Origin of the sequence: Streptomyces actinomycinicus, assembly GCF_016741775.1 — a bacterium.
Classification (GTDB): domain Bacteria; phylum Actinomycetota; class Actinomycetes; order Streptomycetales; family Streptomycetaceae; genus Streptomyces; species Streptomyces actinomycinicus.
Genome location: NZ_JAERRK010000007.1, coordinates 230,687 through 287,563, shown reverse-complemented (window position 1 = coordinate 287,563; position 56,877 = coordinate 230,687). Strand labels below are relative to the sequence as shown.

Genomic DNA, 56,877 nt, shown 5'->3' with positions numbered 1-56,877 from the left:
GAGGCAGGCCCACGGCCAGGGCCACCGCTCGTTCACGATGAGCTGCATCACGGTGACGTGCGCCAGGCCGAGACCGTAGCCGATGGACAGGTCGAACGCGCCGGTCACGACGGGGACCGTGGCGGCGAGCGCGAGGACGGCGGGGATGGACTGGTTGAACAGGAGCGAGTCGAGCGTGTCCAGCGTCGGAAACGTGCGTGGCAGGACGAGCGAGAACGTCAGGAAGAGCAGCGCGGTGAGGGCCAGCAGGCCGTAGGCGCTGACGAGGCCTCCGGCGGGCCGCTGCCGGTGCGGCCGGGAGGGTGTCCTGGGGGCGGGCGGGGCGGTCATGGATGCGTCGCGGCTCCGGGGGAGGGGGGCAGGGCGGAGGCCGCCCGGGTGAGTCCCGCGACCGTGAGGTCCGGACCGCTCAGCTCGGCCGTCACGGCCCCGCGCACGAAGACCAGAGCGCGCCGGCACACGCCCGCGACCTCTTCGAAGTCCGTGGAGACGAGCAGCACCGCGAGGCCGGTGGCCAGTGCCTCGTCGAGCAGGCGGTACACGGCGGCCTTGGCACCGATGTCCACGCTCGCGGTCGGCTCCTCCAGGATCAGCAGGCGCAGGTCCGGCCGGAGCCACCGGCCGATCATGATCTTCTGCTGGTTCCCGCCGGACAGGGTGCCGATGGGTGCCTCGCTGTCGCGCGGCCGCACCGAGAGCCGTTCGATCAGGCCGGCGGCCTGCGCACGTTCGCGGCGGGGGGCGATCCAGCGCGGCGCGGGCAGACCTCCGGCGCGCGGATTGGCCAGGAGGTTCTCCCGTACGGTCAGCTCGGCGGCGCAGCCCTCCCGCTGTCTGTCGCCGGGCACGAAGCCGACACCGAGGCGGACGGCGTCGGCGACCGTGCGCGGCCGGTACGGCCGGCCGCCGAGGAGTACCCGGCCCCCGATGAGGGGTCGGGTCCCCGCGAGGGCGCGGCCGAGTTCCCTGTGGCCGGCACCCGAGAGGCCCACCAGGCCCAGGACCTCGCCGGCCCTGAGTTCCAGGCCGACCGGTCCCGTCCCGGCGGTCCGTGCGGCGTCGACGGTGAGGACGGCCGGGCCGTCGGCGGGGGCGGTGGCGGGGCGGTGGCGGGAGAGACCGTCGCCGACGATGTCATGTACAAGGTGGGTGGGGCTGTGGCCGGCCAGGGTGCCGTGGCTGACGAGGCGGCCGTCGCGCAGGACGGCGAAGGCGTCGGCGACCTCGTACACCTCGTCCAGACGGTGGCTGACGTACAGGACGCCGTGCCCCTGGTCGCGCAGGACGTGCAGGACGCGGAAGAGCCGGGCGCAGTCGGTCGCCGGCAGCCGGGCGGTCGGCTCGTCGAGGACGATGAGTTCCGCCCGGGAGGCCAGTGCCCGGGCGATGGCGACCAGCGAGCGTTCGGCCGGGGAGAGACGGGCGACAGGGGACGCGGGGTCGAGGTGACCGGCGACGGTCCCCAGGGCTTCGGCGCAGCGCTCCCGGGTGCGCCGCCAGGAGATCAGTCCGGCGCGGCGGTCGTACCCGATGGTCAGGGCGATGTTCTCGGCGACCGTCATCCATTCCACGAGGCCGAGGTCCTGGTGGATGAAGGACATGGCGCGGGAGGCGGCATGACTGCCGAGCGGGTGCCCGTCCACCGTGACGTGCCCCGCGTCGGCGTGGTGAACGCCGGCGAGCACCTTGATGAGGGTGGACTTTCCGGCTCCGTTGGGACCGAGGAGGGCGAGGACGCTGCCCGCGTGCACGTCGAGGTCGACGCCGTCCAGCGCGAGGGTCCCGCCGAACCGCTTGGCGAGCCCGCGGATGCGGACGAGGGGTTCCGCAGCGGTGTCGGGAGGGTCGTGCACGGACATCTCCGGAGGTCGGCCTGGCGAGTTCTTCCCGACGGTCTCCAGTGATCCTAATGGGGCGACTCGTAATATCTTGGACATTCATGCGTTTTCGGCGTCGACCGGTCGGCGGTGCCGTCGGCCTCAGATGCCGTCGAGGCCGCATTCGGCCCAGATGACCTTGCCCCGAGACAGGTAGCGGGTGCCCCAGCTGCGTGCCAGCTGGGCGACGAGGAACAGCCCACGGCCGCCCTCGTCGGTACTGGCCGCCCGGCGCAGGTGCGGGGCGGTGTTGCTGGCGTCGGAGACCTCGCAGATCAGGGTGCGGTCATGGATCAGCCGTACGTGGACGGGGCCGGAACCGTGCCGGATGGCGTTGGTGACCAGCTCGCTGAGTATCAGCTCCGCGGCGAACGCCGCTTCGTCGAGTCCCCAGTCGGCCAGCCTGCGCATGGCAGCGGCGCGCACCTCGGCGACGAGGGCCGGGTCGGGCTGAAGGTCCCAGGAGGCGATCCGGTCGGGGTCCAGCGCGTGGGTGCGGGCGACGAGCAGGGCGATGTCGTCCCGGGGGTGGGCGGGCGCCACGCTGCCGAGGACGATCTGACAGGTCTCCTCGGGTGCGCGCTCCGGATGGGGCAGGGCCTCGCGCAACCGGTCCAGGGCCGCGTCGACGTCGCCGTACCGGTCCTCGATCAGCCCGTCGGTGTAGAGGACCAGCTGGCTGCCCTCGGGGAGGTCGGTCTCGACCGCTTCGAAGGGCAGGCCCCCCAGACCGAGCGGAGGTCCGGCGGGCAGCTCCGGGAAGGACACCGTGCCGTCGGGGCGGACCAGGGCGGGGGGAGGATGCCCGGCACGGGCCATGGTGCACCGCTGGGTGGTCGGGTCGTAGACGGCGTACAGGCAGGTCGCGCCGATGATCTCGGTTGTGTCGGCGACGAAGTCCTCCCGGTCGAGGCGTCCCACCAGGTTGTCGAGATGGGTGAGGACTTCGTCCGGGGGGAAGTCGAGTTCGGCGAAGCTGCGTGCGGCGGTGCGCAGTCGGCCCATGGTGGCGGCCGAGAGCATGCCGTGGCCGACGACGTCCCCGACCATCAGGCCGATGCGCATACCGGACAGCGGGATGACGTCGTACCAGTCGCCGCCCACGTCGGACTCGGCGGGCAGGTAGCGATGGGCGACGTCGACGGCGTCCTGGTCGGGCAGCCCGTGCGGGAGAAGGCTGCGCTGCAGGGCCAGGACCATGGAGCGCTCGCGTGTGTAGCGCCGGGCGTTGTCGATGGAGAGGGCGGCACGGGCGGCGAGTTCCTGGGCCAGGGAACGGTCGTCGTCGCCGAAGGGGGCGGGGTCCCGCCCACGGTAGAAGGCCGCGACGCCCAGGACGACACCGCGGGCCACCAGCGGGACCGCGATCAAGGAGTGGACGTGGTCCAGCAGCTCCCGGCTGTGCTCGGGGTCATGGGCGAGCCAGCCCGCGGCGACCTCGAGGTCCGGCTCCAGCACCGGCTCCCCACTGGTCAGACAGCGCAGCTGCGGTGTGTTCGGGCCGTAGCCGACCTGCTTGCCGACCGGGTGGAAGGGGCAGTCGTCGCGGATGCCGTGGACCACCGTGCGGCGCAGGTCGCCGTGCGGATCGGCGGACTCCTCCCCGCGCAGCACGGCGTCGGGCAGGTCGATCGTGAGGTAGTCGGCGAACTGCGGCACCGCCGTCTCCGCCAGTTCCTGGGCCGTGCGGCGCACGTCCAGGGTGGTGCCGATGCGGGTACTGGCCTCGGACACCAGTTCCAGGCGGCGCCGTGCGGCGAGGGCGTGCCGCGCCACCTCCGGCTCCCCCACGAGCAGCAGCCCTCTGGACGGGAGGGCGGAGGCCCGGTGGTCGTCCGCCGCGCCGACGAGGGTGACACCCGCGCCGCCCCCGGTGGCCCGGCCCGACGCGGTCGTCGCGGTGGCCCGGCCGGACGCGGTGGCCCCGCCGGACGCGGTGACGGCTACGGCTTGTGCCGGCGGTACGGCACGCGGTACGGCTGGTTCGGAGGGGCGGAACGGCAACCCGTCGGCCTCCCGCTGGGCGACGAGGGGACGGCGTGGCGCGGGGCCGGGCAGGACCGCCTCGATGGCCAGACCCTCGACCCCGGTGGCACTCGTCATCGGACGGCTCAGCAGCGTGACCTTACGGCCGTCGCGGAGACGGACGTTCACGGCGGCCCGCTGCGCCCAGGAGATCAGCTCCGTGGCCTTCTCCATGAGGATCGCACGGTCGTGGGGGTGCTGTCCGAGGGCCAGTTCGTCCAGTCCGACGGTGTGGTGACGGCCGACGCCGGCTTCGGCGCCGGTGTCCAGGTACGCCTGCAGCAGCGCGCGCTCGCGCGCGGAACTGTGCCGGAGCAGCCGCCGCTCGATGGCTCGCGCCGCTCTCTGTATCAGGTCGGCCAGCGCGGGGTGGTCGAAGCCGCGGGGATAGCCGAAGCACAGGACGCCCTCGATACGCCCGCTGAGCGGGTCGCGGACCGGCAGTGCGCGGCAGGCGCTTCCCTGGGCGCGTTCCGCGAAGTGCTCGGCACCGTAGACGCGGATGAGCTGCCGCTCCGCCAGCGCGAGACCGATGCCGTTCGTCCCCGCGAACCGCTCGGCGAACACGAATCCCGGCACGCGCTGGATCGCGGGGAGGCTGCCGGCCAGGGAGGGCTCTCCGAAGCGGCGCAGCAGGACCGTTCCGCTCGCATCGGCGACGCAGATGTTCATCGGACTGCCGGTGAAAGTGTCCTGGAGCCGGTCGAGCACGGGCACGGCCGCGCGGATGATCCGCGCCTCCGTGTCGAAATCCTCCCGGAAGGGGAGGTCGGCCCCGTCCGGCGAGAGTCCCAGGGACCGGCAGCGCTGCCACGAACTGGAGATGGGCGTTCGTACGCCCGCCCCGACCGGCCCGCCCGCCAGGAAGCGCTCACGCGAACGGGCGGGTCCTGTGCCGTCCGTCGCACGCCCCGCGGGTGTCGATGCCCCGCCGAACCGAACCACGCCACGCCTCACTCGCGATAGTCCGCCGCCCGAACTCATTCCGATATAGATGAGAATACGTACATTCGGGGCATCGGTCTCGGTCGAAAGCGCCGCTCATGCGCATGACCGGCTGGGCCCACACGGCGTGCGCATGCCGGTCCGGTCGGCCCGTCACAGGACCGCCACCGGGTTGACGGGCGATCCCGTACCGCCCGGTACGTTCAGCGGCGCCACGACCAGCAGGAACTCGTACCGCCCGGCTTCCGCGGTCGCGGCCGAGAGGGCTTCCAGATCGAGGTTGTCCAGCAACGGGACGCCCATCGCCGCCATGGCCAGGGCATGGACCGGCGAGTGCACACCCTCCACGGGCGAGGGGCGTACGTCACTGTCGCCGTCACCGCCGAGCAGTACGACGCCACGCTCGGCCAGCAGTGGTACGGCGTCCACGTGGAAGCCCGCGCTCGCCGTGCCGGGGTCCCAGGCGCCCAGTTCCGTGCGGCGGCGCACGTGTCCGGACCGCAGGAGCACCGCGTCACCCTCGCCGAGCGTCACATCGAGCGCCCTCTCCGCGGCGGTGACGTCCTCCGCGTGCACCGCTCGTCCCGGCTCCAGCCAGCGGACTCCGAGGACGGCGGGCAGGTCCAGCAGCACACCTCTCGTGACGAGGGGTCCGAGTGCCGAGACCGCGCCGAAGCGGGCGCCTGCGGCGCCGACGACGTCGCCGGCGGCCCGGCCGTCGTAGAGCCGTCCCCGGTAGGCGATGTGGCACAGGGCGTCGAGATGCGTCACACCCTTGCCGTGGTAGTCGGCGCCGATGAAGTCCTTGTGCGTGGAGGGTTCCGGGCTCTCCACGTCACCGAGATCGGTCATATGGTGCAGCGCGGGCCTGTGGTTGTCGGGGCCGGCCCGGGTGTTCCAGGGCAGGGCCAACGGCACGGTCACGCCCGACCGCACCGTGGCCGTGGCCCGCCGCACATGGTCCGCGGTCACACGGTTCCAGGCGCCACGGTCGGCCGGCCTCCAGCGGCCCCAGGTGCGGACCGCCGCGAAGAGCGCGTCGAACTCCTGGCGCGAGACGGCGGGCCCGTTGCCGGTGACGGCTGATCCGGGACCAGGGGCATCGGCGGACTGCGAAGTCATCTGTACTCACCGTTCTCCGGGCGTGCTGCGCAGGAGCGGGTGCGCTCGTGATCGGCTCCAGCTTCGCACCACGGCTCCTCGCTCAACCGCGACCGCCCGGCGTGTCTCCCAGCCGCTCACGCCGTGTGTTCCCCGGCTGCGCCCTGGGACCGCGCCCCGGGGGACCGGTCAGCCGGTGCGCAGACCCAGTCCGTAGTAGGTGACGTGGTAACCGTTCACGTACTCGGCCTCGCCGCCGACGATCAGGTCGGCCGGCTCGCTCACCCCAACCGCCCTGGCCGTATCCACGAGCAGCTCCCCGAGCGCACGGCCCTTCGGCTCGCCGGGGCCGCCCCCGTCCACCCGCCACACGGGATCGTCGTCGCTGAAGACCGATGCCGTGCCCGGATGCTCGGCAACGGTGCCCCAGCCGAGCGCGGCCGGATCGACCTCGTCAGGGGCGAAGCACCCGATCGACAGCCGGTCACCGCACGTCACGTCGAACAGGAGGGGCGCGCCGTGCCCGGTGCGCCCGTAGAACGGCATCGCGACCCTGATGCCGAGGGCGGTGGTCTCGGCGGGCAGTGCTCCCAGGAAGTCGCCCAGCGACCGGGTGACGGTCTCCCAGCTCCGGGCGGACCAGCCACCGGGGAAGCCGAGCCCGATGTTGGCACGGTCGCGATTGCTGCCGAAGAAGCCGCTGATGGAGTTCTCCTCGCCGATGCCCTGACGCCAGAACCAGTCCTCCGCCGGGCCGGTGGGCTGCAGGACCAGCTCCGGTCCCGTCGTCCCCGCGCGCAGTTCCAGCGTGTCCGTCCTGCGCCGCCAGCGTGCGAAGGGCGCGCCCCAGACCGGCCCGCTGTCGTAGAAGGGGCCCAAGTCGCCGTGGGAACCGATGATGGACGGCTCACCCAGGGCCGCGGTCAATTCCTGCTTGGCGGCGTGGAAGGCGGCGGCCTGCGCCGCGGCCTCCGGTGGGGCGGTCGCCAGCGGGACCGCCAGCTCCACGTACGACTCGCCGTCGGCATACGCCTCTTCGAACCTGCCGACCGGACGCAGCCGGGCGCCACCCGCAGAGCGACCCGTCAGGACGGTATCGTCCGGCGCCCCGTCCCACGTCCATCCGAGCCCGGCAACCAGCGCCCTCACTCCGTCCGGCGTCCAGCCGCCGGTGTCCGCGGCGACGAGTCGCCGGGCGAGATCCGCGATGGATTCCCGTGCACTGCTTCCCCGTTGTTCGTTCACGTGATCATCGTTCCGCATGGCCGGCCGGAAGGTATCGGCGGGGTGTACGAACCCGGTGCCCGGCCTGCCGCGAGGTGAAGCCGGGGCACATGGGATCCGAGGTGCGCGGCGGCGTCCCGTCCGGTCATGCCGGAACGTGTCACGCCATGTCCGGCAGGCGTCACGAAGCACCGGGGCCCGGCGAAACGCGAAGGGGGCCCGGCTGTACCGGGCCCCCTTCGTTTGGTAGCGGGGACAGGATTTGAACCTGCGACCTCTGGGTTATGAGCCCAGCGAGCTACCGAGCTGCTCCACCCCGCGTCGGTGATCCCACTCTACACGGTGGCCGGCGTGGGCCGGGGCGGAGCGCTTCACGGCTGTCAGCCCCGGACGATGTTCTCGGCCTGGGGGCCCTTCTGGCCCTGGGTCACGTCGAAGGTGACCGCTTCCCCCTCGACCAGCTCCCGGTAGCCGTTGCCGGTGATGTTGGAGTAGTGGGCGAAGACGTCCGGTCCGCCGCCGTCCTGGGCGATGAATCCGAAGCCCTTCTCGGCGTTGAACCACTTCACGGTGCCGCTGGCCATGCTGCTGTCCTTCGATATCGCCGGGACGCCCCGGCTGGTTTGTGGGTGGTGCCGACCGTGACCGGAAGGCACCCGGCATACGTTCTACCTCGTCGGCGCCGCGGCCGCCCGGCATTTACGCCGGTCGCGCCCCGACGACACGCTCACGCGTAGCAGCCGTTGACGGTCGCCGCGAGCCCGTCCATGGCGTCCTTGATGGAGTCCGGAGCGGCCGTGGCACCGTTCTCGACGAAGGAGAACACCTTCCACTTGCCGTCCTTGCCCTGGGTCAGACCGCTCAGGGCGATGGCGCCGGTGAGGGTGCCGGTCTTCGCGTGCACCTTGCCCACCGCGCACGTGGAGTAGACGTCGTCGAAGCGGCCGTACTCCGGGCCGAGCGTGCTGCCGGCCTCGCCGGAGACGGGCAGGCCGTCGCGGACGGAACCGAGGGTCTGCGCGTAGCGGGGCCGCGTCAGCAGTTCGAGGATCTGCGCGAGGGTGGTCGCCGGGATGCGGTCGGACCGGGACAGGCCGCTGCCGTCGTACAGCTCGAAGTTGCCGAGCGAAACGCCGTACACCCGGCTCAGCACGCGGCGCACGGTCTCGGTGCCGCCCTCGAAGGTGGCCGGGCGGCCGGACCCGAGGGCGGTCATCCTCAGCAGGGTCTCGGCGATGTCGTTGTCGCTGCGCTTGAGCATCGTGCGGACGATGCCCGACAGCGGCGCCGACCTGTGCCGGGCCACCGGAACGTCCGTCGAACGGGCGGTGCCGCGGGTGACCTCACCGGTGACCTCGACGCCCCCCTCGGTGAGGTGCTTCGCGAAGACCTGGCCGGCGTCGATCGAGGTGTCCTGGACGCCGTGCCCGTCTACGACCAGCGCGCGGACCGGGGCGACGGTGTCGGGGTAGTAGCCGTCGTTCCAGCCCGTGGCCAGGGTCGGTGCCGGGAACAGACTGTCGTCGACGGCGACCCTCACAGTGGTCCGGCCCGCTGCCTCGAGCCCGGCGATCGCAGTCTTCGCCAACTCCGCTAGGTCGGCGGTGCTCAGGGTCCGGTCGCCGCCCCCGACGAGGGTCAGGGTGCCGTGGCCGTAGACGACCTTCGTGGTGAACCGGTGCTGCGGGCCGAGCACGGTCAGCGCGGTGGTCGCCGTGGCGAGCTTGGCGTTGGAGGCCGGCATCAGTGCGGTGGAGGCGTTGTGGCTCCAGACGGCGGTGTTCGTGTCCGCGTTGAGGACCACACCGCTCACGTTCGAGCCCAGCCGTGGATCGAGTACCCGGGTCTCCAGGTTCTTGGCCATCTGCTGGTCGCCGGTGCCCGGGTCGGGGGCCTTGGCCGTCGTACCGGCGCCCTTCTGGGCGGCGAACGCGGACGGACCCGCCAGGGCGGCGGACGCCACTGGCACGGCCACGGCGAGGACGAGGGCCCGGCGCAGACCGGTTCCGGTGCCGTTCCGTCGGGGCTTGCGGTGCCGCACCCGGCCACCCGGGAGGAAGGTGTCCTCGGGTGCGTCGGCAGCTTTGTCGGTCATCGGTGTCGAAGCTTTCGGTCGTGGGGACGTGGATGACGGGGAGTCAGAAGGCCGAGAACGAGGCCGCGCAGGCCGCGACGACACCTCCGAAGCGGCCGGCGTTCCGACCGGCCGAACGGTGCACGTACCTGTGATCCCCCGATTGAGATGCAGCATCGCCTCGTATACGTACGGCCTCGCAGGCAGGTTGCATCGCGGCACAACCTTTCTCGACCTTTCCCGCGGGATCACAGCGAGGTCGCTGTCAGAGGCTCGTGATGGGATGGCCGAGCCAGCTCCGCCCAGCACCGGGAGACCGTCTTGACGCCGACGTACGCATCGCTCACCCGCGCCCTGGCCGAGGCACTGGTCGACGTCCTGTGGTTCGTCGACGGCTGTGAGGACGAGCAGATGGACCCGGACGACGCCGTCAAGGTCCTGGAGAACGTGGCCCACTGGGTGACGCAGCTGTCGGGTGGCCAACGGCATGAGCTGCTTGATCTGCTCGCAACGATGGCCGCCGAGGAGACGAATCCGGCCCGGCGGGAGTTTCTGGAGGGCTTCCCGGAGGGCTTCGGGCTCGACGAAGACCTGACCTGACCTGACGTGACGTGACGTGACCTGTCTCCGAGCCGGGCTGGGGCGGACGCGCTCAGCTCGGTCCCACGGGTCCCGTCACGCGGCGCTCGCGATCCTCGTACAACCTTTGCTCACGGTCACGAGTCTCCTTGACCGCTCAACCGCCGCGTGCCGACGGAACGCGGTCGGCTCCGGCCGGCACGGGCGGCACCGCACCCTCGATGTATGCACCAAGCAGGAAGACTCAGCGTGTCCCAGCACCTCCGCACCACCCTGGCCATCGCCGCCGTCGCGGCCCTGACGGGCGGGCTGCTCACCGCCACGGCAGGCCCAGCCACCGCCGCCGGCTCCAACGTGCCCGGCGACTTCAACGGCGACGGCTACCGCGACATCGCGGTCTCCGCCCCCGGCGCGTACGTGGCCGGCAAGTCCGCCGCCGGCCAGGTCGTCATCCTGTGGGGCGGAACCACCGATCCCAGCAACACCCGGCGTACCTTCATCAGTCAGGACAGCCCCGGCATACCGGGTGGAGCCGAGAGCGGGGACCGCTTCGGCGACGCCGTCGTGGCGCAGGACTTCAACGGCGACGGCTACGCCGACCTCGCCGTCGGCGCCCCCGGCGAGGACGTCGGAACCGACACCGACGGCGGCACGGTCGCCATCCTGTGGGGCTCCGAAGCGGGCCTGACCAGCGGAGTGACGGTCACCGACCCGGCGCCGGCCTCCCACGACAAGTTCGGCCGGGTCCTCGCCGCGCTGGTCGACAGCGACCAGAAGCCGGATCTGGCCATCGGCTCCGACAATCCGACGATCGACGTCTACCGCGGCGGTTTCACCAAGGCCGGCGGCAACGGCGGCGGCTACCGCTTCGTACCCCCGGCCTCGGTCACGGGCGCCCCGACGGACATCGCCTCGGGCAACTTCGGCGGCGGGGACCTGATCGCCGACATCGTCGTCACCGGCCCCAGCACCTACTACGCGCTCGGCTCCGCCACCGGCCTGAGCCCCGCCGGCACCGTCAAGCTGCCCACCAGCACCTCCGTCGCGATCGGTGACTTCGACAACAACGCCTACGAGGACATCGCGCTCGGCGCCCCGAACGAGGGCGGCGGCGCCGTCCGCGTCTTCAACAGCGACGCGAAGGGGCCGTCCGCGACCGTCTCGTACACCGTCACGCAGGATTCCCCCAACATTCCGGGCGCCAGTGAGCCCGGCGACCGCTTCGGCGCCTCCCTGGAGATTGCGGCGTCCCGCGGGTACGGCTCCCACCTCCTCGCCATCGGCGCCCCCGGCGAGAGCCTGGGCAGCGCCACGGGCACCGGCGCGGTCACCCTCGTCCACGGCGGCGAGAAGGGCTTCGACGCCATCGGGGCCGACAACACCACGTACGCCCGGTTCTTCGCCCAGAGCACCCCCGACGTTCCGGGCAACGACGAGACCGGCGACCACTTCGGCAGCTCTCTCCACCTGGCCGACACCCACAACGACACGCAGTGGGACCTTCTCGTCGGCGTTCCCGACGAGAACGCGGGCGACGGGGCGGCCGTCTACTTCCGTGGCAACAACGATCCCGGCCCCACCGGTACGCCCGGTATCAGCGCCTCCGGCACCGGTGTCTCCACCTCAGGCTCCCCGCTGTTCGGCGTGCACCTCGCCGGCTGAGGCCCAGCACCGAGACTCCCTCAGATCCCGAGCACAGCCCCGCCCGTCACGCCGCGCAGGCACACGGTCCCGGTCCTCGAACGCTAGGGCCTTTCTTTCGGATCAGGCCGGCTCCGGGCGACGATGCCTTCCGGCCGACGCGACCCCGGCAAGATCCGAAAGAGAGGCCCTAGCCGAGCTTCCGCAGCACCTCGGCGATGTTGGTCCGGTGCGTCCGCAGCGACCGCAGCCCGGCGGCGTAGCGGTCGCGGTGCTGCGCGATGTCCACGGCCTGCTTCCGCGCCCGCACAGCGTGCCAGAGCTCGGCCGTACGGTGGCGGCGCTTGCACATGACGTCCGCGACGGCGGTGGCACGCTCCCTCCGCGTATGCCGGGTGTTGCCGTCACCGCCCCGCTGCCAGGCATCGTCCCCGTACGCCGCGACGGGGTCGGGATAGCGGGTGAATCCCTGTTCGGCCACACAGCGGGACCACACGTCCCAGGCCGCTCGCATGCGAGGGTCGCGCCTGACCGCCTTGTCGACCTCGACACTCCGGGTGCTCGCGTAGAGCCAGTCCCGCTTCGCGTCGATGCCGCGCATCAGCCGCCGACTCGCCGCGGCGTTGCAGGCGGGCAGGTCCGCATACTCGGCGTAGGTCATGCGACGGCCCTTCGGCCGCAGGTCGGGGGACTTCGCCGGGTCCCAGCCGTAGCCCCAGCGACGGGCGGCGGCAAGATCCAGGACGCCGTAGTCGGTGCTGACCGCGGTGGCGACGACGGGGTCGCTCGGGTAGCGGGGATCGAGCGGGAAGTTCGGGTGGCCGCGCTCCGCCATGCACTGACGGACCAGGAGCGCGGTCGCCCGCTGCGAACGCTGGTAGTCCTGCGGCGTGTAGTCGTAGCGGTCGGCCGGGAGGGGGCCGAGGTCCGAGGCCGTGCGAATGACATCCAGGCGCTCCGTGCCGGAGGCGCAGACCGCCGCCAGTACCGCCACCACCGCCACCGCACCCAGCCGCCGCCCCCGCGTCCTCATACGACCAGATGCTAGCGGGCGGTGCCCGACGACCGGACGTGGCCCCAGATGACTGCTCCGCGCACTCCGACACTCCCAAGTCACAGCTCCTGGCACCGAAGTACTGTGATCCTCCGGTCAACTCCCTGCTCACTCAGAAGACTTCCTTCAGGGCGAAGAGGGTTGATCCCTCCCTAAGGGCCCTCGGCGTGGGGGTCTCCGGCTCGCGCGGCGGCGGCCGCCTCCAGCAGGGACCAGCCGTCGACCTCCACGGCTCCCCGCTCCTCCGGCTGCCACCCACGCGCCACGGCCACGTCGAGCAGCGCCCGGACGGCGCCCGGTTCGTGCAGGTTCAGGTCTGCGCCCCGGGTGAAGCCCACGTCCCCGGAACCGAAGGGCGCCCCGCCTGGGACGTACCGGCCGGGGCCGTCGGCGAAGACGATGCGCAGCGGGCCGCCGGTGCCGGCCGGCTGCGGGAACACCGTGAGGACTTGGCGACAGTCCACGGCACGGCCGGCGTGGTCCCTTCGGTGGCTGTGGCGCATCGTCCACAGGTACACGCGCCCGTCGGCGACCAGCCGGCGCGGATTCTTCGAACGGCGAGGCACACAGCCGAGGGTACGCGGCCCGCACACCGGCTGCGGCTCAGCTGCGGTGCACGTAGTGGCCTGACAGCAGGACGTCGACGCCGAAGTGCTGGGCGATGCCGGCCATACCGGCGGGGTTGCCCTGGAAATCGGGCCGGAACCTCCACTGGGCGCCGCTACGGTACAGCTCGCCGAAGATCAGCGCGGTGTCGGCGGGGACGTGCTCGGGGAGGTCGTAGCGGACGATCTCAGTACCGTCGGCTGGGTCGATGAGACGGATGTAGGCGGTGCGGAGCTGGCCGAAGTGCTGGCCGCGATTCTTGCCGTCGCAGATGTAGACGGGGAAGACGATCTTCTCGACTGCTCGGGGGAGAGCGGCGAGGTTGAGGTAGACGGCCTGGGCGTCCGCGGCATGGGGACGCAAACGGTCGCCGCCGGCGTGGACGATCGTGCCGTCGGGAGTCTGCCGGTTGCCGGAGACGAAGTGACTGCTGGAGTAGACGCGGTCGTGCGCGTCGACTGCGATGGCGCATGCGTCCAGCTCGAAGAAGACGGTGTTCAGGTGCCAGCCGAAGCCGACGGTGACCGCAGTGGGGCCGGGTTCCTGCCCTGTGACGGGAACGCGATCGCCATCACCCTGCTCGGCTCGTGGCCTGAGGTAGCACAGGACGGCTCCCACCTCGGCCATCTCGTCCTCCGCCACGGTGATCTGCTCCAGGACGCCGGTGGCTGTTGCGGCGATCTCGGTGTCGACCTTGTCGGTGGAGACTTCCAGGAGGGGGTCGTCGATCTCGACGTGGTCGCCTTCCGCTCTGAGCCAACGGGTGACCGTGCCGTCGGTGATGCTCTCGCCCAGGGCGGGGAGCGTGACCGCGACGAGGCCGTCGGCCGGCGTGGCTCGGTCCCGCGGTGGCTCGCCTCCGCAGGCCGAGGGCCCGGCGGCGCCGCCGGCGCGGCTCTCAGAGCGCGGAGAGTTGTCGGGATCCACCTTCTGAGCGGTGTCAGGGATCCTGGCGGAGGCGGTCAGCGGCTGGATGTGACAGAGGGTGGCTCCGACCTCGGCCGTCTCGTCCTCGGCCACGGTGATGTGGCGGACGATGCCGGTGGCGGTTGCGGGGATCTCGGTGTCGACCTTGTCGGTGGAGACTTCGAGGAGGGGGTCGTCGATCTCGACGTGGTCGCCTTCCCCTTTGAGCCAACGGGTGACCGTGCCTTCGGTGACGCTCTCACCCAGGGGCGGTAGCGCGACCACGACCCAGTCGCCGCTCACACCTTGCCCGGCGCCGGCGATGTCCGGATCGAACTCGGGGCGAAAAGCCTCGGCCAGGCACGCCTCGACGGCGTCGTGCTCGCGAGGATGAACCTTCTTGAGCAGGTTCCCGATCTCCGTACGTCCGCCGGCCAGCCGGTGGGAGACGGCGAAGCGGATCAACGGCGGGAGTTCCGGCAGAGGACGTTGGCACAGAGCCGTCCGGATCAGCTCGGAGACCGCTGCCGTGGCGCCCTCGCCGAGAGCCTGCCCGGCGATGACGAGGATGTCGCGCTGCTCCGGCCAGGCGGCGGCGATGCTGAGGATCTCCTGGGCGAGCCCAGAGCCCTCCGGGAGATCGGCTCGGGCCACGAGCAGGTTCGTCAGATGGGCGACGTGCTCGTCCTCGGGCGGCTGGAGGAGCCGGGCGCGCAGTGCCGAGGGGGCTGCGGTGAGAAGGCGGAGCACGGCCGTGACCTGGGGCCTGCCGGCCCGCGCGATCAGGTTGTGCGGGAGGTGCTCCAGGACGGTGAGCAGCGTCCGTTCCAACACCGCGCCCGGGATCTGGGGGAGTACCTCGTGCCAGGGCATGGCGGGGTTGTTGTAGACCGTCGCCGACAAGACGCTGTTCGCCCGTGCGTCGAAGCCCATGGCCGCGTAGTAGGTGAGTGCCTGGGCCAGTTCCTGCGGCGCCTCCGCCGGAGGCCACGACGCCGTGTCGGAGTCTCCCTCCGCCTGGGACAGCAGCCAGGCGGCTTGGTGTCGGAGTCCCTGTCTGGCCAGTGCGCCGGCGCAGGCACGAGCGGATCCCGCGGGATCCGTGCCCGCTGCGCGGACCAGGGTGAGGGACAGGTGACCCTGGCCCCGGTCGCAGAGGTCCGCGACGAGGAGGGCGTACTGATCAGCGCTGGTGTGCTGCACGATCTGAGTGATCAGCTCGTCCTGCGCTTCGGGGGACGCCAGGTGCAAGGCGCTGCCGAGTTCGCCCGCCGATGCCGTGCCGGCCAGTCGGGCCAGCAGCCACGCGGCGTCGTGACGCAGGTTGCCGGCCCACAAGTGGTCGGCGAGATCGACCACCCTCGCCGGCTCCACGGGCACGGTGACGAGCATGAGCTGCACGAAGGGTGAGCGGCCCTGCTGGTGCAGTTCGACGGCCAGTTCCGCGGTCAGGTTGGCGGACCGCGTGCCGGCGCCGGCCAGGAGGCATTGCGCGGCCCAGCCGGGAAGGCGCTGGTGCAGGACGGCCGTCATCTCGTCGGCGCCGAAGCGAGCCCGTGAGCCGGCGTCGAGGAGCAGCTTCGAGGCGGCACGCTGGTGCCGGCGTTCGTGAAGGGCTGTCGCCACCTGCACGACGGCCGCCAGGGACGGCGCCCCCGTACTGACGTACGAGAGCAGGGTGCTCTGCTCGTATCCGGCTCGAAGAAGCGTGGCGACCACGCCCGTCGCCGTGCCGGTGGAGTGCCGCACGGTGTGCCCCAGCAGCTCGCGGGCCAGATCACCGTCCATGTTGCCGAGTTCGCGGAACAGGGCGACGACGTCCTCCCTCTCGCGTCGTCCCGCGCTCGCGAGAAGTGGCGTGACGGCACTCCCTTCACCGTCCTCCGCTGTCCCCGGCAGCCACGCGTCGGCCCGCACGGTCAGGAAGGCCAGCAGCTCGGTCGGCGCCGACGTCCCGGTGGCGGAGAGCAGGGCGCCGAGTGCGTCGGGATACTGGACCGTCACGTGAGTGATCAGCTGCCACGCGTGCTCACTGCGCTGCTCGAAGAAGACGCTCAGGAAATACGGGAGCGATCCGCCGGCAGCGGAGTCGCCGACGAGCAGACTGGCCGTCTCCGCAACCGAGGTGACGGGAGCCCGTGCGGCCCGTGCCAGGAGTTCGGCCGCCATGGCCCCCGCCCGGGCGTCGTCGTCGGCCAGGAGCAGAGCACGACAGAGGGCTACGACAGCGGTCGGTTTGCGCTCAGCCGCCGCATCGAGGGCGAGCGAGGTGAAGCGCGCGCCGTCGGGCAGCGCGGCGAAGCTCCGCAGGAGGGTCAGGACGTCCCGTGGACTGCGGGAGGTCACAGCATCCCTCAACAGGCTTTCCGCCTCCTGCAGTCGCCCGCTTTCCGCCAGCAGGGCCAGCAGGCCCGCCACATCGGTCAGGGAGCGTCGGCGTACAGCGGCGTCCAGCAGCCTCACGGCCTGCACCTGCTGGTCCAGCTGCAGCAGATGGTTCAGCAGGCTCGGCACATCGGCCAGGGCAGCGGCCTCGTAGAGCAGCCCCATTTCCGTGATCGCGTCATGGCGTTCCAGCGCCTGGAGGAGATCGGCCACCACCGTGGGCGGCTTCTGACCGGCGTGGCGCAACAGCTCCGCCCGCTGCGGCCAGTACCCGGCATCTCCGAGGGCCTGGATCAAGGCGGCCACCTGCTCACCGGCACGCCCGGCAGCCTCGGTGAGCACGAAGGTTACCGCCTCGCCGTCGTCGGCATCGGCCAGGTCGGCCACGAGATCGGCGACCGCCGTCTCGGCGCCGAGCAGAGCCTTCTCCAGCAGCTCCTGGTGCCGGCCGTCCCCCTGCTCCGAGAACGAACCGGCCCCGACCGGGCCCGCCTTCCCGGCCCCTACCAGCAACTCCTCCTCGGCCAGCTGGCTCTGGGCCCGGCGCACGGCGGCTGTCGCCGCGGACACCACGGCGTTCTCGCTCCTGAGGGACTCCATCTGCTGCCGTAGTTCGTCTCGCTCGCGCAGGGCCTCCTGACGAGAAGCCCTGACGACCCTCAGCTCCTCCGCCAGAGCCTCGGCATTGGCCAGTTCCTCCAGCAGCCGCTGCTCGACCTCGGCGCGTTTCCGCTGAGCGTTCACCGCCTGTTTCTCGGCGTCTTTGCGAGCGGCTTCTGCCGTGGCCGCCCTCGCCCGCAGCCTGAGTGCCTGTTCACCCAGCGCCGCCTTGTGGACGGCGAGTTCCGTCTCCGTTTCGACGAGCAGTCGCCGCATCTGGGCAAGCCGGCCGGCATCCCGCTTCCTGTCACGCTCCAGACGTGCCAGCCGCGCCCTGGCCGCTGCGGTCGTCTGGTTCGAACAGTGCAGGAGCCAGTGAGTCCGCACCAGCTCGTCCTTGAGCGAGCGCTCGGCCTCCCACCTGCGTTCACACTCGGCCCGGAAGGCCTGACACGCGCTCTCCGCCATGAACAGCTGGAAGAGGGTGGAATCCTCGGCTTCCACCGCCCGTAGGTGGGCGAGCTGGAGTTCCAGACGCCGAGCGGGTTCGAGGGCCTGGCCCGCCTTGTCCGGGTCCTCCACGAGGTTCAGCAGCGCGTTCAGCTCGGCGAACGTGGGCAGCTTCTTCGCCGACGAGATACGGGACACGGCAGCGGTGCTGAAGCCTGCGCCCAGCGCGAGGCTGATTTGCCGCTGCGTGAGATCCCGCTTCTTCAGCGGCTCAAACACGAGTTCGCGCAGCAGCTGAGCCAGCTCCCAGCGCGACTTCGGCACGGCCTTGGGATCGAGTTCGGCCGGCGGCCGCCCCACCGGCCGTACCTCGATCTCACCAGGCTGCCCGCCCTCCGGCGCCACGTCCACCATGCCCCCCACCCCCATGGCCTCCCGAACCCGACGACTCAAGCCAGTCGAAGGCGGTCGAGGCCGACTCCCACACCCCTGCCAACGGCCCGCCCGCAAGCCGGAGACGCCCACCAGGGCCTCCCAGCATGCTCGATGGGCTTTTCACGCGCAGACACTTCCGCCGATCCCGCCGCACGGATCGGCCTACACCCCCTGGCGGCATACCACCACCCCGGCCACGGACCAACTCCTGCAACGCCTCCACCGCCTTACGGCCCCCGGCACGGGAAGCCCCCCGCCGTCGGCGGCCGTACACGGTGAAGATCGCGACGACGACAGGGGGGAGGTACGGCGAGAGCTGAAACCGATGAAGTGACCCGGTCGAAGAAATACATGCTGCCCCCTCCCAAATCATCCTTTCGGAAACCGGCCGGCTCCGCATCTGAATCCGTGATGAAGGCGGCGGCGATTGTTCAGAGGAGTTGCAACCGTTTGTCCGGGGTGGAATGAATTGACGAGTAAGGGGGCGGCGTGGTCGGGTCGGAGCTGGTCGGCCAGGTTGTCGCGTCCCTGTTGCCCGGCGCCCCGAATGTGTCCCGCGAGGGCAAAAAGGCCGCCCGAGCCAAAGGCCGAGGGCTTCATCGGTCGCTGGGCGTAGGCCCCGCGCCTCAGGCGCGCTTCGCAAAGAGCCGCGCGTGCGCCTGTCGCTACCGGACACCTTCGACGTGGTGCTCCTCCAGGGTGAGGCGGAGTGCTTCCCGGCCCCGGAGGTGCCCGGAGACGCAGCGAAGGCGTTCGCCGACAAGTTCGGGTGGGATCCACGTGTGGAAGAGGGTTCTTTTCTGTATGTGCGCGTGGTCCCGAGGACTGTGCGCGCATGGCGCGGCGAGCCCGAACTACGCGGGAGAGTCATCATGCGCGACGGGATGTGGCTCGGATGACGGCCGTCCCCACGCATACGCTTCTCTCGGATCACGGTCTACGAGCAGTACCAGGTCCTCGGTCACCTCTGTGAATCGATGCATCTCGTCCTCGGTGCGCGGGCTCCGTGCGTCACGCCCGCCGGCCGGGATGCTAAGGGTGTTCACGGAGCTGGAGGAGGCCACCGAGGGAGAAGCACAGGGCTCCGATGAGGGTGCCCCAGTTTGCGAGGCCGGCGGCGATCAGGTTTCCGGTGGCGGGGCGGGTGTAGGCGACGAGCCCCGAGACCATGAACAGGACGGAACCGAACTGGTTCACGGCGACGACCCACCAGCCGAGGCTGTGTGGGCGGACGCAGGGCCTGCCGTGGCAGATCTCGACGAAGCCCAGGTGCCCGGAGACCAGGAAGAGCACACAGCCGACCACGTCCGGTGCCCAGATCAGCCGGTTGACCTGCTGGACGCTCAGGCCCCGCAGGAACGAGTCCAGCAGGGAGACGGCGAAGACGAGCGTGCCCGCGAACAGGACGAATGTGCTCAGCCAGTCCACTCGCATCGGCTCGTAGCTCCACCACCGCCAGCGTCGGGTGACCAGCCTGCCTTCGCCTCCGGCGACGTGACGGGGTGAGTTGATCACCTGCAGAAGCGAGACGTAACCGCCGGTGTTGAAGAACAAGCCACCCACGAAGTAGATCGAGGCACACTCGGTGGCGTCGCCGGAGCCGAACTGGGCGACGGCCGCGCCGGCGGCGAAGAGGGCTCCACCGACGATGAAGGCGATCGCCGCGATCGCATTGAGCCTGCGCAGTCGGCGGACGGCAACGGCATCCGCATGGGCGGGGCGGCTGCCCGCCGCACCCGGAGGACGGACGACGAGCATTCCGCGCCGACGCGCGACCCGTGAGTCCCACACCGCGGTGCCGCCACCGGGAACATGCCACGTGAGCCTGGTGGTGAACGGTCCCGCGCCCTCGGCACGCTGCTCTGGCTGCCCCACGGGCCGAGCGTAGACCTCGCACCGGACCGGACGGCGTCGGAAACGCCGTCGTGCCGAGCCGTCCGTCGGTCGCCCGGTGCTCGGCCGGGGCGTCGAGGGCGGTTGCGGGCCGGCAGTGCACGCACGGCGGTGGTACACGGTGCGTGGTACCACGTGCCGTCATCGATCCCGGGAAGCCTGGGTCCCGCACTGGTCCCAGCGTCGGGTTACTTCGTCCGCAGCATGAGGGCGAATCGTGTCTCGGCGCCGTAGACCCCGCTCTCGTCGCCGCGGACCCCGTACCGCTTCTGGAAGCGGGTCACGGCCGCTCGGACCTCCGCGTCGTAGCGGCCGTCTATCGCGCCGCCGGCGTAGATGTCCGGTAGCTGCTGGAGACGTACCTGCAGCTCGTAGACCCCATGACCGCTGTCACCCTGACGGAGGACGCCCGTGCCGGGGATTTCGGGGAGCGGCGGATCTGATGCGCCGGGCCGCCGGGGCAGGTTCGGCTGCCCGGGGACCGGGGGAGAGGGGTCCTTCGGCGTAGGCCCGGGCGGCAGGGGGGATTGCACGTGCCCGGAGGGCGGAGAGGAGGCTGCCGGATCGGCGTCGTGATGGATCAGCAGCCACATGGCGAGGCCCAGTCCGCTCGCTGCGGCCAGCCCACAGACACCGGCGGCTCGCAGACCCGTGCGCCTGGTCAACCGCCGCCGACCGCGACTGCCCTTCGTCCTGCGTGTGCGGACCGGCGCAGCAGACCCCTGTGAGGCCGCAGTGGCGACCTGGTGCAACGAGACGGCGGTCTCTGGTTGCGGACTTGACGTCGCTCGCCTCACCGGCAGTGCCCCACTGGACCTCATCGGCAGTGCCTCGCCGGACTTCATCGGCAGTGCCCCACTGGACCTCATCGGCAGTGCCTCGCCGGACTTCATCGGCAGTGCCCCACTGGACCTCATCGGCAGTGCCCCGTCGGACTTCATCGGCAGTGCCCCGCCGGACCGGAGGGAGTCTGGGGATGAGGACGGGGACGAGGACGGGGACGAGGGGGACGACGGGGCCGGCTGGTGAAGGCGGGCTTCACCGGTCGGGCGAGCGTGCCGGCCCTGGGGCAGAGACGGGCCCTCTGCGACTTCCTGCTGCGCGTCTTCCTGTTGCGCGTCGCGCATGAGGTCGGCGCGCGCGGCATCCAGAGCGTCCAGCACCGCTTGGAAGGAGTCCCTGGTCTCTTGCACTACGGCAGGGCCTGAGGCGGTCTCGTGCTCTGTGTCCGAGCCTGCGGTGACCTCTTGCTCCAAGCCAGGCCCGGCGGCGGTCTCTTGCCCTACTTTCTCTTGCCCTGCTTCGGGGCCGGAGACGGGAGTCCGCTCCGGGCCGGCGTCATCGCGGCCCACCGGTTCCTCCTCGGCTTCTCTATTTTCCGACGGGGCACTTCCTCCTCCGCGGCGGTCAGGACCAGGCGCCAAGTTCTCTGGTCACCGCAAGGCTGCTGCGCGGAGCGCCCCGGCGACGGGACCGGGTCCCCTCCTTCTGTCTCTGCGAGGCAGTACGCAGGGCCGCGGCGTTGGCTTCATCCCACGGCCGGTATGTAATGCACGCCTCATGAGGCCGCAGTGGTACGCGGCGTCCTGCGTGACCCCCTGGCGCCTGCCCGGGACTGTTCCGCACCCGAGAAACGCCTTCAGTCTTCGCATTGCGCTCGCCGAGCGCCGGGTTACATACCCCACATGCCCGCCGGTGATTGAGCACTCGCTCGATCCGCTCCGTTGACCCCGATAGCCGGTCACGTACCGCAGGCCGGTAGGTGAGGTTCGCACACGTCGAGCCTCGCCCCGTCAACTCGAGGATTGAGAACGGCCGCTTCATGGACTACTGCACTCCCTGCAATCGCACGCTCAACGGCGCCGTGACCTGCCCCGAATGCGGGGCATTCGACTCCGGCATGACCCAGTTGAGCGAGCGCAGAGACGGTACTCCGGCCGTGGACGCGGCGATGCCGGAGGTCCTCTTCAACGGGGGAGTGGGCTCCTCCGGCTCCTCCCTTCCGGGGCCGCCGACTCCTTCGCAAGACCTGGAGGAAGACCGGTGCGGCCGTCCGTCGCGGCTGAAGAAGTATGCCGTCGGATCCCTCGCCGCAGCCGCGTTCGCCATCACCGGAGGTCTGGCCACCGCATCGGTGCTCCTCCAGTCGACTGCTCCACGAGCGGCTTCGGCCCCGGAGCCGACCCCCGCAGCGTCCGAGGCCGACGTCCCCGATTCGGCCGCTTCATCGGTTCCACCGAAGAGGGTGTCCACGCACCCGGCGCGAAACGGCACCCGGGACCGGACCACCGGCGGGAACCGGCTCCCCCAGCCGACGGCACCTCGCAGCAAGCCGCCGGTTGTCCCACCTTCCGCCGCCACCACCAGTGCGCCGCCACCGGTGAAGGAGAAACCGACCCCTCGGCCCTCCAGCAGCAGCCGCCGCCCCAGCTCGCCTTCCCGGACGGCTACCCCATCCCCCCGGCCCTCCGCCAGTCCTTCCGGCAGCACCAGCGCCTCTCCCACCACCAGCGGCTCACCGAGCGGCAAAGGGGAAGCCGACGGCTGACGGGCTGTCACCGGCAGGGCTCACCGGTGCGGTTGTCCGCAGCACGTGCTACCGCTCGGGAGACGGGATCGGGCCCCTGGGCGAGTTCCAGGACGAGTCCTGCGGTGGCAGGCGTGGCGAGCAGGGCGGCCAGGACCTCGGCGACGTCGTCCCGGGTGACCTGGCCCACGCTCCGCTCTGCAGTGAGACGCACCCCGCCGGTACCGGGATCGTCGGTGAGGGCCGCGGGCCGCAGGATGGTCCAGTCGAGGTCCTGTGCCATGACGTGGTCGTCGGCGGCGGTTTTGGCGTGCACGTAAGCGGTCCAGACCTCGTCGGCGTGAGCCGGGGGCGGACTGCCGGCGCCTCGGGTGGAGACCATGACGTACCGCCGGATCCCCGCCTGACCGGCGGCCTCGGCCAGGAGTACGGCGGCCTGGTGGTCGACCGTGTACTTGCGGGCCGCGCCGCTGCCGGGGCCGGCGCCGGCGGCGAACACCACGGCATCGGCTCCGGACAGGGCCGCGACGACGTCGGCGGACGATGCCGCCTCGAGGTCGCAGACGACCGGCCGTATGCCGTCGTGCGACAGATCATCGCCGTGGGCGGGGTTACGGATGAGCCCGACGACGCTGTCTCCACGGACGGTGAGCAGCCGGCCCAGACGCCGGGCGATCCGGCCGTGCCCGCCGGCGATGACGATCTTCATGGACTTCTCCTCGTGGCGGCTCAGAAGGCGATGCGGACTTTCAGCGCGGACCGGTCGTCCATGGCGCGGTAGCCGTCCGGCACCCCGTCGAGGTCGACGGTCCTGTCGAACACCGGAGCAGGGTCGATGACGCCCGCCAGCACGTCGCTGAGCAGGTCGGGTATGTAGGCGCGCGCAGGGGCCACGCCGCCTGCCAGGGTGATGTTGCGGTCGAACATCTGACTGATGTCCACGCCGGCGCTGCCGCCGTGCGGTACGCCGACATAGCCCACGGCGCCGCCGTCACGGGTGATGGAGATGGCGGTACGCATCGATTCCTCGGTGCCGACGGCTTCCAGTACGGCGTGTGCGCCCTGGCCGCCGGTCATGTCCCGGATCGCCTCGATCGCCGCCTCACCGCGTTCGGCGACGACGTCGGTGGCGCCGAACACGCGCGCGATGTCCGTGCGGGCCTGGTGCCGGCCGAGCGCGATGATCCGGTCGGCGCCAAGGCGACGGGCGGCCAGCACGCCGCACAGACCGACCGCTCCGTCGCCCACGACAGCGACCGTGGCCCCGGGGCGGACCCGGGCCGAGACGGCGGCGTGGTGCCCGGTGCTCATCACGTCGGAGAGGGCCAGCAGGCCGGGGAGGAGCTTCTCGTCGGTGACGGCGTCCCGGGGCAGTCCGACGAGGGTTCCGTCGGCGTAGGGCACACGGACGGCCTCGCCCTGGCCGCCGTCGGATCCGACCTCCCCCCAGAACCCGCCGTGCGGGCAGGAGGTCTGGAGGCCCTCCCGGCAGTAGTCACAGGTGCCGTCGGACCAGACGAAGGGCGCGACCACGAAATCACCGCGCGTGAAGCCGGTCACCTCGGCGCCGACCTCCTCGACGATGCCCAGGAACTCGTGCCCGATGCGCTGACCGGCCACGCGCGAGGCCACCCCGCGGTACGCCCACAGATCACTGCCGCAGATACAGGCGCTGACCACACGCACGACCGCGTCCGCTGGATGCTGGATCCGGGGGTCCGGAACCTCCTCGATCCGGATGTCATTCGGGCCATGGATCACGGTGGCGCGCATAGGACAGCTCCTGGTGCTGCTGAGCGGGGTGGGACAGGCCGCCAGCGTCGCCGCCGGAGGTAGTTCCTGTCCAGCTACATCAGCTACACCATTCGTTTAAGCTGAACTAATGCTCGATGTCCGACGCCTGGTCCTCCTGCGTGATCTGGCCGCCCACGAGACCGTGACCGCGGTGGCAGAACTGCACGGCGTGACCCCCTCCGCCGTTTCGCAGCAGCTCCGGCTCCTGGAGGAGGAGACCCGCACCCGCCTGCTGGAACGCACAGGCCGGTCCATTCGTCTCACGCCCGCCGGACACCGGCTGGCCGAAGACACCGAGCAGGTGCTCGATGCCCTCGATCGAGCGCAACGGCACCTGCGCAGCCAGGCCGCGGAGCCGGTCGGCCCGTTGCACCTCGCCTGCTTCCCCAGTGCCCTCGCCCCCCTCGCGGCTCCACTCGGCCACGCGCTGGAAAGCACCCACCCCGGCCTGCGCCTGCACATCACCGAGGCCGAACCGGAACTCGCCGTGCGGCTGCTGCTCCAGCGACGTGTCGACGTCGCGCTGGTCTACCGCTACACGAACCTCGCCGATCCAGCGCCGCTGGGTGTCGAGAGCCATGAGCTGCACGTCGACCCGCTGGTCGCGGTGGTCCGACGGGACCACCCCGCGGTCGCCGCGGAAGGATCTCCCGTCGAATTGCGCGACCTCGCCGGGGCACCGTGGATCACCGCCCCCGCGGAGACCGCGTGCGGCGCAGCAGTCCTCCAGGCATGCCGGTCGGCGGGATTCACCCCGCAGATACGGCACATCTGCTCCGACTTCACCGCCATGATCGCCCTCGCGGCGAGCGGCGGCCACCCTGTCGTCCTCCCTCGCATGGCAGCAGCTCACCTCCCGCCCTCGCTCGTCGCACGACCGGTGGCCGACCCCGCGCTCGCTCGTACGATCGAGATCGTCGTCCGGAACGGCGCAGGCCACGAACCCGCGATCGCCGCCTGCCTCGAAGTACTGCTGACCCTTGCGCCGAGCAGCACGGACGACGGTGCAGGGATCAGAGCCGTCGACAGCCCGGGCGGTGCACCTGGGCCCCGGTAGTGGCGAGGGCGGTGACCCCGGACACCGGCAGTAGCACGCGGTTCGATGCTGCGGACGGCCCGTCCGATCATCTCGGCAACGGCAACGGCAACGGCAACGGCAACGGCAATGAGCGCGGGGTCGGCCACCGGTCGTGCGGCTTTTCGCAGAGGGACGGCCGAGCACATCGGTGAAACCACGTGAACCGGCTACGCAAGCGCGCGTCTGCTTTCAATGATCGTCCGCCCGGTGTTCGGCAGGGCCTTGAGCCGTATCACGACCCCGCTCGTGCGCTCGCCCGGAGCCGGCTACGTCAGCCCATGAGGAGACGGAGCAGGGCGAGGGATCCGATACCGAAGCCGATGGTGAGGTAGAAGCTCCGGGTGCGCCAGGCCAGCAGGAGGGTCGGCACGGCGAGCCAGAGTGCGTAGTTGTGGGGGCCCAGGTCCAAGTGACCGGAAGGCAGCAGGAGAGGCGGGGTGAGCAGCGCAGCGATCACTGCGGGCGGAACCTGCCGGAGCCACGTCACGACTGGCCGGGGCAGTTCGGCCGCCGCGAGGAAGAGTGTGGGCAGCAGCCGTGGCCCGAAGGTCACGGCGGCCATGCCGACGATGGTCAGGGCGAGGGCCGGATCGCTCATCATGCGTTGCGTCCTTACAAGGGGGGCCCGGCCGGGACAGCCGGTGCGTTCGGGGAGGTCTGGCCGGGTGGGCCGGGTGGGCCGGAGGGGTTCAGAGGGACTCGACCGGACGGGCTGTTGCGCCTGGGGCGACTGCGTTCTCATCGGCCGGCTGCGTGTCACGCGGCGCCATGGCGAGGCCGAGCGTCGCTGCGGCTGCGGCGGCCAGCACGACCGACCAGTACTGCAGGCCGAGCAGGGTCAGGGCCACGGCGCCGGTGCCGGCGGTCACGGCGACCGCGAGGCTTCGCAGGTCCGCGACGATGCCGGCGGCCAGCAGGGCCATGAACATGGCGGGCAGGGCGTAGTCGAGGCCGAGTGCCTCCACGTCGTGTACCAGGTCGCCGGCCAGCGTGCCGAGCACCGTCCCGGTAACCCAGGACGCGTGCACGGCGGCGTTGAAGGCGAAGACCTCGGCCTTGGAGCGGTGCGCGCGCTCGGCGTACTGCGCGGAGTGCACGGCGAACGCCTCGTCCGTCAGCTCATAGGCGAACGCGGCCTGTTCGACGCGTCGCCATCCTGCCAGTCGCGGTGCGACAGAGGCCGCGAACAGCAGATGACGGAGGTTGACGACGAAGGTCGTGAGGATCACGGCGTAGGGCGCCGCGCCCACCGTGATGAGCTGGAGAGCTGCGAACTGGGACGAACCGCCGTAGACGAACAGGGACATGGCTGCGGTGGCCCACCCTGGCAGCCCGGCGGTGTGTCCGAGTACGCCGAACGCGAAGGCAACCGGCACGTATCCGAGCATCACCGGCATCGCGAGGCCGAGGCCGGCCGCCCACGGCGCCTGAGCGGTCGACTTCCGCGCCGCGGGCGGACCGGCTGAACAGGCCTGCCGTACCGGGGAGGCAGTGGCCTGGCGTTCCAGGGAGGCGGTGGCCTGCCGTTTCGGGGAGGTAGTGGCCTGCCGTTCCGGGGAGGCAGCTGCTACAGGTCGCATTCGTACGTCCTCTCGCCATGGACCGGACTGAAGCCAGCCCGTGTCCACAGGGCGGCGGCAGCCGGGTTGCCGTCGAGGACGGCCAGGGCGACGCGCCGCACCCCCCTGCGGCGGAAGGCCGCGAGCGCGTCGGTTGCCATCACCCGGGCCAGGCCGCTGCGCCGGTGGCCCGGCGCGACCACGGCGTGGCTGATGCTGCCGCGCACACCGAAGGAGCCGGCGATCAGCGCGGCCACAACGCGGCCCGAACCGTCACGTACCACGCGGCACAGGTCGGCCGAGTGCGAGAGGTGGCCGCGCAGCAGTGCCGCGTCCTCCCATTCGCAGTAGGCCGTCTGCGGGGCGGCCCGGAGCAGCTCGATCACCTGCCCGACGTCCGCCGCCGCCATGGGAGTCGAGGTCAGGGGGCGCCAGACGGCCTCGGGCCGCGGTCGACTGATGAGCGCGGGAGCGGCGGCACCCATCAGACGAGCGTCTCGTACGGGGAGCCGGGCAGCGAGAAGGAGATGGCCAGGACGTCCCGGTATCCCCCGCGGTCCTCGGCGGCGCTGAGACCGGTCACGTGGTGCTTCATCCGGCGGTCCTCGAAGAGGAGCGAGTCCAGCGGGTTCAGGAAGGTGGCCTTGGCCAGCGGCTCCTCCTCCCAGGTGAAGACGGTGCTGTGGCCGCCCTCGACGTCCACGCGGGATATCAGGTGCAGTCCGGCCCACGGGTAGCCGTCGGAGTGGATTCCCTCGGGCACCAGCTCGTTGTACTTGCCCGGGTTGATCTCGATGCGGATCTGGTGGACCTGGCACTGCCAGGCACGGTCGCGGTACTCGTCCTCGATGGGGAGGTTCTCGAAGTCGTAGCGCACGAGGGCCCGGAAGAGCGGGTTGAGGAACGTCTCCTCCTCAACGTCCCCGAAATGACGCTCGATCCCGCCGACGAAGGAGTTCATCTCCTTGCTCTGGATGTACGCGACGTGGTCGAGCGGTGACAGCTCGCCGGTGGCGGGTACATAGGTGAAGTCGCTGTAACGGCGCGTGCGCACGGCACGGTCCTCACCTCCGAAGTGCACGTCCGGGGTGAGCCGGCCCCAGGACGCCTGGAGATCGTCGAACGCGGCGGCGAGTTCGGGGCGCAGCGTGAGGTCGCCGGCCGACACCAGGGCGTAGCGCTTCTCGCGCAGCTCCTCGCGAAGGTCGGGACCCACAGCGGCGATGGTCTCGGGCACGGATATCAGAGCGGTGGTCATGTGGGGTTCTGGTCCTTGTGCTGGTGCGACGCCGAAAGACTCCGGCGCCGCGACTACTCGGGCATGGACACCGCGCCGAACGCACTGGGCCCGCTGCCCCGGTGCCGTCCGACACCTCGGGACCTTCAGGAGCGCAGCGCCTCGTGCGGTGCTGTCCAAGAGCTTGTCGGTGAGCGGTACCACCCGCGTACTGGCTGAATACCACCTGACCGGAACGCTCCGTGCCGTGCCGCTATGCGTCGGGCGTCACACCCTCGCGAGTGACCCACGACGTAGTCCGTCGTGTCCTCCACTCGCGGCGACGACAGCGGGCTCTCCGCAGCCTGCGGTACTTCAGATGGTGCGCGGGGAATGCAGAGTGCTCTCGCCTGCTTCATTGATCCGTTCAACTAGGAGCATCGCCGCATCGTCCGCCAGGTAGCCGTGGGTGTGCCGGATCAGTTCCTGGTGCAGATGCTCCAGGAACTCCGCCGGCTGACAGGGGTGCACGGATTCTGTGGTCTGGGGCAGGGGGAAGAACTCGCCGCCGGGGCTGCGCGCTTCGATCACGCCGTCGGTGTGCAGCAGAAGACGGTCACCGGGTGCGAACGGGTAGCTGTCCGCTTCGGCGGGCGGAAGGGTGATGAACTCCTCCAGGCCCAGGGGAGGCATCGGAGAGGCGGGGTGGAGGGCCTCTACCTTGCCCTCGCGGAGGACCAGCGGGGGCGGATGGCCCCGGTTGACGACCTGAACCACGAAGGCGTTCGACACCTGAGCCACGAGCGCGGTGACGAAGTCCTCGGTCAGATTGTCTTCCTCGGCCCGGTCAACCGCCCTGAGCGCCGCCCGCTCGCGTTCCAGCGCCGCCGCGCAGTGACTCACCACCTCCGCCAGGTCCTCCTCGTAGTGCGCAGCCTCCCGGAACGCACCCAGCACGGCCGCGGCCAGGCGCACGGCGGGCAACCCCTTGCCCCGGACGTCTCCCACGATCATCCGGACTCCGTACCGAGTGTGCACCGCCTCGTACAGATCGCCACCGATCTGCGCGCCGGTCTCCGCCGCGAGGTACTTGCTGGCCATCTGGACGGGACCGAGCCGGGGAGGCACAGGCCGCAACAGAACCCGCTGTGCTGCCTCGGCGACCCGGCGGACCTGGTTGAGTTCGCTCTGCCTGCGCGTGCGCACTGCACTACTCATGGTGACACTCGCTGCCGACACCACGACGAGGGAGATCAGATTGCTGTAGACCTGGCCACCCCAGCTGTGGTGGAGGGTGGCCGTGGTGACGGTGACGGCGAAAGCTCCGGCCGCTGCTGAGAGAGGGCCCTTCGGGCCCATCGTCAGCGCGGCCAGTGCCGGCATGGCAGCGAGGAGCGGACCGGTGATCAACGCGTGTGCAGGGGAAAGCTCGATCCCCAGCGCGAGCAGTATGATCACGAATGGCACACACTGCGCGAGTCTGAAAAGGACCCGGCTGTGACCGCCCACCGCTGGTGGACCGGACGGGCGGATGAGCGACCGCATGACTACAGCCTGCCTCCCCGATGTTGGGTATTCCACCCGGCGGCGCCGGCGATGGTGCCCGCTCGCTCCTCACCACCAGTAGACGGGATAGCGAGGCGCATGTCTGGGCAGCCCCGCGACGATCCCGGCGCTGACCAGGAGCACGGTTGCGGTGAGCAGAAGGCTGAGGAAGCGGAGCGGGGCGGGTGATTGGAGGACCACGATGACGGCGGTGGCCGCCGCGGGGGAGTGCGGCGTCCTGGTGATCATCATGGTGCCCAGAGCGAGGCCGCCTGCCAGTGCGGCAGCCCAGGTCGAGTTACCGCAGGCGGCCAGTACCAGGTAGCCGCCGAGTGCGGACAACAGGTGGCCGCCGATGAGGCTGCGCGGTTGCGCGAGAGGCAACTGCGGGGTGCTGTGCACGAGAGCGGCGCTGGCCGCGAGGGGCGGGATGAGCAGCGGTTCGTGCAGGACAGCGCCGGTCGCGGCCAGGAGCAACAGCACGGAGACGGCTGAGGCGGTGGCGTGAAGGGTGTGACGGTGTCCGGTAGGAGCCGGAGCGCGTCCGGCGAGCAAGCGCCGGGCAGCAGCCGGGCGTGGTGTGGTGTCGGTACTCACGTGACTCTCGGGACCTGGGCCTGCGGCCCTGAAGGCGGGCAGTTGGGGAACGGTCCCGTGCTGGCGTGCAACGCGCCCCGTGGTCGACGTGGGCTGACCTTGCGCCGATCTTCCTATGGGGGCGGCGCAGTCCTGTCCCTCAGTCTAACCAGGGGTCCCGCCGACACCACGGGCGGCACCCCTGGACATGTTGTCCAGGGAGCACGCGGAGACGGCCCGCGCCTCTGGTCCGCCCTTCGCAGCCGGTCGGGCGGGCCGTTTCCTACACTCGCGGCATGAACAACTACACGTGCACCCACTGCGGCACCGTCGGCCTGGACGAGGGTTTCATCGAGGACGCGGGCGAGCACTCGCGCGGCTACGCGCGCTGGATCGAGGGTGCGCTGGAGCGGGGGATCCTCGGAGGCGCCAAGCGGATGGGCCGTCGCCGGCGGCAGATAGAGGCGTTTCGCTGCCCCAAGTGCGGTCACCTCGAACTGTTCGCCAGCGGTGAGGTGTGACCGGCCGTCGTTGTCCCGGCCGCCCCTACGAGCGGTCGTTCCTGAGGTCGGTTCACGGCGTCCGGCGGAATTCCGAATACTCCGCCGTGCCGTGCGGTTGACGAGGCGCTGACCCCCGGTTGCGATCAGTTCCCCCATGTGGGTGCATGTAAGAGGGGACATCACCAGACAACCACTCAGGTAAGTGTTGTCGCGGTGGCTCTCAGCGGGGAGGAAGAATGACGTGGAGGGAACTTCGCCGCTTCGGACACGACCCTCTGGAATTCATCGAGGCCGTATCGAGCCGGAACCCGCGCGGAGTTTTCCAGCTTCCGTGGGGCGTCTGGTGCGTCAACGACGCGGACCTGGCCCGGATGGTCCTGCGCAGTCCCGATTTCAACCGAGGCATGTCCCACTTCTTCACTCCCGGCCTCCCCACACGGGCCGCCCAGATCCACCTCGGTCAATCCGTGAGGGAAACCCTGCGGGCACGTACACCTGAGCTTCGTACGGCTCTGGCCGAAGTGGTGGCCGGGTTCCCCAGGGACAGTCACTGGCCCAGAGCCGGAATTCAGCTGGTGTACCGCGCTGCAGCCGGTCTTCTGCTGCACCCTGACACCGAGCCCTCGTTGCGCAGGCTGCTGGAGCAGGCGGTGGACGGTGGCCTGATGGTCAGGGCCGCCCACATCCGACAGCGCGTACGGGCCGAGACACTGCGGGCCAGACTCAAGCCCGCTCTGACCGAGCACGTCACACAGCGCCGCGCGGCGCCCTGCACCGGGGAGCCCCGCGACGTCCTGGACGCGGTGCTCAGCGCATGCCCCGCCGAAGTCACTCACCGGGAGGCAGCGGACCTGTACATGCTGCTCTTCCGCTCGATCGTGGGGAACGTGGGCTACTCGGTCGGATGGTCGGTGTTGCTGGCCGGACTGCGCCACACCTCGGCGTCCCCCTGGCCGTGGCCTGCCGACTCGGTGGTGCGGGAGGCCGCGCGGCACCGGCCTTTCGTCTGGATGGTCGGCCGTACCGCCCCCGGCCCGATCGACATCGGTGGAGTTCCCCTTCCGTCCGAGACGAACATCTCGGTGTGTCCCTACCTCCTGCACCACGACGGCAGTTGGACATCGCCCGGCACGTTCCGCCCCGAACGGTGGGCCGAAGCGAGCGGGCACGGAACCTACCTCCCCTACAGCGCCGGACCGTTCACCTGCGCGGGCGCCGGCATCGCACACACCTTGACCACCGAAGCCGTCCACGCCTTGGCCGACAGCGCCCGACTGGCCGTCAGCGGTGCCGACCCTCGCCCGATCGTGACCAACGCCGCGATTCCCCGCCCCTTCACCCTTCACCGGACCGTCAGGACTTCGACCCATCCATGAAAGAAAGGAAGTGAAGCACCATGCTGGCAGCTCTCCGACGCATCTTCTCCTTCACCCCCGCCTCGAACTGGTCCAGCTCGGGCAGCGACTGGGAGTGAACCCCGGCAACCCTGGGGGCCCGCACGACGACAACGCGTGCGGGCCCCCTCGCCGTCAGGCGCGAACGACCGGATCAGTCGATCTTGATGGAACTCACGCGGTCGTTCCAGCCGCTGCGCATGGAGGGCTCGTAGTGGCTGGGCCCGGTGTTGCCCGGATACCAGTAGCCGCGGCCGTCGTTGTGCTCGGCCAAGTGTGCGGTGCAGGCGCCCGTCCGGTAGGAGGACGTCTTGTCGTTGAAGCCGTAGCCGCCGAGGTTCTGCCAGTACCCGCGGTCGTAGAACTTCAGGACCCGGCCGCGCAGGTCGTTGTCCTCACCGAGCTGGAGCGGCGTGGAACAGGCGGCGCGTACACCGGCCTTGGCGCGGCTCGTGTTCACGGCCGCCGCCTTGCGGTCCAGCTCACCGACGGTGCGGAAGCACCGCACGCCCTCCCGCCACACGCCGCACGCCTTTGCCGCTCCCCATCCCTTCGACAGATCCGCCCGCTTGCCGTCGAAAGAGGCGGTCACACCTTCCTCGACCGGAGCCGAAGCCGAAGCCGAGGACGAAGCCGAGGACGAGGCCGAAGCCGGGCCGGCCGCGGTCAGTCCCACCGTCAGGACGGCGGTCACGGTGAGCGCGGCGGCGAACACCTTCTTCTGTCGCATTGCTCTTCCCCCTTGGGTTGTGGTCGCTGTGTCACGGCCCGTGCCGGTACGGCACAGCCCGGCCTGGTGGCGAGCAGGTCACGCCCGCACCGGCGGTGACTCATCCTTCCCGGGGGTGGCGGCACTGTCTTGAAGAAATTCGCACCGGACAGGGCTCGTCCCGGCTATTCCCTCCGAATGCCTGTAGGCGGGTCGCTCAGGGTGGCTGATCCCTGGTACGTAAGGAACCCCTCCTGCGTGGAGCGGTGATCTAGCCCCATGACGTTGCCCTCGACGGGCAGGAACTGTTCTTCTCCCACGTGGGCCTGCTGGGCGGCCCCGCCCCCGTACGCCGTTACCTGCTCGATCTGATCGGGCCACCCCGAGCGGCCCGCGTATCCGTTCGGAGGGCCGGTACGACGGAGTCCCAGGGGTCGATGACGCCCGGTTGCGCGTCGTTGAGCATCTGATCGAGGGTGCGGGCGAGGCCTTTGTCCTGGTCGACGTGCGCGATCCAGGGGACGTCGCCGAGGCTGCGAGCCAGGTCGTCGGTGACGAGGGCGTCGAGCGTCGTGAGCAGATCGTCCGGGACGGGGCCGTCCGTGAGGCAGAGCCAGGCGAGCGCGGCGGACACGCGGACGTCCGCAGGCCGTGAAGGGTCGGCCCAGAGGGCGTGGGCCCAGGCGGCGGCGCGGCGGTCGGTGTGTTCGCGGGCGAGTTCGGCGACGGCCAGGACCAGGCTCGCACGGACCACGGGTGTGTGCTCGACGGTCAGGCGGGCTCGGAGAGCACTGGCGATGCGGCCCGTTTCACCGGAAGCGGTGGCCAGGGCGTAGCAGGCAGAGGTGCGGACCTCGGGGGCGCGGTCGTGGAGGAGCGGCAGGAGCACGTCGGCGTCGGCGGAGACGGCGTCGCGGGATGCCTCGATGGACCAGTGCATCGCGAAGCCGCCGCAGTCGTAGAGCATCTCCTGGGTCGCCACCCGGACGAAGGCGTCGCGCGTGCCGTACCCCCAGTGTTGTTGTCGGGCCGCCGCGGCGGCCAGGCCGAGCGTGTCCGCGCGGTGATGGGCCGACGGGTCGGCGGCGACGCGCAGGAGGAACGGGACGGTCAGCGGGGCGACTGAGCCGACCGTGCCCTGGTGGACGATGCGGCCGCCCAGTTGCCTCAGCGCGTCACCGGCCACCGCGCTGTCCGCGGAGCGCAGCCTGGCCAGCAACTCGGGTACGTCGTCAGCCGAGCCGTAGGCGTGCCCGAAGCGGTGCCAAGGCACCTCGTCGAAGCGGAATCCGTCCTTGACCTCGTGCGGGATCTGCGCGACTACCGTGCGCACGTCGAGCGGAGTGCCCTCGTACGGTTCGAATCCGTGCCGGCGTACCAGCTCGAGGTCGAGCACAGGCTCCTCAGGTGTCACGACTCTCCCGTCCCGCGCCGCTGAACTGAAAGGCCCTGTCTATCAGGGCGCGCTGACATCGCTCGGCGGGCATGTGCCGCTCAGGCGTTGTCGCCGGCGTCCGTCGCCGGCAGGCCGAGACGGACGGGACGAGCGCGTTGCATGAGACGCGAAGAGACGGGAACCGTGCATGACGCGCGGCGCGCATGTGCCCCTCCCTCCACCGAAGTAACTCTTATTTCGTGTGCTTGTAGGGCTGAAGCAAGGGCATGCGGTGGCCAGGAGGTTGATATCGATGGTTCCCCTGCTTCTGGTTCTTCTGCTGGCTCTGATCCTCTTCGGTGCGGGCTTCGCCCTGAAGGCACTGTGGTGGATCGCGGTGATCGTGCTCGTCGTGTGGCTGCTGGGCTTCGTCGTCCGTTCCGCGGACGGTGCGGGTCGCCGGGGTCGCTGGTACCGCTGGTAGCGGCCCTGGCGGTGGACGGGCGTCGTCCGGCTACTCGCGGACCTGGGCGTCCGCGGCGCGACGTGCGTCGCCGCTGTCCGCGCCCAGGCCCACGAGCAGGCGCAGCCCGTCCTCGGCGGGGCTGCCGGGGGCCGCGGACAGCACCAGCAGTTCCGTCCCCGATTCGTCCGGCAGCGCGAAGTTCTCCTGGTGCAGTTCCAGGAGTCCGACCAGCGGATGCCGGTACGCCTTGCGTCCATGTGTGCGGGCACGCACGTCGGCGCGGGCCCACAGGCGGCGGAAGCGGTCGCTGCCCATCGCCAGTTCGCCGATGAGCGAGGCCAGCCGGGGGTCGTCGGGATATTTGCCGGCGGCCAGGCGCAGGTGCCCGACCACGTCGAGGGTGCAGCTCTCCCAGTCCGCGTAAAGGCCGCGCCCGGCCTCCTCGAGGAAGATGTGCCGGGCCGTGTTCAGGCCCGGCATCGGCCGGCCGAAGAGCAGCCCGGCGAGGCGGTTCCCGGCGAGCACGTCCAGGCGGTGGTTCATGATCAGCGCGGGTGCGTCGGCGACCAGGTCCAGGACGCGCAGCAGTTCCGGCCGAACCCGCCCTCCCGGCGCCTTCGCGCGGCGGCGGCGCTGCCGGGCGAGCCGGTAGAGGTGCCCGCGTTCGGTCTCGTCCAGACCGAGGACGCCGGCGAGCGCGTCGAGGACCTGCTCGGAGGGCTGGGTCGCACGGCCCTGCTCCAGGCGTACGTAGTAGTCGACACTGACCCCGGACAGGTGTGCGACCTCTTCGCGGCGCAGCCCTTCGACCCGGCGACGGCTGTCGCTGGGGATGCCGACGGCCGCCGGGTCGACCCGGGAACGCCGGGTTCGCAGGAAGCCCGCTAGATCGTCCATGCCCACAGTATGGGCTCGGTGATGCCGGCGAGGGTGGTCCTGCCGTTACCAGGAAGTCCCGTCCGATGGAAAAGGCGCCCCTGAATGCGGGGCGCCGTGGGGCCCAGGATCGAAGACATCCGATCCGAAGGAGTTCCCATGAAGACGCTGGTCGTCTACGCCCACCCGGAGCCGAAGTCGCTCAACGGCTCGCTGAAGGACCTCGCGGTGTCCACATTGGAGAACGCCGGGCACGAGGTGCGGGTGAGTGATCTGTACGCGATGAACTGGAAGGCGGTCGTGGACGCCGCGGACTACGGCTCCGCCGCCTCGAGTCCGCTGAGGGTCGCCCGGGACTCGGGCCGGGCCTTCGACGCCGGCACGCTCACCCCGGACGTCCTCGCCGAGCAGGAGAAGCTGCTGTGGGCCGACACCATCATCTTCCAGTTCCCGCTGTGGTGGTACACCATGCCGGCGATCCTCAAGGGGTGGGTGGACCGCGTGTTCACCTACCACTTCGCGTACGGCGTCGGTGAGCACAGCGACACCAAGTACGGCGAGCGCTTCGGCGAAGGCACCCTCGCGGGCCGGAGGGCCCTGCTGTCGGTGACCGTCGGCGGCCCGGAGGCGCACTACGCGGCTCGCGGGATCAACGGTCCCATCGACGATCTGCTGTTCCCGATCCACCACGGCATCCTCTATTACCCGGGCATCGAGGTGCTGCCGCCGTTCGTGCTGCACGGCACCGACCGGATGACCGAGGAGGCGTTCCCGGACGTCGCCAAGGCATGGAAGCAGCGCCTGCTCACCCTCGAGTCGACCGAACCGATCGCGTTCCGGCCCCAGAACTCCGGCGACTACGAGATCCCCTCACTGCATCTGAGGGAGGGACTGGAGCCCGCGGGCCGTACCGGTTTCGGACTGCACGTGCGTGGCTGACGGAGAGCGGTGGACAGGGCGAACCGGGACGCGAACTGCGGCGGCGCGGTCGGTCGGCCGGGTGGGGGAGAGCTGTGGTGGTTGCAGGTGGGCGGCCCGGCTCCTGACGTGCCCGTGAAGGACGGTCTGGTCTCGGACGGGCAGGTGTGCCACGCTGGGATGAGAGCCAGCCTGGTCTGGTGGGAGACCCCGCGCCGCCGTGTGGTGACAGCCGGAGAATGTCGCCGGTGGATGGTGCGGGTGGTCTCGCTCGGCTGCGAGCGGCACTGGCGCCGCCCGCTTGACGGCCTTCTTCCGGTAGTGGGAGCCGACCGTGATGGGCTTTGATCCCGAACGGTGGTTGCACCATGCCTTCTCTCAGCCTGCACGTCAGTGCGTCTTTCGACCGGATCGTGGTCATGGTGGTGGGCGATCTGGATCACGACACCTGCCCCCGGATCAGGGAGGTCACGGACGCGGTGAGCATCCGTAACCGCATTGTCCGCCTGGATTTGGCGGGGGTGGCGTTCATGGACGCCAGCGGCCTCGGCCTGCTGCAGAAGCTCCAGCGGTACACCCACGCGCAGGGCGGACTCCTGGAACTGTCCGGCCTGCAGCCCGAACCGCGACGCGTCCTGGAACTCACCGGCACCCTCACCCGGTTCCATGTGACCGCCGGACCCGGCACACCGCTGCGCCTGCCGACGCAGCGCGCTGCGTCCTGACGGCGAAGCAGGGAGCACGTTCGCGCCCGACAGTTTCCCGAGAGCGAGCCGCCCACGGACCTGGACATGGGTCGCCCTCCCCGGCGCCCCCACGCACGCGCTGGAGCGGGCGGTCGCCGCCACCCACGTGGCCCCAGCGTGTGCCGCCCAGCCGGGGCCGGGAGCGGCCGGCCAGGGGTGGCCACCCCCTTCCGGGGGCCGGGCATCCACGCAGCGAGACGCGCGCGCCGCCCGCCCCCTCGGCTGCACGGCGACCCGGACGTACCGCTCCCGGCTCACCACAGCAGTACCGACATCGCGCAGGCCGCCGCCAGTACGGTGAGCACGGCGAACACCACGAACACCGAGCCCACCCCCTTGATGCAGTCCACGACGGAGTCGCCCAAGGCGCGTCTCAGACCGACCACTTGCTGTTCCCCGACATGCTGACTGAGGCCGTACCAAGGCCTGAGGGTCTTGAGCGACTCCCTGCCCAGCAGCGTTGTGACGACGAGCAGCGGCCGGGCCTTGCGCCCCACCAGGCCGGCCTCGCCCGCTTCGAACGTCCCCTGCGCGAAACAGCGTTGCGCATGGCTGAGCATTCCGGCGGCGCGCCGCCGGTTGGCCGGGGAGTCCCTGTCGAGCACCACCATGTGCTTGCCGGGCACCCGGTCGGCGGGTGGCACGTCGAACCGGGTGGCCCGTTCCACCACGGCACCCCACGCCTCGGCGTCCACGGCGTACCCCGCGGCGCCCTCGAGGCCGTACGAGACGGGCACCCCCGCCCGCAGGCCGCCGGTGAGGAACAGTGAGGCGACGGCGGTCAGCCCGTGCGGCGGGTGAGGACCGGTGCCGACGCCCAGCACCAGCACACGGATGTCGCGGTTCATGTGGTCGCGCTCGGCGGCCGTCTCCCCGGACGACAGGCCGGTCATCAGCAGGACCCACACCTGTTGCCGGTGGGAGGACTCGCGCAGTGCGTACAGCAGCAGGGAGGGCTTGGAGTCGTCGATGAGCTCGCCGATGGAGCGGCCCGCGCAGCCCTGGGCGAGCAGTGCGTCCGGCGAGAGCCCGCTCGCGGCCTGCGGGCGAACCGGCGTCCACGAGTAGTCCTGGGTGGGCAGTCGCCCGCGGGACTGCACGAACCAGGTCGTCATCCTCACGCCCTCCCCGCTCCCGACGGCCGCAGATGCGGGTGGTGCTGGACGACCTCGATGCCCGGCCCGGACGCCGTTCCCTCCGCGAACTGGGCGATGGCCCGCTCCAGGGCCTGGTCGTGCCCGAACATGTCGTCGAACGTCTCGCGCCAGAATCCGCGCCGCTCGCGCAGATAGACGTTGAGCACGAAGCGCAGGGCGTGGCGCAGGGGCTGGTCGGTGTGGACGGGCCGGTACTCGGCCCCGGCACGGCGGCTGCGGTAGAGGAAACGGAGGTCCCCGGCCGGCGACTCGGTGATCGACGAGAAGACGATCGAGCCGGTGGTCTGCACGGGGATGACGACGCACCCGACCCTGGGCCGCACGGTGGGGTGCGCGATGTGGTCGAACAGGGGCTGGTATCCGGCGCGCACCCGGCTCAGCAACGCGGCGGAGCCATGCTCCGTGGTGACGTACTTCTCGCACTTGAGAGGAACGACGAGCAGCAGCCGCGGCTTCTCGTCGGTCCGCAGGATGTGCTTGACCTGTTCGTACATCAGGTACGGCTCGTTGACGCGCTCGTGGTACAGGCCGTCACGCTCGACCAGCGCGGGCGTGTCGACGGCCAGGACGACGACCGGGCTCCCGGCGAGCGCGTTCCTGACGCCCTGGGCGACCGGGGTGCCGCCCGGCTCGCGCAGCAGTCCGCCGGCGTAGTCGGTGAACCTCAGGACGAAGCGCGGGCTCTTGTTCTTGCGGCCGACCGCGATCTCGTAGCGGTGCAGTTCGTAGCTGGCCGTGTTGGTGACCGCGTCACGGACCTGGACCGCGCGGGAGAGGGACTTCAGGACCGCGACGACATCGGTCAGTTTGGCCGCCGTCTCGCCCACCGGTGTGAGGTCCAGGTCCGTGCCGCCGATCACGGACGAGTACTGGACGTACATCGAGGCCAGCAGCGAGGTCTTGCCGGCCCCCGACGGGCCGAGCATGGTGACTTCGAGGACGTAACGGGCGGGCTTGCTCATGCCGCGGCCTCCTCGGGCGTCCCGGGCAGCGGTCCGGGCCTGCCCGGCGCGGCCAGGGCCGCCAGCGCGGCAACGCCCTCGGACCAGCGCCGCAGGTGCGCGGCGTCCTCGGCGAGGGCGGCGAACTTCCCCGGCCAGATCTCGGCCCTGACGTCCTGGTAGAACACCAGCCACTCCTCCTCGGCGCCCGCCGACGCGATGACCCGGTCGTAGAACTCCTCGACGATCGCGAAGATGGCCGCGCTCGGATCCGCGAGCGCCTTGTGCAGCTCGCTCCGGCACTGGTACAGCGCCTCGCTGTACGCCACTTCCAGCATTTCCCGCACCTGGCGGGCCGTCGGGCCGGGGTGGTGCGGGAAGGGCATGGCCGGGGTGTCGGCGTGCAGACCGTCCAGGCAGGCCCGTACCCGGTGCTGGAGCATGCCCCGGTAGGAGAGCTGGAAGCCGGCCAGGAGCTGCAGCGCGTACCGGATCTCGCTGCCGCCGTCCTCCCGCACCCGGGGCACGCGTGCGGCCACCTCCAGCAGGAACTCCCCTCCGTCCGGTGCGCCGCTGAGTCCGCCGAGGCCGGCGGGTCCGCGCAGCACGTCGGCGACGCGTCGCTGCATGTCGGCGGTACGTGCGTGCAGGGCTACGTCGCACTCCAGGAAGCGCCTGGACAGCCTGGCCCGGGACTCGTTGAGGTACTTTCCGTACGCCATGCTGAGCCCGTCCTCGGCGGCGGCGCGGGCGACCAGTTCGTCCACCGTCGGATGGGCCGGGTCGTGTTCCGCGGCGTCCAGGACCGTCTCCACGGCGTCGGCGAGCAGGTCGTCGGTCAGATCGCGTTCGTCGCGCAATTCCCGTACCAGCCCGGCCAGTCCATGGGCGAGCTGGGCGTGCGTCTGCTTGAACAGTGTGGTGAACGGCAGGAACCAGATCTCGGTCGGCTGCGCCAGGTCGGCCAGCCGCTCGGCCCGCGCGGCCAGCTGGGCCAGACGTTCGTGCAGTTCGGCGGCCTTCTCGGTGCGTACCGCGAGGAGGCGGTCGTCGAGGTCGTCGAGGTTGGCGAGCAGGTAGTCCAGCACCCGGTCCATGGCTGCGGCCACGTCGTCCGGCCGGGAGCAGTCCGCGACGTGGGCCTCGGCCACGGTGAACCGCGAGGCCGGCAGCCATTGTTCGGCCATCCTCCGGGCGTTCGCGCTGTTGTCGCTGCGCGGGACGGTGCACTTGTTGATCAGCAGGAAGGAGCAGCGGTTCAGCCCGGTGGCGGGCAGCCCTTCCTGCACGTGGTCGTAGAGCTGGTGGTCGGGTCTGCCGACGCCGTCGCCCAGCGGATCGGGGCGGCGGACGAAGACCACGATGTCGATCTCGTCCCGCAGCGCGGCCACGATGCGCTGCGCGTCCTGCAGGTTGGTGTCGTCGAGGCCGGGCAGGTCGATCAGCGACAGTCCCGTCCAGTCCTGGTGGGCGAAGTGCGTGGTGATCCGCACGTACCGCACGGCACGGAAGGCATGGCAGGGCTGGTCCTGCTCGTCGGACTGGGCGACGAACCGGCGGATCTCCTGCGGGCCGACGCGGTGCGGCGAGGCCATGCCCAGGTAACGGCGGTATTCGGGCAGTGCGGCGTGGAGCTGGGCCAGATGGGAGTACCTGCTGCCCTCGACGGACTTCTCCCCGGCGGGCTCCGGGGGCAGGGGCTCGGCGAAATGGTCGAGAGTCCTGGGGGCGGGTCCCAGCTCCAGTTCCGTGTAGTAGGGGGCGATCACCTCGCTCAGGAAGGAGCGTTCGGTGTGGAAGTAGACCTCGGCCTGGGTGGGGACGCCGTCCTCGTGGCGCAGCACGCTGGTGACGCCGGTGCAGAAGCCGCCGTCGCTGGTGGGCACCTCCTGGTCGGTCAGCCCCGTCAGGCTCTGGATGAGCCGGCTCTTGCCCTGGCGGGCCCTGCCGATCACGCCCACGTTGAGGGTCGACCGCCGGAACCGGGCCGCGGTGGTGTCCAGCGCGGTGGCCTCGGCCGGCAACTCCTCCAGCAGCCCACTCACCTCGGCGCCTAGCGCCGCCAGCCGGCTCCGGGCCTCATCGGGCACCCGGCCCAGCAACTCCGCCCGGAGCGCCTCCAGTTCACGGAGCCGTTCCAGGGACTCCGTCACCCAAGTGCGAGCGCGCTCCAGTGCCTGTGCCTGCCGAGCGCGCCGCCGACGGATCTCCGCGATCCTGCCCGCACGCGACATGCGGTCCCCCTCACCACACGACAAAACCCGGCGGCGGAACCGCTGGGTGCGCCGATGATGACAGGGAAATCAGCACATCCGGCCGCGATGACAAGAAGTGTCGGAATGCGAACGATTTCGCCCGGGCGTGCCACGATCACTCCAGCGCGGGAGGGCTAGGCCGCCGGGAAAGGGCCGGTATCCCCACGGTCCACCGCACCGGCACGGCGGCGGCTGGTTCGCGACGCGGCCGAGCCGATGCGGCTGCCCGCCCGTACCTGGAGACTGCGGCCGGCGGACATCCTCGACTAGGACGGGCGCCCACCGAACTGTGCCTGTCGTGGACCTCGACGTCGGCGTACCGGCCCGGGCTTGACCTTACCCTCAAGGGCAGGGTTTAGCGTTCTTCGAGGTGAGAGGCATGCAGATCAGTGAACTGGCCCGTCGGGCGGGCGTGACGACGAAAGCGGTGCGCTACTACGAATCGCTGGGCTTGCTCATGCCCAGGCGGCTGGCCAACGGTTACCGGGACTACGACGAGCACGACGTACGACTCACGCGCGAGATCCGGGCGCTGGGCAGTCTCGGAATTCCCGTCGAGCGCACCCGCCCGTTCCTGGAGTGCCTCACGGCCGGCCATCGGCACGCCGACGACTGTCCGGCCTCGCTGGCCGGCTACCGGGACACGATCGACGATCTGACCCAGCGGATCGAGGGGCTCACCGCCCGCCGGGCGGCATTGGTCGCGTACCTGCGACAGGCCGCCCACCGCGGCAGCCGCGTCTCACCGGCCGACGAAGGAGAGGATCTGATGACTGACTTCACGCGCGTGCCCGCCGGCCTGCCCGTACCCGAGGACGACGGCGCGGCGGCTCATCTGCCGGGGATGAAGGCGCCGCACCTGGAACTCCAGGACACCGGTGGTACGTCCGTCCGCCTGGACGCGCTCGGCGCGGGCCGTACGGTGATCTACATCTACCCGCTCACCGGACGCCCGGGCGTCGACCTGCCCGAGGGCTGGGACTCGATTCCCGGCGCGCGCGGCTGCACCCCTGAGGCATGCGGCTTTCGCGATCACTACCAAGACCTCCTCGCCGCCGGCGCGGACGGTGTGTTCGGCCTCTCCGGTCAGGAGACCGACTATCAACGTGAGGTCGTCGAGCGGCTCCGCCTGCCGTTCCGGATGCTCTCCGACCCTGCACGGAGCCTGGTGCAGGAACTCGGCCTGCCCACCTTCGAGACGAGCGGGCTGACGCTCTACAAGCGGCTGACTCTGATCATCCGCGACGGCGTGATCGAGCACGTCTTCTATCCGGTCTTCCCGCCGAACGAGCACGCCGGGCAGGTCCTGGCCTGGCTCCGCGACAACCCCCTGTAGCGGTCTGCGTTCAGCGCCCGCTGTCGCCGGGACTTCGACATCGGCGTCCCGTGAAGGCCGCCAGTACTGCTGGGGCGGTCGGCCGTCCGTCACGGCCACCGCTACCGGAGGCCCCGGCACGATCCTTGGTTGACCTTCACCTTGGGGGAGGCCACAGCATCAGTGGGGCCGGGCGTGCGCTCGGCATGAGGAGGAGCGGGCATGGGGTTGCTGACCATCGGGGCGTTCGCGAAGGCGTCCCGGCTGTCACCGAAGGCGCTGCGTCTCTACGACGAACTCGGCCTGCTGACCCCTGCACGCGTCGACCCGGTGACCGGCTACCGCCTCTATGCACCGGACCAGGTGGACCGAGCGCGACTCGTCGCCTGGCTCCGGCGCCTGGGAATGCCGCTGGCCCGCATCCAGCACGTCTGTGCGTCGGATGCGGGCGCGGCGGCTCAAGAGGTCCGCGCGTTCTGGGCGCAGGTCGAGGCCGACACCGCCACGCGGCGGGACCTGGCCGGCTTCCTCATCGACCACCTGTCACGGAAGGACCCTGCCTTGTCCCGGACCACGAAGTCCCTGGAGATCCGCTACGCCGCTCTTTCCGACACGGGTCTCGTCCGCGGAAGCAACCAGGACACCGCCTACGCCGGAGACCGGCTGCTCGCCGTCGCCGACGGCTGCGGAAGCCGGGGAGCCCCTGCCGGCGCAGCCGCCATCAACGCCCTCAAGCACCTCGAAACCGACGGCATCCCAGCCGGCGATCTCCTCAACGCCCTCGAAGACGCCGTCGAACAGGCCCGGCAGGCCGTACACGACGTCGCTGGCAACGGCTCTCCATCCGAAGGCACCGGCACGACACTCACAGCGATGCTCTGGACGGGATCACAGCTGGCCCTCGTCCACATCGGCGACTCCCGCGGCTATCTCCTGCGCGGCGGAGAACTGTTCCAGATCACCCACGACCACACCATGGTCCAGTCGATGGTCGACGAAGGACGCCTCAGCCCGGACGAAGCCGCCTCCCACCCCCAACGGTCGCTGCTGTTCAAGGCTCTGGGCCCAGGGGCCGACGCCACCCCCGACATGCGTCTCCACGACGCCCGGGGACAAGACCGATATCTGCTCTGCTCCGACGGCCTGTCGGCCGTCGTGCCGACACCGGACATCCACCGCGTGCTCTCCGAGATCAGCGAACCCGAGCAGGCCGTCCGCGAACTCATCGCCCTCGCCAACGACTTGGGCGGCCCCGACAACGTCAGCTGTGTGGTAGCAGAGGTCCGGGAACTCCAGCAGTAGGAGCGCGCCCGCTGGTGCGGTGCGGATGCTCTTACGCCTGGAGGTCAGGATGGCTGGACTTCGTCGAAGAGGGCGAGGGCTTCGGCGGGGTCCGGGCTCACGAGCCGGTCCAGACCGGCCGTCGTCATCTTCGCCCACCTGCCGGCCCGTTCCCACATCTGCACCTCGAAGGCGCGAACGGCCTCGTCCAGATCTTCAGGGCCCGAGGCGACGACCTCGGCGAGTTCGGCGCCCTCCAGCATCGCGAGGTTGGCGCCCGCCCCCAAGGGTGGCATCAGATGGGCGGCGTCGCCCAGCAGCGTCACCCCGGGGACGTGGGCCCAGGTGTGGGACACGGGCAGCACGTAGAGGGGGCGGTGGACGAACGAGGTGCCGTGACGGAGGAGGTCGAGGACGGGAGCGGCCCAGCCGTCGAACAGAGCCAGCAAACTCGACCGCACGGCCTCGACGTCGGCCAGGTCCAGGTGCCTGTGCCAGTCCAGCGGCGCACGGAACTGCGCGTACACCTTGACGTGGCCGCCGCTGTTGCGCTGGGCGACGAGGGCTCGGTTCACGCCGTACACGCCCAAGGCGCCGTCGCCGATCAACCGGGCGAGGCCGGGGTGACGGGCGTCGACGTCGTCGAGGGAGGTCTCGACCGAGGTGACGCCGGTGTAGTGCGGCGTCACCGACGAGACCGCCGGGCGGACCCGGGACCGGGCGCCGTCCGCGCCGACCACGAGGTCGAACGTCTCCTGTCGCCCGTCCGCGAACTGGACCAGTACGCCATCCCGGGTCCCCGGCACCACCTGCGTCACGCCCCGCCCCCACTGGACGTCGAGGGGGCCGAGCAGCAGGTCACGGAGTTGCCCGCGGTCGATCTCGGGATTCGCTCGGTCATCCGGACGGGGGCGCCAGTCACGCAGGACGGTCCCGTCCGTGTCCAGGATGCGCATGGCTTGCCCCTCGGGGCGGGACAGCGCCTGGAACTCCGCCAGCAGCCCCGCCTTGTCGAGCGCGAGCTGGCCCAGCCCTTCATGCAGATCCAGCGTGCCGCCCGGGGGCCGGGCGTCGGGGGAGGGATCGCGTTCGAAGACGGTGACCGGGTAGCCATGGCGGTGCAGGACACGGGCGAAGGCAAGGCCGGCAGGACCGCACCCGACCACGGCGATACGATGTCTCATGTCGATACACTGTATTTCCGCAATACGATGCATCGCAACAGAACGGTATGACCATGACTGTCTGGGACCGGCCGGAGCCGCCGACTCGCCCCGTACCGCTCGACCGGGAACGGATCGTCGCCACCGCCATCGCCCTGGCCGACGAGGGCGGGCTGGAAGCGGTGTCGTTGCGCAAGGTCGCCGCCCGGCTGAACGCCGGCCCGATGCGGCTGTACGGGTACATCTCCACCAAGCAGGAGCTGTTCGACCTCATGATGGACGAGGTCCAGGCCGAGATTCTCCCCGAGGAGCAGCCCGGTGACTGGCGCGAGGCGCTGAGCAGCCTCGCCCACCGCACCAGGCGGACCGCTCTCCGTCACGAATGGCTGGCCGACCTGCTGGGCGGCCGCCCGACTCTGGGTCCCAACGGCCTCGCCGTGACCGAGGCCACGCTCGCCGCCCTCGACGGCCTCGCCGACATCGACACCGTCATGCGCGCCGTGGAGACGGTCAGCGCCTATTTCACCGGCGCGATCAGGCGCGAGATCGCGAACCTGCGGGCCGAGCGCGCCACGGGCCTGGCCAAGCGCGACTGGCAGCGCGCCTCCGGCCCGCACGTGACGAGAATGCTGGCCACGGGCCGCTTCCCGGCGCTGGCCAAGGCCGTGTACGACGGCACGGACGTGGACGCCGAGACATCCTTCGCGACCGGCCTCGACTGGGTCCTCGACGCCGTGGCCGCCAAACTCACCGGGCCGTCGGTATGACGCTCAGCCCTTGCCGAAGATGAGCGAAGCCGGCGTCTGCGTCCACGGGACGTACGGGCTCGCGCCGCCCCACCCGGTCGCCACGTCCCGCGAACACCGCCCGGTGCAGCCGACCTGTTCCGATCGCTCTCCCCGCGATGCGGACCGGTGCCCGTGCGATGAACCGCTGGGTGTCGCGTAATCGTCATCACGTGTGGGGAAGCACGGCTGCGTGTGCCGTGCCACCTCGCCCGAGTTGTCAGCCGGTACACATGAGAAGGGCCCCCGTGCGTCGTATCCCCACCTGCGTCTTGAGCAACGCCGCTCCACCGGCAGTCAGTGACGGGCATGCCGTGGCCCGGTTTGTCGAAATAGGCTCGTTCACCAAGGTCATCACCGGCACCGCGCTGACCTGCATGGCCGAGACCGGGACGCTCGCGCTCGACGACCCCCTCGAGCGGTGGCTTCCGGCGGCTCGCGGCTCTGGGATCACGCTCCTCCATCTGGCACAGCACACGTCCGGCCTTCCACGTCTGCCACCTCGCCTCTCACGTCGCGACCCGTACGCGGCGTTCGACCGTCGTACTCTGCACCAGCTGCTGAACCGGCTCGACGCCGTCGCCACCCACCCACCGGGCCGGCGTGAGGAGTACTCCAACCTGGGTTACGCCATTCTCGGCGAAGCCCTGACGGCTGCGGCCGGCGCCACCTACGAGGAGTTGGTCACCGAGTACGTCCTGCGTCCGCTGGACATGACAGAAGTGACCGCAACCCCGGACCCAGGCCGGCGTCTACTGGCCCGAGGCCGCTTCGGAAGGGTTCGTCGGCCCTGGACGATGCACGGTGCGATCCTCCCCGCTGGGGGCTTGTGGGCCACCCCTCGTGCGGTCGCCCAACTCGTCGTACGGCTGCTGGTGGAACGCAGGTTGGGGGACCCCGCACCGTCCTGGCAGACGGCGGGCTCCCTGCGTTGGCACAACGGCGCGACGCGCGACGCCTCGCTGTTCGCCGGAGCGATGGACGACGGTGGCTGGGTCGTGGTCCACCGCCTCGGCGGAACACCCGAGGAGACGGACCAGGCCGGCATCGAGGTGCTGAGACAAAGCCGCGCGAGCCTCTGACGACACGGGGAACGAAGACGCGCGCGTTGTCGACACGTGAGCTGACACAAGTGCCGCGGCCGAATGTTCTCCCCTGCTGCCTCGTTGACCACTGCAAAGAAGGGGGTGGGGCCGCCCTGGCTGATCACGGAAGCCCCGGGGGCGCGGATCGAACCGCTGGTCCCATACGAGAAGCGCCTCCGGTCATGTTGCATGCGTGGGTCGCTTTGCCTGCCGTCAAGTAGCAGCCGCACCGTGCCCGTCTTGTCTTCAGGTTCCTCAAGGGTTCACCCAGAACCCCGTCACCGAGTGCCAGCCCGTCACGGCCCTTCAGACGGATGCAGAACGGCCGCTCCGATCAGTGGTTGGCGCTCGAACTCGTGTCAGCCACCACCGGTACCCCGTCAAGCACCACCAGCGAGAGGGCGAGCGCGCCGCAGCCGCCAGAGCAGTCCCTGCGCATGAGGGTCGGCCTCGCGCACCTGAGCCAGACTCCTGATCTGCTGCGCTCCTCCCGTATGCACAGCCTGGCCCCCTTCTGCCTTTCCTGCGCTCGGCGGTGTGCCGTCTGGGCCGATCTCTGCTGCCGGCGCCAGGGACGAACGGAAGGTCCGGACCCGCGAAGTGGGCAGTGCAAGCGAACACGGCGGCGGTGCTCCCGAAGACCCGCACGTCCCGTGCACGTCCACGACCGGCCCGCAGCGCGGTATCCGGCCAGGTCCGGCGGCTTTGTGCCATTCGTCGGCAACCCGCCTCCGCCATCACTGAGGCGCCGCTACACAAGAAGGCCGGGGCGGAGTTCTGCCGTCCCGACGGAGGGTGGCCGGTCGGTGGGGGAGGTCTGGACAGTTGCTGACCATCAACGTGGCGGTGCTGCTCGCAGTCATCGTCGTCTGGCGGCTGCGACGGCGTACGGAGGCCCGCAGCCGCTTCGACGAAAGGCTGACCGTCGTCATCGTCCTGGCGCTGGGTGTAGTGATCGCACCCACCCCGGCGGGCCAGGGAATCCTGAACATCGTGGGACAGCTCGCGAGCGGCGTCACGCAGGCCAGCCGGTGAGCGCCCGCGCGCGCAAGGGCCGGGCGGCACGGACCAGGCGGCCGCCGGTACGGCGGCGCACGCGCAGGCCGGGCGGACGGCGGCAGCGCACGGACGACCGGTTGACGGGCCTCCTGGTGGGCGCTGTTGTCGCCGTCGCCCTGGTGGCGGCCGTGGTCAACTGGCTGCTGGCCCACTGGTGGATATTGGCCGTTGTCGGCGTGCTCGCGGCGTTGGCCGGCGGCGGTCTGCTGTACCACAGGCAGCAGGAGAAGCGGTGGGAAGCGGTGCGCGCGCAGAGCGTGCGCTACGGCCTGTCCCAGCTCGACGCACTCCACCACTCGCTGTTCGAAGACGCGGTGCGCGACCTGATGCGTCGCGACGGTTGCCAGGACGCGGCCCGTGTCGGGGGTGGCGGGGACTTGGGCGCCGACGTGAAAGCCACCGACCCCTACGGGCGGCGCTGGGTGATCCAGTGCAAACACCGGCGCAACGGCCTCGCCGGCTCCGCCGTGGGGACGCCGGACCTCCAGGTCCTCAACGGCACGGCCCGCCAGGTCCACGGCGCCGACGTCGCGGTCATCGTGACCAACGGAAGGGTCACCGCACCCGCCGTCGACTTCGCCAAGCAGCAGCGCCTCCACGTGGTCGACCGCCACACGCTCGGAGTCTGGTCATCCGGCTCCCGCCCCCTGTGGGAGCTGCTCCGCGCCGTCCCTCCGCCTCGTAAGCCGACGGCCTTCCCCTGAAGCCGCCCACGGCCAGCTATCGGCAACGGCTGCGATGCCGACACCCGCTTCGGTGATCTCTGGCCAGGCGCTGCCAGGACGGTGTGCCCGTCGCCAGACTCCACGTCGTGGCCGACCCGAACACCCATGACCGCGATCCCGAGGACTCGACTGACGGAGCAGACCGGACGACTGCCGGCACTGTCCGGGCCCGGTTCCCGCTGGTCCGGTTCCCGCTGGTCCGGTGGGTGCTCGCCCCTCGTACGACGTGGCAGGCGCGGCGCCTGGCCGGCGACTTCGGCGAGGGGATGGACGCCCGGACCGCATGGGTGATGGCACGGCTCGCCCGCCACCCCGAGGAACACGCCCTCGCCATGTCTCACCTGGACGGTGAACGCCGCGCTGCGGACTCAGCGGAGCGCCGACCACACTCGAATCCGCCCGGCAGCGGTGCCGGTCCGTGAACGCACCTCATCTCGTTCTCCTGGTCCGCGCCGGGTCGAGGGACGAGGGACGAGCGCGGAGTTCCTCGTAGGGCGGTCAGCCCATGTCTGCTGCCTGACACCGAAGCCCGCGTGCTGCGGCGACTCGTAAGATCAGTGAAATCGACTGAGGTGCATACGAGTTCGCGGGGGAGGCCACCGGTGGTGCTGCAAGTGCGCGGCGTCGTATTGCCCGAGCGGGAGGAACGATCCTTCTGGATCGACGGTGAACGGCTCAGGGCCGGGGCTGCCCCGGATGATGCTGACCTCGTCGTCGACGGCGGCTGGCTGCTGCCCGGCATGGTCGATGCGCACACCCATCCCGGCACCGAAGACATCGAGGATCCGTTCAGCGACGCAACGCTTCGGCGGCACCTGACCGATCACCGTGACGCCGGAGTGCTGCTGGTGCGCACGCCCGGGTCCGCCGCCCGCATCCCCGACTGGGTGGACGAAGATCCGGAGATGCCTCACGTTCGCTCTGCCGGACGCTGGCTGGCCACCCCGGGCCGTTTCTTTCCCGGCTTCGGCAGGCACGTGAGCGAGGCCGACCTGGTCCGTGCAGCCGTGGAGGAAGCCACGGCGTCCTCCGGATGGTGCAAGGTCATCGCGGACTGGAGGCACGATGAGCCCGCACTGCCGCTGGAAGTCCTCACGGCTGTCGTCCAGGCCGTACACGCGATGGGCGGCCGGGTGGCCGCTCACTGCCAGACCAGCGAGGGCAGCCGCAACGCCGTCCTGGCCGGCGTCGACAGCCTTGAGCACGGCATGCACTTGGACCCGAGCCTGATCGACCGGATGGCGAGCCAAGGCACCGCGTTTGTCCCCACGCTCAGTGTCTTCGGCTCCGGAGCCGACCGACGACGGGCCGCCGAACCGAGCGCCCGCCGTGACTGGTGGCTGGCCGGATGGGACGCGATGCTGCCGAACGTGAGGGCCGCGCACGAAGCGGGGGTCACCATCCTGGCCGGCACCGACAGCTTCCCGTGCGGCACGGTCACCTCGGAGATCGAATGGCTGATCCGCGCGGGCCTGTCGCCCGACGCGGCGCTGGGCGCGGCCTCGTGGTCGGCCCGCGCCTACCTCGGCCTGCCCGGCCTGGTCGACGGAGCCCCCGCCGACGTCGTCGCCTATGACACCGACCCCACCCTCGACGCTTCCGCTCTGGCCCAGCCCCGCCGCATCATCCTGCGCGGCCGAGTCATCGTCTGAAGGCCAGGCGCGGATCTGCTGCTCATGGCAAGAACTCCCGCATGCGTAGGAAGCACGCGTAGAACCGTGAACGAAGGGAGCATGCGCACTCATGGGCCGATCTCCAGGTCAGCCAGTGGCCGGCGCAGTTGAGAAGCCGTTCCTGCTGCCCGTCGAAGACGTCTTTTGCCTGCAACAGGGCAGGGTGGTCAAGGTGACGGGTCGGATCGAACGCGGCCGGGTGCACAAGGGCGACACCGTGGAGATCATCGGCTTGGGTGGCAGCACGACCGCTCTCGTCGCGGACATCGAGCAGCATCAGATGTCCACCGGGGAGGCGAGTGCGGACATGAACGTGGGGGTGCTGCTGCGTGACGTTGCCGCGGACGCCGTCGAGCGGGGCCAGGTGGTCGCGACGCCAGGCTCGGTCAGCGCCCATATCGGTTTCAGTGCCCACATCGCCCTGCTGTCCGAGGAGCAGGGAAGCACGGGGGTTGTCTCCGGCGACCGCCTCCGCATCCACGTCCGCACCGCCGCAGTGTGGGGCACCGTGACACTGCCCGAGGGTATCGGCATGGTCCGGCCGCTTCACGGATCCGACGTGACAGTGGCACTCGAAGAGCCCGTCGCACTGGAGGAAGGCCAGTCCTTCGCATTCCGTCACCACGGTCGTGCCGCGGGCTCCGGCATCGTGACTGAACTGCCTGTCGCGCACCGTCTTCCACCGACCGAACCGCTCAGGAAGATCCCTCCGCGGAACACCTGAACGGAGCCGGAACAGGACCCCGTAGGTGACTACGCGACGGCTCTTCCCACCCCAGACCCGTCCCGTGTTCTTCGGCAGGCGTACCTCCAGCAGTACCCACTCCGCTTCAGAGAGGTCACTCCACCCCACGCTGATCAGAACGACCCGAAAAGCCATCCGCCACACGGCCCATCGCGCTAGCCGGCTGCCGGCGTCACCCGCCACCACACGAGCGCAAACCCGACCACGAACCATTGTCAGTGCGGTGCGCTTCACTGTCCGCCATGGAACTCACACAAGCGACCGTCAACGAACTGCTGGACCAGCTGAGCCCGGGGGGCGGCAGCCTGTACCTGCCCAGCGATCTGGATCCGCAGGCTGTCACCGACCTGCTCGCTGACAGGTACGGCCTCCCGCGCACCCTCGTCCTCGACGGTTTCACCGATCCGACGGTCGACGATTCCAAGGGCGGGGCTCTCCTCGTCCCCTTCGAAGGCCGGGCCGTGAAGATACGGGCGTGGGCGTACGGGGATCAGTGGGTCGGCACGGGTACGGCGCGCGACGCCGAAGGGGTCGAGCGGCCGGTTCTGGTGGTCGCTCGCAGGGAGGTGCCGAAACCTTCGGCGGTCGCTCCGGACGAGGACGAGGACGTCGACTGGTTGGAGCGGCTCATACGAATCACCGGCTGGACGCAGCCCGCCCAGCGTCCGGACGTGCACTGGGCGGAGGTGGAGTCGCGTCTGGGCACCCCGCTGCCGAGTGACTACAAGCGCATGGTCGAGACGTTCGGCGTGGGCGCCTTCGATGGGTACCTGGACCTGAACCAGGAGCCGTGGACGGACCTCAGGGAAGACGGGCTGCTCATCTGGGCGGGCACGGAGCACGAGGACCTGTACTGCTGGAGGGCCGACGGCGACGACGCCGACCGTTGGCCCGTCGTGGTCCGGTCCTTCGACGGCGAGGACGTCCCCTTCGACTGCCAGGCCGCGGAGTTCGTCTGCCGCATCCTCGTCGACCCGGACCACCGGTTCACGATGGCCCGCTACTTCGACACCCACTGGTTCATGACCTACCGGAGGAGCGCCTGACAGGCGTCGGCCGTGCGTGGCATCCGCATCAGGTTCGGCCAGTGCCCTCGCGGAACAGGGCAGGTTCGGAGTCGCCGTAAGCAGATGAGGCTGCAGGCGAGTTGAAGCAGGACGAGGTGGATGCAGTCAAGGTGGCAGGGGTGACGTTCAGCGGGCCAGCCGCCGGGGAAGCCCTGTCCGGTTCATCCAGCCGCGTACTCGGCAAGAAACGGACGCACCACCGGCAGGGTGAGATCGAGGCGCAGGAAGGTGTCCAAGTGCCCGCAGCCGGACAGTTCGACGCAGGTCGCGCCCCTGACCCGAGCAGCGGTGTCCCGGATCGATCGCAGCCGGGGGTCACGGTCGCCGGCGAGCAGAAGCACCGGTACAGGGGTGCGAACGAGCCTTTCCAGAACGCCGTCACGGTCGTCAAGGGCGGCAGTCAGTGCCGCCAGCGCATGCGGGTCGGCTGCCTGCATCGCCTCGCGCATCCATGCCGGGAGCGGTCCTTGAAGTTCAAGCATCTCGATGAAGGGAGCCATTCCCCGGGTACGGAACAGTTCGACTTCCTGCTGAATCTCCGCCGGAGCAGCTGCGACATGTCCACCATGTGCCCCGCCGGCAATCAGCGCGGTCAGCCGTTCGGGGTGCTCAGCCAGCAGGTTGAGGCCGATGATGCCGCCCATCGACGCGCCCCAGAACGCTGCCCGGGAGATGTCGAGTGCGTCGAGTACGGCCACGACATCACGGACCTGACGGTCGATCCGGTAGCTGTCCACGTCATGGGGCGAGTCACTCCCGCCGTGACCACGAGCGTCGACGAGAACCAGGCGATGATCCCCGGCAAGTGCGTCGACATGACCAGCCGACCGCCACGTCGTACGATCACCGAAGAAACCGTGCAGCAGCACCAACGGCGGCCCGGTGCCCATGACCTCGAAGGCGATGCGAACTCCGTCGCCGCTGGTGACCCGCACCGTCAGTCGCCCTGGGACGGGACGGGCGTGGCCTGGTGGTAGTACATCCGCCAACCCGCATCCTCGTCCGATCTGCGCCACAGCGAGCTGCGGCGCGCCCGCCGTCCCCCGATCGTGGTCTCGTACGTCAGGTGCACCACACCAGGAGCCAGCACGACACCCGTCATACCTGAGGGAACGTACCGAGGACCCTCCTCCGAGCTTCCGGACATGTCCGGAAGCTCGGCCAGCATCGCCTCGTACGACCACCGCCGGCCCGAGGCGCCGACCTCCACGAACTCCGGGTCCAGCAGCTGTCTGGCCTCCGCCCGCGAGGTTCGCACACGGGGATCCATGAGCCGCAGCTCGCCCCTGATCGCCTCTGCCACCCCATTCGTTTCATCACTCACCTCTGCATCATCGCCCAACCCGCCGGGTTCACCGCAACCACACAACCCACAGATCAGCGCCCGAGCGGATGGTCCGGCCCCGGGGCCAACGCCCGTGCAGCAGATGCCAGCGGGTGGTCTCGGTCCAGCACCGAGTCTGGGAGGGATCCAGCCACCTCAAAGACAAGTACGAGGCCCTGTCTTCCGCCGAGTTCGCGCACTGTCCGCGCCCCGTTGCTGCTGACCGAGGGTGTCCACTGAGCGGTGCAGCAGCCCGCCGGGTCTGGACCTGCGGCAACACCGTCCGCCATGCCGCCGGGCCGGGCAACGCCGCCACACGCCGGCATCTACCGTCATAGCGCCCTGTTACGACAGGACAGCGGGGCCGGGGGCGGTCCGTTACGGTGTGCCCCGGTCGCGGGCCGCCCCCCTCACCTCATCCAGGGCGCCACACCGACTACCGGAAGCGGTCCGGGCTTCAGCCGAGGAGGGTCTCACCGATGCCCGAGCCGGAGGAGACGCCGTATTCCCTGGGACCGAAGACGCTGGCGCTGCTGGTGCTCAGGCCGCTGCCGGAGCCCCGTAGCTGCCAGAGGGCACCGTTGCCGCGGTCTTCGTAGGGGGCGGAGACGGCGAGGTCTGCCTTGCCGTCGCGGTTGTAGTCGGCGAGGCGGACCTGGGAGCCGAAGACGTCATTGTTCTCGGCGCTGCCGGGGACACCGGGGATGTCCTGTGAGTACCGCGCCGCGCCGGTGGTGGTCAGCCCGCGGGCACCGCCGCGCAGCACGAGCACGTCCCCTCCGCGCTCGGCTCGGCCGAGGGTTTCGTAGGGGATGCCGATGGCCAGTTCGGCGCGGTGGTCGCCGTTGATGTCGCCGATGGACATTGCGGCGCCGAACTCGTCCTCCTTCTCGTTGGAGCCGGGGATGCCGCCGGTGTTCTGGTGGTAGACGTGGCCCGTGGGGGCGAGGCCGCCGGTGATGTCGGGGTCGCCGTAGCGGACGGTGACGTAGCCGGCGCCGTGGCTTGGATCGGCAAGGCCGTTCGGGTACAGGCGGGAGTTGGACAGGGCGATGGCGAGGTCGTCGCGGCCGTCGCCGTTGAGGTCTCCGGCCACCACGCGGTTCCCGCCGCCGGTGAGCCGTGCCTGGGCGGCGAAGGAGTCGGGGCCGGTGGTGCCCGGGTCCTGGCCGTAGACGAGGGCGGTCTTCTGCTGCACGACGGCCAGTTCGTCCTTGCCGTCGCCGGTGAAGTCGCCGGCTGCGAGGTGCCCGCTGCTCGTGGAGTCAGGGCCGGTCACCTCATGCCCGGCGGGGGCCTTGGTGCGGGTGAACGTCCCGGAATACAGCCGCAGAGAGGTCCCTCCGCTGACGGCGATGTCCGGGGCGGAGTTGCCGGTGAAGTCGCCGACGGCGATGTCGGCACCGAACGTGCGGGACGGGTAGGACGGTCCGGAGGGCAGGGCGAGGCCGCTGCGCAACGGTGAGCTGCCGCCCCACAGCACAGTCACGGAGCCGTTGAGCGAAGTGCCGGCGGTGGTGTCTCCTTCGCCGCCGACCAGCAGGTCGGCGTACCCGTCGCCGTCCAGGTCGCCGCTGGCGAGGCTGCTGCCGAAGAAGTCCTGGTACCCGGCCGTGCCCGGGATGCCGGAGGAGTCCTGGGTGATGTACACGTGCTTGCCGGTCAGGCCGCGGGCGGAGCCGAAGGTGACGAGAACGGCACCGGCGCCTTTCTTGCCGCTGATCGTCTTTCCGGGCATGCCGACGGCCAGGTCGCGGTATCCGTCGCCGTTGAAGTCGTCGGCCAGTTTGGATCCGGCGGCGACCGCCTGGTCGGCGGAGACGGCCATCAGACTGCCGGTCAGGCAAGCCGCTAGGGCCACCGCCACGGCGAAACGGACTGAGTGACGCACGAAAGCCCCTGTCTCACTGCAGACGCACGACAGCGTCCGCGAATCGGAATGATGGCCCGCATCCCCATGTCCAGCGGGTTACCCGCATGATCACGCGATGCGCAGCAAAGACCAGACTCCCCACGGCTACCGATGGTTGTACCGCGGACCCCACCAATATCTCTGTTCACCGGTCCCGTCCGCCGGCAGAACACCAGGCGCCGCGCGGCTCGGTCCGAGAGACGAAGGACCACACCTACGCCCGCCCGCGGCGGTGGCCGTAAGCAGGCGGCGTACGGCACCAGATCGCCCCGAGGCAATGGACAGCTCTCCTGCCCGCGTCGCCTCACCCGCCGATGTGCCGCCGCAACAGCTTGACTGCCAGGTCATGACCGTAGTGAAGGGCGAGGTCCATGGGCGTTTGCCCGTCCGGATCCGGGAGTTTCGGGTCGGCCCCGAAGGCCAGCAGCACTGCGGTCGTATGCACGGTCAGCGGGCTGCCGCTTTGCAGGGCGCCGTCCCCTTCCGCGTCGATGGAGTGTGTCAGGAGCGTCATGTTGTGGCAGACCTCATCGGGGTCGACTCCCTCGGCCAGCAGCTGAGCCAAGGTCTGCGCGTCCCCGTCTTTCACCGCTTGATGGACCGGTGTGCAGGTGTTCTCCATGGCGTCATTCAACCGTTGCCGTACCTGCCCGGCCAGCGCGTTTCCGAACCTTCGAAGGCCCGACGAGATGGCCTGCGCGACCGTGTTCTGAGGGTGAGGCGACGCTGGTCTGGTCATCGCGCAGGGCAGCACGTGAAGTTGGATTGTTCAGAATGGGCTGTGGGAGTTCACGAAGCCCCTGATCCCGCTGCCGGGAGTGGTCCCGCGCCCGGAGGCCGGCCACCGCGCGACGCGCCCGCGCAGCCGAACGGACCGCAAGCCCACCGTCTGCGCGAAGTCCATGTTCTCGGGGGAGAGGCGGGACCTATACTCCCCAGCGTGCCATCGAAGGGGGAGTTACCGACGGGCGGCAGCCGGCTGCGGTTCGCTGTGCTCGGGCCGCTCCAGGCCTGGCGCGGTGACGTGCAACTCGACCTCGGTCCGGTTCGTCAACAGGCTCTGCTGACGGCGCTGTTACTGCGGCCGGGCACGACCGTCAGCCGTCAGCAGCTGCTCGACGGAGTATGGGGACCGGAGCCGCCGGGCACCGGTGCCAAGGTGATTCCGGTCTACGTGCACCAGCTGCGCAGACGTCTGGGCCCTGAGAAGGGGGAGCCCTCCGGGTCCCTGATCGTGACCGACCGGGGTGGCTACCGCTTCGACCCGCGAAACGTCTCGACGGACGTGGCCCGGCTGAGGGAGATCGTCGCCG

General features: G+C 70.5%; 51 protein-coding genes, 1 tRNA gene and 4 pseudogenes (2 of these 56 only partly in view). 22 read left to right on the top strand and 34 right to left on the bottom strand.

Annotated elements, in window-relative coordinates; genetic code table 11:
- The 8 genes from JK359_RS17195 to dacB form a co-directional block, all read right to left on the bottom strand.
- On the bottom strand, positions 1-330 hold the 5' end (the start) of the coding sequence (locus JK359_RS17195) for an ABC transporter permease (RefSeq protein ID WP_201836451.1). 753 nt of this gene lie to the left of the window's left edge; only the first 330 of its 1,083 coding nucleotides appear in the window; it begins with the start codon at positions 328-330; the stop codon falls past the left edge of the window.
- Positions 327-1,859: a sugar ABC transporter ATP-binding protein gene (locus JK359_RS17190; protein WP_201836448.1), complete on the bottom strand. Its 1,533-nt coding sequence runs from the start codon at positions 1,857-1,859 to the stop codon at positions 327-329. Before JK359_RS17190 ends, JK359_RS17195 begins: the two co-directional genes overlap by 4 nt.
- A 120-nt stretch (positions 1,860-1,979) precedes the next feature.
- The gene (locus JK359_RS17185; RefSeq protein ID WP_201836445.1) at positions 1,980-4,886 is read right to left on the bottom strand and encodes a SpoIIE family protein phosphatase; all 2,907 of its coding nucleotides are present in this window, start codon (positions 4,884-4,886) and stop codon (positions 1,980-1,982) included.
- Between the two features lie 114 nt (positions 4,887-5,000).
- Positions 5,001-5,969, bottom strand: a complete 969-nt coding sequence (locus JK359_RS17180; protein WP_201836442.1) for a cyclase family protein — start codon at positions 5,967-5,969, stop codon at positions 5,001-5,003.
- 168 nt (positions 5,970-6,137) lie between these two features.
- Complete coding sequence (locus JK359_RS17175) at positions 6,138-7,193, bottom strand: hypothetical protein (RefSeq protein WP_236677970.1); 1,056 nt, start codon at positions 7,191-7,193, stop codon at positions 6,138-6,140.
- Positions 7,194-7,416: 223 nt separating this feature from the next.
- Positions 7,417-7,493, bottom strand: a tRNA-Met gene (locus tag JK359_RS17170).
- Positions 7,494-7,552: 59 nt separating this feature from the next.
- On the bottom strand, positions 7,553-7,756 hold the full coding sequence (locus JK359_RS17165; RefSeq protein ID WP_201836437.1) for a cold-shock protein: 204 nt from the start codon (positions 7,754-7,756) through the stop codon (positions 7,553-7,555).
- Between the two features lie 143 nt (positions 7,757-7,899).
- Positions 7,900-9,267 carry a D-alanyl-D-alanine carboxypeptidase/D-alanyl-D-alanine endopeptidase gene (gene dacB / locus JK359_RS17160; RefSeq protein WP_201836435.1) on the bottom strand — a complete coding sequence of 456 codons (1,368 nt, stop codon included), beginning with the start codon at positions 9,265-9,267 and terminating at the stop codon, positions 7,900-7,902.
- A 300-nt stretch (positions 9,268-9,567) separates the two neighbouring features.
- Here dacB and JK359_RS17155 point away from each other — a divergent pair, with 300 nt between their 5' ends.
- Positions 9,568-9,846 carry a hypothetical protein gene (locus tag JK359_RS17155; protein WP_201836433.1) on the top strand — a complete coding sequence of 93 codons (279 nt, stop codon included), beginning with the start codon at positions 9,568-9,570 and terminating at the stop codon, positions 9,844-9,846.
- A 228-nt stretch (positions 9,847-10,074) separates the two neighbouring features.
- Positions 10,075-11,487 carry an FG-GAP and VCBS repeat-containing protein gene (locus JK359_RS17150; protein ID WP_307788146.1) on the top strand — a complete coding sequence of 471 codons (1,413 nt, stop codon included), beginning with the start codon at positions 10,075-10,077 and terminating at the stop codon, positions 11,485-11,487.
- 169 nt (positions 11,488-11,656) lie between these two features.
- Here the strand turns inward: JK359_RS17150 and JK359_RS17145 are convergent, their stop codons facing one another.
- The 4 genes and pseudogenes from JK359_RS17145 to JK359_RS40405 form a co-directional block, all read right to left on the bottom strand.
- Positions 11,657-12,499 carry a hypothetical protein gene (locus tag JK359_RS17145; protein WP_236677969.1) on the bottom strand — a complete coding sequence of 281 codons (843 nt, stop codon included), beginning with the start codon at positions 12,497-12,499 and terminating at the stop codon, positions 11,657-11,659.
- 173 nt (positions 12,500-12,672) lie between these two features.
- Positions 12,673-13,086 (bottom strand): hypothetical protein, encoded by a 414-nt coding sequence (locus JK359_RS17140; protein ID WP_307788144.1) that lies wholly within the window; start codon positions 13,084-13,086, stop codon positions 12,673-12,675.
- A 37-nt stretch (positions 13,087-13,123) separates the two neighbouring features.
- A complete protein-coding gene (locus tag JK359_RS40410; RefSeq protein WP_443729083.1) occupies positions 13,124-13,744 on the bottom strand; it encodes a TerD family protein in 621 nt (206 codons plus the stop codon).
- Positions 13,721-14,335: pseudogene (locus tag JK359_RS40405) on the bottom strand (biotin/lipoyl-containing protein); the annotation flags it as partial. The gene JK359_RS40410 and the pseudogene JK359_RS40405, both read right to left, overlap by 24 nt.
- 4,202 nt (positions 14,336-18,537) lie before the next feature.
- On the opposite strand from JK359_RS40405, the pseudogene JK359_RS39140 reads away from it, so the two are divergent.
- Positions 18,538-18,801: pseudogene (locus JK359_RS39140) on the top strand (pyridoxamine 5'-phosphate oxidase family protein); the annotation flags it as partial.
- Positions 18,802-18,934: 133 nt separating this feature from the next.
- On the opposite strand, the gene JK359_RS17125 reads toward JK359_RS39140, so the two are convergent.
- Positions 18,935-19,777, bottom strand: coding sequence for a hypothetical protein (locus JK359_RS17125; protein ID WP_201836429.1), 843 nt, complete (start codon positions 19,775-19,777; stop codon positions 18,935-18,937).
- 206 nt (positions 19,778-19,983) lie between these two features.
- On the bottom strand, positions 19,984-20,460 hold the full coding sequence (locus JK359_RS17120; protein WP_236677968.1) for a peptidoglycan-binding domain-containing protein: 477 nt from the start codon (positions 20,458-20,460) through the stop codon (positions 19,984-19,986).
- A gap of 70 nt (positions 20,461-20,530) precedes the next feature.
- Between JK359_RS17120 and JK359_RS17115 the strand changes: the two genes are divergently transcribed.
- Positions 20,531-20,824, top strand: a complete 294-nt coding sequence (locus tag JK359_RS17115) for a hypothetical protein (protein ID WP_201836427.1) — start codon at positions 20,531-20,533, stop codon at positions 20,822-20,824.
- Positions 20,825-22,350: 1,526 nt separating this feature from the next.
- Here JK359_RS17115 and JK359_RS17110 read toward each other — a convergent pair.
- Positions 22,351-23,031 (bottom strand): NAD(P)H-binding protein, encoded by a 681-nt coding sequence (locus JK359_RS17110; RefSeq protein WP_201836426.1) that lies wholly within the window; start codon positions 23,029-23,031, stop codon positions 22,351-22,353.
- Positions 23,032-23,051: 20 nt separating this feature from the next.
- A complete protein-coding gene (locus JK359_RS17105) occupies positions 23,052-24,095 on the bottom strand; it encodes a zinc-dependent alcohol dehydrogenase family protein (RefSeq protein WP_201836423.1) in 1,044 nt (347 codons plus the stop codon).
- A gap of 109 nt (positions 24,096-24,204) precedes the next feature.
- Here JK359_RS17105 and JK359_RS17100 point away from each other — a divergent pair, with 109 nt between their 5' ends.
- Positions 24,205-25,173: a LysR family transcriptional regulator gene (locus JK359_RS17100; protein ID WP_201836421.1), complete on the top strand. Its 969-nt coding sequence runs from the start codon at positions 24,205-24,207 to the stop codon at positions 25,171-25,173.
- 292 nt (positions 25,174-25,465) lie between these two features.
- On the opposite strand, the gene JK359_RS17095 is transcribed toward JK359_RS17100, so the two are convergent.
- The 6 genes from JK359_RS17095 to JK359_RS17070 form a co-directional block, all read right to left on the bottom strand.
- The gene (locus tag JK359_RS17095; RefSeq protein ID WP_201836418.1) at positions 25,466-25,795 is read right to left on the bottom strand and encodes an AzlD domain-containing protein; all 330 of its coding nucleotides are present in this window, start codon (positions 25,793-25,795) and stop codon (positions 25,466-25,468) included.
- An 88-nt stretch (positions 25,796-25,883) separates the two neighbouring features.
- The gene (locus tag JK359_RS17090) at positions 25,884-26,774 is read right to left on the bottom strand and encodes an AzlC family ABC transporter permease (protein WP_201836415.1); all 891 of its coding nucleotides are present in this window, start codon (positions 26,772-26,774) and stop codon (positions 25,884-25,886) included.
- Positions 26,762-27,238, bottom strand: coding sequence for a GNAT family N-acetyltransferase (locus JK359_RS17085; RefSeq protein WP_201836412.1), 477 nt, complete (start codon positions 27,236-27,238; stop codon positions 26,762-26,764). Before JK359_RS17085 ends, JK359_RS17090 begins: the two co-directional genes overlap by 13 nt.
- Positions 27,238-28,011, bottom strand: a complete 774-nt coding sequence (locus tag JK359_RS17080; protein WP_201836408.1) for a 2OG-Fe dioxygenase family protein — start codon at positions 28,009-28,011, stop codon at positions 27,238-27,240. The genes JK359_RS17085 and JK359_RS17080 overlap by 1 nt, the downstream gene beginning before the upstream one ends.
- 333 nt (positions 28,012-28,344) lie before the next feature.
- The gene (locus JK359_RS17075; RefSeq protein ID WP_201836405.1) at positions 28,345-29,514 is read right to left on the bottom strand and encodes a PP2C family protein-serine/threonine phosphatase; all 1,170 of its coding nucleotides are present in this window, start codon (positions 29,512-29,514) and stop codon (positions 28,345-28,347) included.
- A gap of 69 nt (positions 29,515-29,583) precedes the next feature.
- Positions 29,584-30,069, bottom strand: a complete 486-nt coding sequence (locus JK359_RS17070) for an HPP family protein (RefSeq protein ID WP_201836664.1) — start codon at positions 30,067-30,069, stop codon at positions 29,584-29,586.
- A 317-nt stretch (positions 30,070-30,386) separates the two neighbouring features.
- Here JK359_RS17070 and JK359_RS17065 point away from each other — a divergent pair, with 317 nt between their 5' ends.
- Both JK359_RS17065 and JK359_RS40160 read left to right on the top strand, forming a co-directional pair.
- Entirely contained in the window at positions 30,387-30,611 is a 225-nt protein-coding gene (locus tag JK359_RS17065) for a hypothetical protein (protein ID WP_201836402.1), read from the top strand.
- Positions 30,612-31,168: 557 nt separating this feature from the next.
- Positions 31,169-31,969: a cytochrome P450 gene (locus tag JK359_RS40160; RefSeq protein WP_307788141.1), complete on the top strand. Its 801-nt coding sequence runs from the start codon at positions 31,169-31,171 to the stop codon at positions 31,967-31,969.
- Between the two features lie 172 nt (positions 31,970-32,141).
- Here JK359_RS40160 and JK359_RS17055 read toward each other — a convergent pair whose 3' ends face one another.
- Positions 32,142-32,717 carry a hypothetical protein gene (locus JK359_RS17055; protein ID WP_201836396.1) on the bottom strand — a complete coding sequence of 192 codons (576 nt, stop codon included), beginning with the start codon at positions 32,715-32,717 and terminating at the stop codon, positions 32,142-32,144.
- 254 nt (positions 32,718-32,971) lie between these two features.
- Here JK359_RS17055 and JK359_RS39130 point away from each other — a divergent pair.
- Positions 32,972-33,094, top strand: a pseudogene (locus JK359_RS39130) (IMP dehydrogenase); the annotation flags it as partial.
- Here JK359_RS39130 and JK359_RS17050 read toward each other — a convergent pair.
- Complete coding sequence (locus JK359_RS17050) at positions 33,052-34,092, bottom strand: hypothetical protein (RefSeq protein ID WP_201836394.1); 1,041 nt, start codon at positions 34,090-34,092, stop codon at positions 33,052-33,054. The pseudogene JK359_RS39130 and the gene JK359_RS17050 overlap by 43 nt on opposite strands.
- A gap of 292 nt (positions 34,093-34,384) precedes the next feature.
- Here JK359_RS17050 and JK359_RS17045 point away from each other — a divergent pair, with 292 nt between their 5' ends.
- Entirely contained in the window at positions 34,385-34,555 is a 171-nt protein-coding gene (locus tag JK359_RS17045; RefSeq protein ID WP_201836391.1) for a DUF5670 family protein, read from the top strand.
- 30 nt (positions 34,556-34,585) lie between these two features.
- Here the strand turns inward: JK359_RS17045 and JK359_RS17040 are convergent, their stop codons facing one another.
- Complete coding sequence (locus JK359_RS17040; RefSeq protein WP_201836388.1) at positions 34,586-35,434, bottom strand: helix-turn-helix transcriptional regulator; 849 nt, start codon at positions 35,432-35,434, stop codon at positions 34,586-34,588.
- Between the two features lie 138 nt (positions 35,435-35,572).
- Here JK359_RS17040 and JK359_RS17035 point away from each other — a divergent pair, with 138 nt between their 5' ends.
- Both JK359_RS17035 and JK359_RS17030 read left to right on the top strand, forming a co-directional pair.
- A complete protein-coding gene (locus JK359_RS17035; protein ID WP_201836386.1) occupies positions 35,573-36,352 on the top strand; it encodes an NAD(P)H-dependent oxidoreductase in 780 nt (259 codons plus the stop codon).
- 347 nt (positions 36,353-36,699) lie between these two features.
- A complete protein-coding gene (locus JK359_RS17030) occupies positions 36,700-37,056 on the top strand; it encodes an STAS domain-containing protein (protein WP_201836383.1) in 357 nt (118 codons plus the stop codon).
- A 275-nt stretch (positions 37,057-37,331) separates the two neighbouring features.
- Here JK359_RS17030 and JK359_RS17025 read toward each other — a convergent pair whose 3' ends face one another.
- From JK359_RS17025 to JK359_RS17015, 3 genes are read right to left on the bottom strand one after another with little or no spacing between them, the layout of a single operon-like run.
- The gene (locus JK359_RS17025) at positions 37,332-38,192 is read right to left on the bottom strand and encodes a hypothetical protein (RefSeq protein WP_201836381.1); all 861 of its coding nucleotides are present in this window, start codon (positions 38,190-38,192) and stop codon (positions 37,332-37,334) included.
- Positions 38,193-38,194: 2 nt separating this feature from the next.
- A complete protein-coding gene (locus JK359_RS17020; protein WP_201836379.1) occupies positions 38,195-39,196 on the bottom strand; it encodes a hypothetical protein in 1,002 nt (333 codons plus the stop codon).
- Complete coding sequence (locus JK359_RS17015; RefSeq protein WP_201836377.1) at positions 39,193-41,409, bottom strand: hypothetical protein; 2,217 nt, start codon at positions 41,407-41,409, stop codon at positions 39,193-39,195. The genes JK359_RS17020 and JK359_RS17015 overlap by 4 nt, the downstream gene beginning before the upstream one ends.
- A 400-nt stretch (positions 41,410-41,809) precedes the next feature.
- On the opposite strand from JK359_RS17015, the gene JK359_RS17010 reads away from it, so the two are divergent.
- Together JK359_RS17010 and JK359_RS17005 are read left to right on the top strand one after the other, a co-directional pair.
- A complete protein-coding gene (locus tag JK359_RS17010; RefSeq protein ID WP_201836375.1) occupies positions 41,810-42,766 on the top strand; it encodes a redoxin family protein in 957 nt (318 codons plus the stop codon).
- A 201-nt stretch (positions 42,767-42,967) separates the two neighbouring features.
- Positions 42,968-44,047: a MerR family transcriptional regulator gene (locus JK359_RS17005; RefSeq protein WP_201836373.1), complete on the top strand. Its 1,080-nt coding sequence runs from the start codon at positions 42,968-42,970 to the stop codon at positions 44,045-44,047.
- A 44-nt stretch (positions 44,048-44,091) separates the two neighbouring features.
- Here the strand turns inward: JK359_RS17005 and JK359_RS17000 are convergent, their stop codons facing one another.
- Positions 44,092-45,210 (bottom strand): FAD-dependent oxidoreductase, encoded by a 1,119-nt coding sequence (locus tag JK359_RS17000; protein WP_201836370.1) that lies wholly within the window; start codon positions 45,208-45,210, stop codon positions 44,092-44,094.
- A 53-nt stretch (positions 45,211-45,263) separates the two neighbouring features.
- Between JK359_RS17000 and JK359_RS16995 the strand changes: the two genes are divergently transcribed.
- The 7 genes from JK359_RS16995 to JK359_RS16965 all read left to right on the top strand — a co-directional run bounded on the left by JK359_RS16995 (position 45,264) and on the right by JK359_RS16965 (position 51,240).
- Positions 45,264-45,956, top strand: coding sequence for a TetR/AcrR family transcriptional regulator (locus JK359_RS16995; RefSeq protein WP_201836368.1), 693 nt, complete (start codon positions 45,264-45,266; stop codon positions 45,954-45,956).
- A 332-nt stretch (positions 45,957-46,288) separates the two neighbouring features.
- Positions 46,289-47,056, top strand: coding sequence for a serine hydrolase domain-containing protein (locus tag JK359_RS16990; RefSeq protein WP_307788140.1), 768 nt, complete (start codon positions 46,289-46,291; stop codon positions 47,054-47,056).
- An 828-nt stretch (positions 47,057-47,884) separates the two neighbouring features.
- Positions 47,885-48,094 carry a hypothetical protein gene (locus tag JK359_RS16985; RefSeq protein WP_201836365.1) on the top strand — a complete coding sequence of 70 codons (210 nt, stop codon included), beginning with the start codon at positions 47,885-47,887 and terminating at the stop codon, positions 48,092-48,094.
- Positions 48,091-48,822 carry a restriction endonuclease gene (locus JK359_RS16980; protein ID WP_201836363.1) on the top strand — a complete coding sequence of 244 codons (732 nt, stop codon included), beginning with the start codon at positions 48,091-48,093 and terminating at the stop codon, positions 48,820-48,822. The genes JK359_RS16985 and JK359_RS16980 overlap by 4 nt, the downstream gene beginning before the upstream one ends.
- 107 nt (positions 48,823-48,929) lie before the next feature.
- Positions 48,930-49,265: a hypothetical protein gene (locus JK359_RS16975; protein ID WP_307788139.1), complete on the top strand. Its 336-nt coding sequence runs from the start codon at positions 48,930-48,932 to the stop codon at positions 49,263-49,265.
- 111 nt (positions 49,266-49,376) lie between these two features.
- Entirely contained in the window at positions 49,377-50,495 is a 1,119-nt protein-coding gene (locus JK359_RS16970; RefSeq protein WP_307788137.1) for an amidohydrolase family protein, read from the top strand.
- Between the two features lie 91 nt (positions 50,496-50,586).
- Positions 50,587-51,240 (top strand): EF-Tu C-terminal domain-related protein, encoded by a 654-nt coding sequence (locus tag JK359_RS16965; RefSeq protein WP_236677967.1) that lies wholly within the window; start codon positions 50,587-50,589, stop codon positions 51,238-51,240.
- On the opposite strand, the pseudogene JK359_RS40400 reads toward JK359_RS16965, so the two are convergent.
- Positions 51,238-51,396 (bottom strand): annotated as a pseudogene (locus JK359_RS40400) (hypothetical protein); the annotation flags it as partial. The gene JK359_RS16965 and the pseudogene JK359_RS40400 overlap by 3 nt on opposite strands.
- A 107-nt stretch (positions 51,397-51,503) precedes the next feature.
- On the opposite strand from JK359_RS40400, the gene JK359_RS16955 reads away from it, so the two are divergent.
- Positions 51,504-52,307, top strand: coding sequence for an SMI1/KNR4 family protein (locus JK359_RS16955; protein WP_201836359.1), 804 nt, complete (start codon positions 51,504-51,506; stop codon positions 52,305-52,307).
- A 182-nt stretch (positions 52,308-52,489) separates the two neighbouring features.
- On the opposite strand, the gene JK359_RS16950 is transcribed toward JK359_RS16955, so the two are convergent.
- From JK359_RS16950 to JK359_RS16935, 4 genes are all read right to left on the bottom strand, one after another.
- Complete coding sequence (locus JK359_RS16950) at positions 52,490-53,263, bottom strand: alpha/beta fold hydrolase (RefSeq protein ID WP_201836357.1); 774 nt, start codon at positions 53,261-53,263, stop codon at positions 52,490-52,492.
- Positions 53,264-53,265: 2 nt separating this feature from the next.
- Entirely contained in the window at positions 53,266-53,598 is a 333-nt protein-coding gene (locus JK359_RS16945) for a nuclear transport factor 2 family protein (protein WP_201836661.1), read from the bottom strand.
- A gap of 511 nt (positions 53,599-54,109) precedes the next feature.
- Entirely contained in the window at positions 54,110-55,543 is a 1,434-nt protein-coding gene (locus JK359_RS16940; protein WP_307788135.1) for an FG-GAP-like repeat-containing protein, read from the bottom strand.
- Positions 55,544-55,868: 325 nt separating this feature from the next.
- The gene (locus tag JK359_RS16935) at positions 55,869-56,186 is read right to left on the bottom strand and encodes an ankyrin repeat domain-containing protein (RefSeq protein ID WP_201836355.1); all 318 of its coding nucleotides are present in this window, start codon (positions 56,184-56,186) and stop codon (positions 55,869-55,871) included.
- Between the two features lie 318 nt (positions 56,187-56,504).
- Between JK359_RS16935 and JK359_RS16930 the strand changes: the two genes are divergently transcribed.
- Positions 56,505-56,877, top strand: partial view of an AfsR/SARP family transcriptional regulator gene (locus tag JK359_RS16930; RefSeq protein WP_201836353.1) — the 5' end (the start) only. 2,579 nt of this gene lie beyond the right edge of the window; the window shows 373 of its 2,952 coding nt (coding positions 1-373); its start codon is at positions 56,505-56,507; its stop codon lies off the right edge, out of view.

Coding starts and splice junctions, on each gene's coding strand:
- JK359_RS16965 (WP_236677967.1), top strand. CDS start 50,587: ATGGGCCGATCTCCAGGTCAGCCAGTGGCCGGCGCAGTTGAGAAGCCG.
- JK359_RS17080 (WP_201836408.1), bottom strand. CDS start 28,011: ATGACCACCGCTCTGATATCCGTGCCCGAGACCATCGCCGCTGTGGGT.
- JK359_RS17045 (WP_201836391.1), top strand. CDS start 34,385: ATGGTTCCCCTGCTTCTGGTTCTTCTGCTGGCTCTGATCCTCTTCGGT.
- JK359_RS17185 (WP_201836445.1), bottom strand. CDS start 4,886: ATGAGTTCGGGCGGCGGACTATCGCGAGTGAGGCGTGGCGTGGTTCGG.
- JK359_RS17165 (WP_201836437.1), bottom strand. CDS start 7,756: ATGGCCAGCGGCACCGTGAAGTGGTTCAACGCCGAGAAGGGCTTCGGA.
- JK359_RS16945 (WP_201836661.1), bottom strand. CDS start 53,598: ATGGATCCCCGTGTGCGAACCTCGCGGGCGGAGGCCAGACAGCTGCTG.
- JK359_RS17030 (WP_201836383.1), top strand. CDS start 36,700: ATGCCTTCTCTCAGCCTGCACGTCAGTGCGTCTTTCGACCGGATCGTG.
- JK359_RS17020 (WP_201836379.1), bottom strand. CDS start 39,196: ATGAGCAAGCCCGCCCGTTACGTCCTCGAAGTCACCATGCTCGGCCCG.
- JK359_RS17090 (WP_201836415.1), bottom strand. CDS start 26,774: ATGCGACCTGTAGCAGCTGCCTCCCCGGAACGGCAGGCCACTACCTCC.
- JK359_RS17065 (WP_201836402.1), top strand. CDS start 30,387: ATGAACAACTACACGTGCACCCACTGCGGCACCGTCGGCCTGGACGAG.
- JK359_RS17105 (WP_201836423.1), bottom strand. CDS start 24,095: ATGCGCGCCACCGTGATCCATGGCCCGAATGACATCCGGATCGAGGAG.
- JK359_RS17075 (WP_201836405.1), bottom strand. CDS start 29,514: ATGCGGTCGCTCATCCGCCCGTCCGGTCCACCAGCGGTGGGCGGTCAC.
- JK359_RS17055 (WP_201836396.1), bottom strand. CDS start 32,717: ATGCGACAGAAGAAGGTGTTCGCCGCCGCGCTCACCGTGACCGCCGTC.
- JK359_RS17000 (WP_201836370.1), bottom strand. CDS start 45,210: ATGAGACATCGTATCGCCGTGGTCGGGTGCGGTCCTGCCGGCCTTGCC.
- JK359_RS17145 (WP_236677969.1), bottom strand. CDS start 12,499: ATGAGGACGCGGGGGCGGCGGCTGGGTGCGGTGGCGGTGGTGGCGGTA.
- JK359_RS17015 (WP_201836377.1), bottom strand. CDS start 41,409: ATGTCGCGTGCGGGCAGGATCGCGGAGATCCGTCGGCGGCGCGCTCGG.
- dacB (WP_201836435.1), bottom strand. CDS start 9,267: ATGACCGACAAAGCTGCCGACGCACCCGAGGACACCTTCCTCCCGGGT.
- JK359_RS17010 (WP_201836375.1), top strand. CDS start 41,810: ATGCAGATCAGTGAACTGGCCCGTCGGGCGGGCGTGACGACGAAAGCG.
- JK359_RS16935 (WP_201836355.1), bottom strand. CDS start 56,186: ATGGAGAACACCTGCACACCGGTCCATCAAGCGGTGAAAGACGGGGAC.
- JK359_RS16955 (WP_201836359.1), top strand. CDS start 51,504: ATGGAACTCACACAAGCGACCGTCAACGAACTGCTGGACCAGCTGAGC.
- JK359_RS17085 (WP_201836412.1), bottom strand. CDS start 27,238: ATGGGTGCCGCCGCTCCCGCGCTCATCAGTCGACCGCGGCCCGAGGCC.
- JK359_RS17180 (WP_201836442.1), bottom strand. CDS start 5,969: ATGACTTCGCAGTCCGCCGATGCCCCTGGTCCCGGATCAGCCGTCACC.
- JK359_RS17025 (WP_201836381.1), bottom strand. CDS start 38,192: ATGACGACCTGGTTCGTGCAGTCCCGCGGGCGACTGCCCACCCAGGAC.
- JK359_RS17190 (WP_201836448.1), bottom strand. CDS start 1,859: ATGTCCGTGCACGACCCTCCCGACACCGCTGCGGAACCCCTCGTCCGC.
- JK359_RS17040 (WP_201836388.1), bottom strand. CDS start 35,434: ATGGACGATCTAGCGGGCTTCCTGCGAACCCGGCGTTCCCGGGTCGAC.
- JK359_RS17100 (WP_201836421.1), top strand. CDS start 24,205: ATGCTCGATGTCCGACGCCTGGTCCTCCTGCGTGATCTGGCCGCCCAC.
- JK359_RS17095 (WP_201836418.1), bottom strand. CDS start 25,795: ATGATGAGCGATCCGGCCCTCGCCCTGACCATCGTCGGCATGGCCGCC.
- JK359_RS17110 (WP_201836426.1), bottom strand. CDS start 23,031: ATGAAGATCGTCATCGCCGGCGGGCACGGCCGGATCGCCCGGCGTCTG.
- JK359_RS16995 (WP_201836368.1), top strand. CDS start 45,264: ATGACTGTCTGGGACCGGCCGGAGCCGCCGACTCGCCCCGTACCGCTC.
- JK359_RS17005 (WP_201836373.1), top strand. CDS start 42,968: ATGGGGTTGCTGACCATCGGGGCGTTCGCGAAGGCGTCCCGGCTGTCA.
- JK359_RS17035 (WP_201836386.1), top strand. CDS start 35,573: ATGAAGACGCTGGTCGTCTACGCCCACCCGGAGCCGAAGTCGCTCAAC.